Here is a 55,402-nt window from a genome sequence, read left to right as displayed (position 1 = left end):
GAAGGCACGGCGGTTGTTGGTCATGCCGCCCACCGAAATGCCGCCGAAGCCCACGCCGTGGAAGCCACGCTCGCGACCGATAAACAGGTTGCGCTGTCCCTGACCTGTCGCACGCGCGTGGGCCAGCGCGATCTTCATCGCGGTGTCCACCGCCTCGCTGCCGCTGTTGACGAGGAACACGCGGTCCAGCCCCGGCGGGGCCAGCGCGCCGATGCGCTCGGCCAGCTCGAAGGCGCCGGCATGGCCGACCTGGAAGCTCGACGCGAAATCGAGCGTGTCGATCTGGCGTTTCATCGCCTCGGCGATGCGCGGGTGGCGATGGCCGGCGCCGACGCACCACAGGCCCGAGATGCCGTCCAGCACCTCGCGCCCGTCCGGCGTGCGGTAGGCGATGCCCTGCGCGTCGGCCACGAGGCGCGGCGCGGCCTTGAACTGCCGGTTCGGCGTGAACGGCATCCACAGCGAGTCGAGCGGTACGTTCATCGCGCGGTGTATCCCCCGTCCACCATCAGGGTCTGGCCGCTGACGTAGCGGCTGGCCTCGCTGGCCAGGAACAGCGTGGGCCCGGCAAGGTCGTCGAGCGTGCCGTTGCGGCCGACGCAGGTCTGCTGCGCGTGGCGCGCGGCCAGCGCCTCGTCGGCGAACACCGGCGCGGTGAGCGCGGTGGGGAAGAAGCCCGGGCCGATCGCGTTGCAGTTGATGCCGCGGGCACCCCACTCCTGCGCAATCGCGCGCGTGAGCTGCACCACGCCGCCCTTGCCGGCACCATAGGGCGCGCTGTGGGCGAAGGCGCGGTAGCTCTGCAGCGACGCGATGTTGATGATGCGCCCCCAGCCGCGGGCGGCCATGCCCGGCGCCAACGCCTGCGTCAGGAAGAACGGCGCACCCAGGTGCAGGGCGATCTGCGTCTGCCAGGCTTCGGGCGTCACCTCGCCGAAGGGCTGGCGCAGGTTGACGCCGGCCGCGTTGACGAGGATGTCGATGCCGCCCAGCCGACGCTCGGCCTCGGCGGCGGCGGCGCGCAACGCGTCCACGTCGCACAGGTCGGCCGCGATCCAGCCGGCGTCGACGCCCTCGGCGCGCAGGCGCTGCGCGGCCGCGTCGAGTTCGCCCTCGCGCCGCGACACCAGCAGCACGCGGGCGCCGGCCTGGCCCAGCGCGCGGGCCATGGCTTCACCGATGCCCGAGCTGCCACCGGTCACCAGCGCCCGCCGCCCGCGCAGGTCGAACAGCGCCATGGGCCCTTGGGGCATGTCGGTCACACCTGCACCGGCTCGCCGCGCTCGAAGCGCTGGCCGGGAAAGTACTTCGCGAGCCGGTCGTCGGCGGTGCGCGCGTGGGCCTCCATGCCTTCCAGGCGCGAGATGCGCGCGGTGACCTCGCCGATGTCGCGTGCCGCCTCCCGCGTCATGCGCTGCCAGGTGAGCGTCTTCATGAACTTGTGCACCGACAGGCCGCCCGAATAGCGTGCCGCGCCCTTGGTGGGCAGCACGTGGTTCGGGCCGCTGGCCTTGTCGCCATAGGCCACGGTGGTCTCCTCGCCGAGGAACAGCGAGCCGTAGCAGGTGAGATTCGCGAGCCACCAGTCGAGGTCGCGCGCATGCACCTCCAGGTGCTCGCTGGCGTAGCGGTCGGACACCGCCGCCACTTCCTCGCGCGTGTCGCAGACGACCACTTCGCCATAGTCGCGCCAGGCGGCGCCGGCCGCGTCGCGTGCGGTGGGCGGCAGCGCGTCGATCAGCGCCGGCATACGCCGCATCACGTCCTCGGCCAGCGCGCGCGAGGTGGTGAACAGCCAGGCCGGGCTCTCGTGGCCGTGCTCGGCCTGGCCCACCAGGTCGCTGGCGACGATGGCGGCGTCGGCGCTGTCGTCGGCGATCACCGCCACCTCCGACGGGCCGGCGAACACGTCGATGCCCACCTTGCCGAACAGGGCGCGCTTGGCCTCGGCCACGAACTTGTTGCCCGGGCCGACGATCACGTCGGCGGGCCGGCCGGTGAACAGGCCGTCGGCCATGCTGGCGATCGCCTGCACGCCGCCCAGGGTCATGATGACGTCGGCGCCCGCCTTGTCGAAGGCATACAGCAGGTACGGATGCATCGGGCCGCCGCGAAACGGGCCCGAGCACGCCACGATGGTCTTCACCCCCGCGGCCTTGGCCGTGGCCACGCCCATGTAGGCCGAGGCGATGTGGGCGTAGCGGCCGGCGGGCGCATAGCAGCCGGCCACGTTGACCGGCAGCACGCGCTGGCCGGCGGTGACGCCCTGGTGCACCTCCACCGAGAACTCGGACAGCGAGCGGCGCTGCGCATGGGCGAACTCGCTCACCTGGCGGATCGCGAAGTCGATGTCGCGCTTCACTTCCGCGGGCACCTCGGCGGCGCGGCGGTCGATCTCGGCCCGCGTCATCACGATGTCACCGTCCCAGCCGTCGAGCTTGCGGGCATAGGCGCGCACGGCCGCCTCGCCGTTGCGGCCGATCTCGTCGAGCATCTCGGTGACCACCTTCTGCGCGGTGGCGGTCTCGGTCTCCGGCGTCTTGCTCGCCTTCTTGAGGTAGGTCGTCGCCATGGTCGACTCCAGAAATTGTTTTCAGAGGGCGCCTCGAAAGGGCGGCCGAGGCCGCCCTTTCGCCGAGCGCCGCTGCGGGTTCAGTTCGTCTTGTTGGCGAACTCGCGCAGCTTCGGGTCGGCCGCCACGCGCTTCATGTAGGCGTCGGTGATGAAGTCGGCGGTCGACGGCACGGTCTGGATCGCGCCGGTGCCCTTCATGAACTCGCCGATCGCGCCGAACCAGCCGTCCCAGGTGGACGCGCCCTTGCTGCGGTCCATGTTCTGAAGCTGCTGCGTCAGGTTGAAGGTCGGGCGGGTGTCGAACTCCTTGCGCATGGACGCCTCGCTGATGGAGGTGCCGCCCTGCTCGTAGAACTTCTTCATCATCGCGATGGCCTCGTTCCTGTTGGCATTGGCCCACGACCAGGCGCGCAGATACACGGCCAGGAACTTGGCGACGTTCTCCGGGTTCTGCTCGGCGTAGTCGCCGCGCGCGATCAGCGCCCCGGGCACGAACGCACCGCCCTCCTTGCCCGAGCACAGCACGCGGCCGCCGGCCTTCTCCTCGAGGGTGTAGATGTTGGGCGCCCACAGGCCCCCCAGATCCGCGTTGCCCGAGGACATGGCCGAGATGATCTCGGCCTGACCCATGTTCTTGATCGTCACGTCGCTCTTGGACAGGCCCCACCTCTTCAGGCAGGACTGCACCGCGTAGTCGCCGGTGGAGTTGGCGGTCAGCACGATCGTCTGCCCCTTGATGGAGGCCGGGTCCTTGGCGAACTTGTCGGCGGCAGCCTTGCTGGCCAGCAGCGCATTGCCCGCCGACTCGTCATTGCTCACGCCGATGGTCTTGATGCCGAAGCGCACGTGGCCCAGCACGGCGGGCACGCCGCCGGTGCCGCCGACGTCCCACGACTTGGAGGCCGCCGCCGCGATCTGCGGCACGCCGGCCGGGAAGGTGGAGAACACCGGCTTGAGGCCGACCTCGGCCCACCAGCCCTTCTCGGTGGCGACGTGGAACGGCAGAGCCCAGTACAGCGCGGGCTGGTAGCTGACCTTGATCTCGGTGAGCTGCTGGGCCTGGGCAGTGCCGCCCGCGGCGACGGCAAGGCCCAGCAGGCTGGCGCGAAGGATGGTTTGCATGGTCGTGTCTCCTCTTGGGTGGTTCGGTGGGGTCAATGAGCGTCGTCGCCCTGCTGCTCGCGCAGCAGCTTCCAGACGTGGGTGCGCAGATGCACGAAGCTGGGAAGGTCCATCACGTCCTCGATGCGCGTGTGGGCGTCCCAGTGCTCGGCCTCGCGGATCGACTTGACGTCGATGATCTCGCGGATGGTTCCGGGGCGGCGCGTCATCACCACGATGCGGTCGGCGAGGTACACCGCCTCCTCCACCGCGTGGGTGATGAACAGCACCGTGCGAGGGTTCTTGCGCGCCAGGCGCACGAGCTCCTCCTGCATGACCACGCGCGTCTGCGCGTCCAGTGCGCCGAAGGGCTCGTCCATCAGCAGCACCTTGGGGTCGAGCACGTAGGCGCGCGCGATCGCCACGCGCTGCTGCATGCCCCCGGAGAGCTGGTGCGGGAACGCGTGCTCGTAGCCCTGCAGGCCCATCAGCTCGATGTACTGCTCGATGCGGCGCTTGCGCTCGGCCGGCTCGATGCCCAGCGAGTGCAGGCCGAACTCGATGTTGTCCCAGACGTCCTTCCAGGGGAACAGCGCGAAGGCCTGGAACACCACGGCGCGGTCCGGGCCGGGCTTGACGACGATCTCGCCGGCCACGCGAACCTCGCCGCCCGTGGGGTGCTCCAGCCCCGCCGCCATGCGCATGCAGGTGGTCTTGCCGCAACCCGACGGCCCGACGATGGCCACGAACTCGCGGTCCTGCACCACGAGGTCGATGTCCTTCAGTGCAACGAACTCCTTGTCGTTCTGGCGGAACACCCGCTGCACGCCCTGGAACTGGATATTGGCCACGTTCGGTTCCTCAGATTCCGCGACGCTTCTCGATCGCCGCATGCAGGCGCCGCAGCACCACGTCGATCAGCAGGCCGACCACGCCGATGGCCACCATGCCGCACATGACGGTGGTGGTCGACACGGAGGCCTGGCCCTTGACCATCAGGTAGCCCACGCCGCTGGACGCGACGATCAGCTCGGCGCCCACGAGCGACTGCCAGCCCAGACCGGCAGAGATGCGCAGACCCGCCACGATGGACGGCACGGCCGCCGGCAGCAGCACCTCGGTCATCGCGCGCCACGAGCTGGCGCCGAGCATGCGCGCCGCCTCGATGTACTTGCGGTCGACCTGCTGCGCGCCCCGGTAGGTGTTGATCAGCACCGGCGGGAACGCGCCCATGAAGATGATCAGCACCGGGCCGCCGATGCCGGTGCCGAACCACAGCGCCGCGAACGGCACCCAGGCGATCGGTGCCACGAAGCGCACGGCCTCGAAAGCCGGCGTGACGATGCGGTCCACCCATCGGAACCAGGCCATCAGCAGGCCCAGGGGGATGCCCACCAGCACCGCGAGCCCGAAGCCCATGGCGAAGCGGCGCAGGCTCGACAACAGGTGCTCGTGCAGCACGAAGCCGGCGAAGGGCTGCACCAGCAGCTGCGCGAAGCGCTCGACCACGTCCCACGGTGCAGGCAGGAAGGCGCGCGAGGTGATGCCCGACAGTGCGGCCACGCTCCACAGCGCCAGGAAGCTCGCCGCGCCGGCCGCGGTGAGGCCCAGGAACCGGGAGCGCTGCAGCGCCGGACCGATCATCAGTGCGCCCTCCAGGGCATGACCTTCTTCTCGATCCAGCCCAGGCCCAGGGTCATCAGCCAGCCGCACAGGGCCACGCTGATCATGCCCACCAGGATCATGGCGGGGTAGATGTCCTGCGCCGCCTGGTTCAGGATCTGGCCCAGCCCGGTGATCGCCCCCACGAGCTCGGCGGCCACCAGCGTGGTCCACGACGCCTGCAGCGACAGCCTCAGGCCCGTGAAGATGCTGGGCAGCGCGCCGGGGATCAGCACCTCGCGCCAGTAGCGCACGCCGTTCACGTCGAGCATGGCCGCCGCCTCGAACACCGGCTTGTCGATCTGGCGCACGCCGGTGTAGCTGTTGATCACCGACGGCACGAAGGCCGACACGAAGATGACCATCATCTTGGCCGCGTCGCCCAGACCGAGCCAGACGATGGCCAGCGGGATCCAGGCCAGCGGCGGGATCGGCCGCAGCACCAGGAAGATCGGGTTGACAAAGGCCTCGACCACTCGGCTGGCCCCCATCGCCAGGCCCAGCGCCACGCCGATCGAGGCCGCGACGGCGAAGCCCATCGTCACCAGCAGCACGCTGCGCAGCACGTGCTCGTGCAGACGCCCGTTGCTGTAGCCGTCGACCGCGATCTGCTTCAGGGCCAGGCCGACCTCGGCCGGCGTCGGGAAGCGGGCCGGCGACACGATGCCGGTGACGGCGGTCAGCAGGTGCCACAGCGCCAGCACGATGAGCAGCGTCAGCGCGACCGTGCCCAGGCGCAGCCCCCACGAGCGCGCCTGGCCGCCGGCCACGGCGGCCTGGGCGGCAACGGGCGAAGGGGGAACGACGGCGCTCATGGCGTGGCGGAGGGAACTCGAAGGAGGTTGAAGCGTGGAGGGATGGCGTCTGTAAACAATTTCAGTTTCGGTGCCGGATGCATCTCCGTCAAGCGCTGTTTGGCGGCCGACGCACCGGATTTCCCCTAGCAAACGGCGGTGCGGCAGGCCACGGGCCTTGCTGCAAACGAGTACATTGCCAGGCATCGTGAGTGCGCAGACGTCCCCCCTCCCGACCATCAACGACGTGGCCCGCCGCGCCGGGGTCTCCACCGCGACCGTCTCGCGCGTGGTCAATGCCACCGACGGTGTCCGCACCGAGCTGCGGGCCCGGGTCGAGGAGGCCATCGCCCAGCTCGGCTACGTGCCGCATGCCGGCGCGCGCACGCTGAAGTCGCGCCGCACCGGCACCATCGGCGCCGTCTTTCCGACCGTCGACAACGCGATCTTCGCCAAGGCCATCGACGCACTGCAGCGACGCCTGGCCGAGGACGACCACCAGCTGCTGATCTCCACCAGTGGCTACGACCCGCAGGTCGAGGAGAGCCAGGCGCTGAACCTTTTGGCCCGCGGTGCGGACGCACTGGTGCTGTGCGGCTGCGCTCAGCGGCCCCAGCTCCTTGCGCGCCTGCGCTCGCGCGGCGTGCCGGTGGTGCATGTGATGAGCTGGCCGCTGCCGCCGGGCCTGTGGGGACTGGGGTTCGACAACGCCCGGGCGATGGGCCAGGTGGTGCGCTACCTGCTCGACCTGGGCCATCGGCGCATCGCCATGCTGGCCGGCGTGACGCGCGACAACGACCGCGCCGAGGCCCGCGTGCGTGGCGTGCGCGAGGCCCTGAAGGCGGCCGGCCTGTCCCTGCCGGCGTCGCGGCTGGTCGAGCGGCCCTACGCCCTGGCCGCCGCCCGCGAGGGCCTGCGCCAGCTGCTGGAGGCCACGCCGGCCCCCACCGCGGTGGTGTGTGGCAACGACGTGCTCGCCCTGGGCGCCCTGCTCGAGGCCCGGCACCTGGGCCTGGAGGTGCCGCGCGATCTGTCCATCGTCGGCTTCGACGACCTGGAGATGGCCTCGCATCTGCAGCCGGCCCTCACCACCGTGCACGTGCCGGCCGAAGCGATGTGGCGACGCGCCGCGGAACGTGCCCTGGCCTTGGCGCGCGGTGACGCGCCGGTCCGCGACACGGAGGTCGAGGTGTCTCTCGTGGTGCGCGGCTCCACGGCGCCGCCGGCGCAGCGCAAGCGAAGCTGAGCGCGGCCCCATCACGCCGTCGCCACCGCGCGCGCCAGCAGGCTCGCCGCGCTGGCCACCAGCAGCCACCAGACCGCCCGCCGCACCTGCGCCTGCGGCAGCCGCGCATGCAGGCGGCTGCCGACTGCATAGCCCGCCAGCGCGCAGGGCAGCGCCACCAGCGCCAGCGCTGGCAGGCCGGGCTGCGTCAGCAGGCCGCCGCCGGCAAACAGCAGCAGCCGCACCAGCGCGGAGCCCAGGACCACCGCGCCGATCGTGGCCCGCAACCGCCCTGCGTCGGCGATGCGGCGCGCCAGGTAAAGCGTGTAGATCGGCCCGCCGGTGCCGAACAGGGTGCTGAACACGCCGCCGGCCAGGCCCGCCGGCCAGGCCCAATGCGCCCGCACCGGTCGAAGGCCGGCGCGGCCGAGCAGGCTCCAGAGCGCGAAGCCGCCGACGAAGATCCCCAGCAACGAGAGCAGCCAGCGCTCGGCAGCCAGCTGCAGCACCGGCAGGCCCAGGGCCATGCCGGCCAGCATCGCGGGCGCGAGCCGACGCAGCTCGGCGCGGTCGATCAGCGGCCGCGCCCGCACGCTGAGCAGCGCGGCCGACAACAGGTCCAGCATCAGCAGCAGGGGCACCGCGAGTCGCAGGCTCATCAGGTGGGCCAGCAGCGGCAGCGCCACCACGTTGGCCCCGAAGCCCCCCAGGCCGAACACGGTGTAGCCGAGCGCAATCGCCGCGCCCATCGCCACCAGTTCGGGCAGGGACAGCGAGATCAAGCATCCGCCAGCAGGGTTTGGCCCGGCGCCACGCGCGAGAAGCGCACCGCCTCGCGCGACAGGTCGAGCATGCCCTCGCGCTGTCGCACGACGATGTAGCGCGACGCCTCGAGGGCGCTGGTGTCGGGGAAGTCCTCGCGGAAGTGCGCGCCGCGCGAGTCCTCGCGGGCCTGCGCCGACAGCGCGATCACGCGGCTGACGCCGATCAGGTTCCTCAGGTTGAGCCAGTCGTGCCAGCCCATGTGGAACGCGCGGTCGATGTCGGCCACGCCGGTGCGCGACAGCTGCGCGTCCAGCTCGTCCAGCCGCTGCAGCCCGCGTTGCAGCGACGCGGCGCTGCGCAGGATGCCCACGTCGGTCCACATGCAGTCGTACAACGCCTCGCGCACGGCCTCCAGATCGCCGGCGGGCAGGCGGAACGGCGCCTCGGCGCGGGCCACGGCCGCGTCGATGGCGGCTTCGTCGGGGGCGCGCAGCGTGCCCTCGCGTCGCACCCAGTCGGCCATGGTGTCGCCGGCGATGCCGCCGAAGACGGTGGAGTTGGCCACGCCGTTGCCGCCCAGGCGGTTGGCACCATGCACGCCGCCGGTGTCCTCGCCGGCAGCGAACAGCGCCGGCAGGGGCGTGCTCGTGTCGGGCGCGAACACCACACCACCCATCATGTAGTGCGCGGTGGGCACCACCTCGACACGGCCGCCGGCCAGGTCGAAGCCGCAGTCGGCGCAGCGCTCGACCATGCCCTTGAACTGGCGCCGAACCTCGTCGGGGCCCAGGTGGTTCATCTGGATCCACACGCCGCCATTGGGCGTGGTGCGCCCGTCGCGCATCTCGCGGTAGATGGACCGGCTGACGATGTCGCGCGTGGCGCGCTCGGCGCGCTCGTCGTAGCGCGACATGAAGCGTTCGCCGTCGCCATTGAGCAGCCAGCCGCCGGCGCCGCGCAGGCCTTCCTCGAGCACCGTGCCGGTCATGCGGGTGCCGCTGCCGGCCAGCAGCCCGGTGGGATGGAACTGCACCATCTCCATGTCGCGCAGCGGCAGCCCAGCGCGCAGCGCCATCGCCAGCCCGTCGCAGCTCTTGTCGCCCGACGGCGTGTGGTACTTGTACATCGTCGGCCCGCCGCCGGTGGCCAGCAGCACGGCCCGGGCCTGCACGAACACGTAGCCGCCACTGCGCATGTCGATCATCAGCACGCCGGCCAGCGCGTCGCCGCCGGGCGTCTTCACCAGCTCGATGGCGCGGTGCTCCTCCAGGCGGTCGATGCCGCGGGCCCACACCTGCTCGGCGAGCCGGTTGATGATCTCGATGCCGGTCAGGTCGCCCTTGTGCACCGTGCGGTCGAAGGTCTGGCCGGCGAACGCCTTCTGGTGGATGCTGCCGTCGGGGTTGCGGTCGAAGAAGCAGCCGAGTTCGTTCTCCAGCTCGCGCACGCGCTCGACCGCCGTGGACACCAGCGTCCAGGCCAGGTCCTGGTCGGCCAGCCACTTGCTGCCGTCGATGGTGTCCATGAAGTGCCGCTCGACGGAGTCCCCCGGCGCCAGCGCGACGTTGTAGCCGCCCTGGACCATGCGCGTGCAGCCGCACTTGCCGAGCAGGCCCTTGACCGCGACCGTGATCTTCAGCTCGGGCGCGCGCTGATGCGCGTGCAGCGCCGCGAACAGCCCGGCCCCGCCCGACCCGAGGATCAGGATGTCGGTCTGCAGCCGGCGCACGCCGGCGCCCTGGGTCACGACTTCACCCCCAGCGACGCCAACACCTGGGCGCGACGCGCCGCGGTGTCCGCCTGCACCGTGCGGTAGAGGCTGGCACCGTGGCTGTCCATCGCCACCAGCAGCGGGCCGAAGTCGCGGATGCGGAAGCGCCAGAGGCTTTCGGGATTCAGGTCGTCCAGGTCCACGTCCTCGATCTGCTCGATCCAGGTCGTCTCCAGGGCCGCGGTGCCGCCGACGATGGCCAGGTAGGCGCCGCCCAGATCGGCAAAGGCCTGCGACGAGTCTTCGCGCAGCCCGCCCTTGCCGACGATCAGGCGCACGCCCTCGCGCGCCATCAGCGGGCGCGTGAAGCGCTCCATGCGGTCGGACGTGGTGGTGCCGATGCACACCGGCGCATAGCCGGCCGGATGCGCCGGGCCGGCCGCCACCTTGCGCACGTTGGGTGCGGTGTGGATGACGGCGTGGCCGCGCAGGTCCAGCCGCGTGCGGCGGTCGCGGTCGAACATGTGGATCTGCGTCGCGTCGCGGATGCCGTACAGCGTGCGCTGCAGGGTCACCGTGTCGTTCACGCGCAGCGCGCGCACCTGCGCCTCGGTGACAGGCATCTCCAGCACGTGGTGGGCCATGGCCGGGCCTCCCGTCAGAAGCCGTAGCTCACGCCGGCCGGCGTGAAGGTGGCGCGGGCGCGGCGGGCCGAGTGGCACTGCATGTTCACCGCGATCGGGTTCATCGTGATGTGCGTGGCGGCCAGCTCGATGTGCACCGCGAAGGCGGTCGAGTCGCCGCCCAGGCCCTGCGGGCCGACGCCGAGGCGGTTGACGGCGTCGCTCAGCTGACGCTCCAGTGCGGCACCCTCGGGATCGCCGCACACGCTGCCCAGCGGCCGCGTGGCGGCGCGCTTGGCCAGCGCGACCACCAGGTCCGACGTGCCGCCCAGCCCCACACCCACGATGGTGGGCGGGCAGGTCTTTCCGCCGGCGGCCAGCACGCAGTCGACGACGAAGGTCTTGATCGCGTCGATGCCCTCGGCCGGCACCGCCATGCGCAGGAACGAACCGTTCTCGCTGCCGCTGCCCTTGGGGATCATCTCGATGCTCAGCATGTCGGGCGCGTCGTCGAAGTCGACATGGATCACCGGCACCCCGATGCCGCAGGAGCTGTGCTCGTTGCGCCGCGTCAGCGGGTGCACGACCGAGCTGCGCAGCGGGTACTCGCGCGTGGCACGCTCGCAGCCGCGACGCAGCGCCTGCCGCAGGTCGAAGCCGTCGACCCTGACGCCGCGGCCGATGGTGACGTTGTAGATCGGAATGCCGGTGTCCTGGCACAGCAGGTTGTCGGTCTGCTCGGCCACCGCGATGTTGCGCACCATCGTGCCCAGCAGCGACTGCGCGGTGGCGCCCGTCTCGTGCTGCCGCAGGTGCTCGAAGCCCTGCTTGATGTCGGGCGGCAGCACCTTGAGCGCCCGGATGTAGAGCGTCTTGGCGGCCTCTTCGACGGCGCTCAGGTCGACCTGCATCGTGACCCCCGGCGCCCTCAGTTGGCCTGCAGCTTGCGCGCGGCCACGACCTGCGCCCAGCGCACCAGTTCCTGGTCGAGCTGTGCCGAGAACGCCGCCGTGCTGTTGACCACCGGCGACATGCCCTGCACGTACAGCCGCGCCTTGATCTCGGTCTCGGCCATCGCCGAGGACACGTCGCGGTGGACCTTCTGGACCACGGCGGCCGGCGTGCCGGCGGGTGCGAACAGGCCGAACCAGCCGATGTTCTCGAAGTTGGGCAGGCCCGCCTCGTGCGCCGTGGGCACGTCGGGCATCTGCGGCATGCGCTGGCGGCTGGTGACGGCCAGCGCGCGCAGCCGGTTGGGGCCCACCAGGGCCGACGCGGCGGCGAAGTTGCCCACCATCATCTGCACCTGACCGGCGATGAGGTCGTTGTAACCCAGCGCCTCGCCCTTGTAGGGCACATGCTGGATGTCCACGCCGGCGGCGTCGGCGAAGTTCTCGCCGGCCAGGTGCACCTGGCTGCCGACGCCCGCGGAGGCGAAGTTGATCGTGCCGGGCCGCGCCTTCGCGGCAGCGATCAGGTCCTTCAGCGACCTGTACGGCGCAGCGTCCTGCACCACGACCAGCATCGGCCCCTGCGCCACGTTGGTGATGGGCAGCAGGTCCTTCCGGGTGTCGAAGGGCATCTTCTTGTACAGCGCCGGGTTGATGGTGACCGAGCCGGACGCCATCAGCAGCGTGTAGCCGTCGCCCGGCGCCTTGGCCACCACGTCGGCGCCGACGTTGCCACCCGCGCCGGCGCGGTTCTCGACCACGACCGGCTGGCCCCATTGCGACGACAGCTTCTGCGCCAGCATGCGCGCCACCACGTCGGTGGAGCCGCCGGGGGCGAAGGGCACGATCATGCGTACCGGCTTGTTCGGCCAGGCGTCCTGGGCCAGGGCGCTGCCGCCCAGGGCCAGCAGCGCGGCGGCCGCGAGCGCGCGGCGGCGATGGATGCGGGTCGTCATGGTCGGGTCTCCTGTGGTGGGTTGCATGGGACGGCGGCGGGTCAGGCCCACAGCGCGAGCGCGAACGCCAGACCGACGGCCACGGCCACGCCGATGCCGCCGGCGATCCAGTTCTTGAGCAGGTCGGACGCGCGGCCGAACTCGATCAGCAGCAGCCGCACGCCGCCGGTGAAGTGAAGCGCCAGCAGCGTGACCAGGCCCCACTCGGCCAGCTTCACCAACGGTGCGTCGGCGAACCGCAGGAAGCCTTCCAGCGCCTGCGGCCCGGTCAGCGCCTGGCCCAGGGCCAGGAAGTGCAGCGGCAGGAACAGGGCCAGCAGCAGCCCCGACACCCGGTGCAGCCAGAACGCCCACCAGGACGGGTGGCCGTGGGCGCGATGGTCGTTGCGTCGCATGGCGGTGGGGACGTTCAGGCACCGGGCGCGTAGACGCCCCACACCGCGCGAAGCCCGAGCACGATCAGCGCGGCCGTGACCGCACGCGCGAACCAGGCCGCCGCCGGCGCCGGCCAGCGCCACCACTCGCGCGCGATCGACACCAGCCCGATGGGCACATGCACGGCACATGCCAGCACGAACACTGCGTAGAAGCCGGCGAACAGCGCATTGCCCTGCGTGCGCGACAGGATCTCGGCGGCGCTGAGGCCGCCGCGCACGGCCCAGACCATGCCCGCCAGATGCACCACGACGCACAGCGCCAGCACCATCGCGCTGACGCGCTGCCAGTACCAGCGCCGCGCCTGGGCCAGCGCGGCCTGCAGGCCGGCGTCAGGCGCCGCGGCCTGCGGCCCGGCAACCTGCGGCGCGCGGGCCGACGGGGTCACAGCCCGCCCTTCACGGCGGCGCGCGCCACGGTGCGCTTCAGGCCCGCGATCGACAGCGTCGGCGCGATGCCCTTGGGGCAGCGCTCGGTGCACGAGCCCTGCGTATGGCAGCTGTGGCAGCCGGCGTCGCCGGCCACGGCGCGCAGCCGCTCGACGCGGTCGACGTCGCGCACGTCGTTGACCAGCGTCCAGGCGCGGTTCAGCGCCGCCGGGCCGAGGAAGTCGGGCCGCCAGGGCACGACGTCGCACGAGGCGTAGCACACGGCGCAGCCGATGCACTCGATGCCGGCATTGGCCGCCCGGCGCTCGGGCGTGGCGGGCGAGACGCGCGCGAAGTCGTCGTGCCGCGTGCGCTCGCCCTGGAAGCGCCCGCGCGCGCGCGCCCACTTGTCGAAGAACTCGCTCATGTCGGTGGCGAGGTCCTTCACCACCGGCAGGTGCGCCAGCGGCGCGATCTCGAGCGCGCCCTCGGGCCCCACGACCTTGGCCACGTGGGTGCGGCAGGTCCAGCGCGCCTGGCCGTTGACCGTCATCGCGCACGAGCCGCACATGCCCACGCGGCAGGCATAGCGGTAGGACAGCGTGGGGTCGAGCACGCGCTGCACGTGGGTCACCACGTCCAGCACGGTCTGGTGATCCAGGCGAGGCACCTCGTAGCGCACGAAGCCGCCCGCGTCGACGGCCGGGCCGCCGCGCCAGATGCGCACGTGAAGGGTCGCGTCTGCCACGGCCGCGCCCTACATCGAATCGCGCAGCAGCGCGCGATAGTCGTCGCGCGTGGCCTCGCGCGGATTGAGCTTGTGGCAGTGATCGGCCAGCGCGCCGTTGATGATGCGGTCGAACGCGGCCTCGGCCACACCCATCGCGGCCAGCCCGGACGGCAGGCCGAGCCGCCGGTTCAGCGCAAGCACCGCGTCGGCCACCTGCGCCCCGTCGTCGTCGCAGCCCGGCAGGCCCATCGCATGGGCCATGCGCTGCAGCCGCCGCTCGCGCCGCACCGAGTCGGCCCCGGCGTTGAAGCGGATCACCGCGGGCAGCAGCAGCGCGTTCAGCGTGCCGTGATGCAGCCGCGGATCGACGCCGCCCAGGCTGTGGCTGAGCGAGTGCACGCAGCCCAGGCCCTTCTGGAAGGCCAGCGCGCCCTGCATGCTGGCGCTCATCATGTTCCAGCGCGCCTCGCGGTCCTGGCCGTCGCGGGTGGCGCGCTCGATGTGGGCCCAGCCGCGCGCCAGGCCGTCGAGCGCGATGCCGTCGGCGGGCGGATTCACCGCCGGCGCCATGAAGGTCTCCATGCAGTGCGCGATCGCGTCCATGCCGGTGGCCGCCGTCAGCGCTGGCGGCAGGCCCAGCGTGAGCGCCGGGTCGAGCACCGCCGCCCGCGGCATCAGGTGCCACGAATGGAAGCCCAGCTTGCGCCCGTCGTCGACGATCAGGATCGCGCCGCGCGCCACCTCGCTGCCGGTGCCCGCAGTGGTGGGCACGGCGATCAGCGGCAGCGCGTCGGCCGTGATGCGCGGGCTGCCGCCCTCGATGGTGGCGTAGTGCTTCAGCGGCCCGTCGTGGCGCGCGGCGATCGCCACGCCCTTGGCCAGGTCGATGCTGGAGCCGCCGCCCACGGCCACCAGGCCGTCGCAGCGCTGCGCGCGCAGCAGCTCGACGGCCGCCCGCACGCCCGCCTCGGTGGGGTTGGACGGCGTGCCGTCGAACACCGCGTGCGGCAGGCCGCCCAGCCCCGCCAGGGCCTGCGCCAGCACGCCGGCGGCGCGCACGCCCGCGTCGGTGACGATCAGCGGTCGCGAGATGCCGGCGCGCGCGCACTCGGCCGGCAGCTGGCCGACGGCGCCGAAGTCGAGGTGGATGTCGGTGAGATAGCGGAAGGTGGCCATCGGCAGGCGGGTGTGGCGGGTCGGCGCTGGTCAGGTCGGGCGGTGCGCGCCGTGACCTGCACCGGTCGAGGGCCTGGAGGGTAGACTTCGGGCCGCTCAAGCAAAAGCGAGTCTTTCTGCCACTGAGAGAAAGCTTTCCTTTCTTTTCTTCAGGGAGAACCCGGGCATGGCGTCGATCCGCACCCTGCAGACCTTTCTCGCCGCCGCACGCCTGGGCAGCTTCGCCGCCGCCGGCGCGGAGGTGGGCCTCACCTCGGCGGCCGTGGGTCTGCAGATGCGGGCGCTCGAGGACGAACTCGGCGTGACGCTGTTCGACCGCAGCGCGCGCGCCGTGGTGCTGAACCCGCAGGGGCGCCAGCGCGTGCCGGCGGTCAAGGACCTGGTCGAGCGCTGGCTCCAGCTCCAGTCGGCGCGGGCCGGCGACGAGATCGGCGGCACGGTCGTGATGGGCGCGCTCGTGTCCGCACTGATGGGCGCCTTCGCCGATGCCCTGTGGACGCTCAAGCGCCGGCATCCGTCGCTGGAGGTCACGCTGCTGGCCGGACAATCGGCCGACTTCATGTCGCGGGTGGAACGCGGCGAGCTGGATGCGGCCGTCGTTACGCAGCCGCCCTCGCGCCTGCCGGCCACGCTGGCATGGACACCGCTGTACCTCGAGCCGATGGTGCTGATCGTGCCGACCCGCCCGCACTTCGCGCTGCCGGCCGAGCCGTTGCAGATGCTGGCGCAGTGCCCGTTCATGCGCTTCGACCGCCGCACCTGGACCGGCCACCTCGTCAACGAGGTGCTGGCGCAGTGCCACGCCACCGTCGTGGAAGGCCTGGAGCTCAACTCGGTGGAGGCCATCGTCGAACTGGTGCGCCAGGGCTTCGGCATTTCCATCGTGCCGCGGCTGGCCAATCTGCGCTGGAGCCGCGACCGGGCGCTGCGGCTGGTGCCGCTGCCGGGCGCCACGGTGGAGCGCCACGTGGGCCTGCTGGAGCGTCGCAGCCACGGCCGCGAGCGGTTCACCCAGGCGCTGAAGGACCACTTCGGGGCCGTCGCACGGCCCGAGACCGCACCCACGGCGCCGATGCGGTGATGCACGGGAACCGGGCTGGCCCGGTCCGCGACGGCCGCGCGCTCAGCCCGCGCCGCCGACCGCCGCCGCCAGCGCCAGCAGCCACATCGCGCCGAACACGAAGGGCAGCGCCTTCGGCGCCCAGCGGCCGCGCCGGGCCAGATGCACCTCGGGCGCCAGCGGGCACAGGTCGGCCAGGCCGCTGTGCTCGTACTCGCGCCGCACCTGGTCCGACGCGCGCAGCGCGGTGAACACGCCCACGCCGATCAACGCCGCCACCGCGATGCCGAACAGCGGGAAGCCCAGCGCCAGCCAGCCCGGCGCCCGGGCCGACAGCGTGACGTAGGCGTTGAACAGCAGGCCCTCGGACAGGATCAGCCAGGTGATGCGCTGGCCGACGAGCATGTCCTCGTGCGTCCACTGCTCGCGCAGCGCGCGGTACTGGTCCCACAGCGCCACGTCGGGCGTGCGGTGCGTGTGCATCGGCGTCACGTCGGGCCCCACGGCGCCGTCTCAGGCCGCGGCGCCGAGCGGGCGCGCCACCCGCTCGGGGTACAGCGCTTCCATCACCCGCTTGGGCCGACGGTCCACGGTGAACAGGCCCCAGTGCTTCTCGGGTTCCAGCGGGTCGGGCGAGCCCTTCCAGGGCTCGTCGAAGGCCTCGAACACGAAGCACAGCAGCCCGGCGCTGCGGGTCCAGTCCATCAGGTCCTGGTAGTAGATGGCCTGCAGTTCCTGCACCGCGTGCTCGGCATGCATGCCGCGGCCGTTGCTGTTGGTGCACCAGCCGGCCTCGGTGATGACCAGCGGCTTGTCGGGGTAGAGCTGCGCCACGCTGGCGACGTTGGCCTTGGTGTAGTCCAGCGCCTCGTGGATGTGCTTGTACTCCCACACCGGGTAGGTGTGCAGCGAGATGAAGTCCAGCTCGGTCACCAGGTCGCGCAGCTTGTGCTGCCACGGCACGTAGTTCTCGCAGAAGGTGACCGGCTGGCGCACCGCCGCCTTGACGCGGCGCACATGCTCGATCATGCGTGGCACCGGCACGAAGTGGTCGGTCCAGTCCACCGTGGCCTCGTTGCCCACGGCCACCGAGAACACGATGTCCTCGTGGCTGCGCGCCAGCGCGATCAGCCGGCCGACCTCGGCGTCGTTCTCGGCGCGGTTGGCGTCGAGCGTGGCCTCGTCGTAGGTGCCGCCCCAGGGGCAGCCGAAGTTGTTCATCTCCGCGCCCAGGTAGGCGCCGAGCATCACCTGGAAGGGCAGCCGGTCCTCGCGGATCACCTGCAGCACGCGCTCGGCGTGCAGGCTGCAGTCGTACAGGCGCAGCAGGCGCCAGTGCTTCTTCAGGATGTGCAGGTCCTCGCGGATCTCGTCCACCGACGGGAACAGCTTGCGGTTCGGGTCCTGCCCCTCGCGGTAGCCGGAGTAGCAGATGGCGTTGCCCTGGGGCAGTGCGAGTGTCATCGTGTGGATCTCGTGGGCGGGCGCCGCGGCTCAGCCGAACTTGGGCCGGGCGTCCTTGTCCCACAGGCCCCAGTACGCGCCCACGTCGCCCTCGGCGCCCACCTTCCAGGCCTCGTCGAAGGCGGCGAAGTAGAAGACCTCGATGCCGTCCTGGCGCGCCCAGCGCACGGTGTCCATGAAGTAGCGCATCGCGCCCTCCTCGGACGGCACCGAGCCGTGGAAGTTGCTGCCCTGGTCGGGCCAGCCGGTCTCGCTGATCAGCACGCGCTTGCCGGGCGCGGCGGCGCGCGTGCGCTGCATCATGGTCTGCATGTAGGCCAGCGCCTGCTCGCGCGGGCAGCCCTCCCAGAACGGGTAGCAGTTGGTCATCACCACGTCGCAGGCGGCGGTGACGCGCGGATGCTTCTCGAACAGGTAGTAGGCGTCGACGTAGCCCACCGGCACGCCGGGCAGCGCCTGCTTCACGCGCTGGATCTGTGCCAGCAGCTCGTCCTCGGTGAGGTCCTCGCGCAGCAGCACCTCGTTGCCCACCGCCACGATGTCGGCATGGCCGGCACGGGCCACCTCGATCACGCCCTGGATCTCGCGCTCGTTGATGTCGGCGTCGGTGCCGAGCCAGGCGCCCACCAGGGTCTTGAGGCCCATCGAATGCGCGATCGCCGGCGTCTGCTCGTGGCCGTCGGTGCAGGAGAAGGTGCGGATCCAGCCCGTGTAGGGACGGATCACCTCCAGGCGGGCGCGGATCTGATCCGCGCTGACCTGCGCGCCGGGCGCCTGGCCCTCGAGGTAGGGACTGAAGCACAGGCCGTGCACACCGGCGTCGAGCACGCCGCGGAACTCGGCGGCCAGCGACGCGCGCTCTTGAGGCGGCAGCGGCGGCGGGCGCAGCGCCGGGCCCGCGGGGCCGGCGCCCGTGCCGGTGCCCGCGCCAGCGCCATGGCCCGGGGTCGCGAAGGCCGGCTGATGCGGTGCGGAGACGGGGCGTGCGCCCGCGGCGTCGCCGTCGTTCGAATGGGAAGTCATGTCGTCTCCTTCGGTCGCCAGGGGCGTCGGGGCCTCGGGCTCAGGGCTTGGGCCCTGCGCCCTTCTTCTTCTGCCAGGGCATGCGGCCGGCGCCGCGCGGCCGGGTGGCGCCATAGCCGCCCACCTTGTCGTACACGCGCACGTAGTCCACCACCAGCTCGGCCGGGAAGCGTGTCTCGTCGTTCGGCGCGCCGGGGAAGTTGCCGCCCACGGCCACGTTCATCACCAGGTAGAACGGCTGGTCGAAGGGCGCCGGCCAGGGGTTGAGGTCGGCCTCCTTGCGGGCCGGCACGCCGGCACCGTCCTTGAGCTTGCTGCAGCTCCACCAGTGGTCGTAGGTGCAGGTCTGCACGTCGTCGACGTAGAAGCGGATCTCGCCCGGCTCCCACTCCACCGCATAGGTGTGCCAGTCCGACACCAGGCTGCCGCCGGGCAGCGCATGCACGGTGGTGATCAGCTCGCGGCCGGGAAAGGTGGAACCGAAGTGGATGCTGTTGAGCACCTCGTGCGGCTTCTCGCCCACGATTTCCATCAGGTCGATCTCGCCGCTGGCGGCCCAGCCGCCGTACTTGTCGTCCACCGGCAGCATCCACAGCGCCGGCCACAGGCCCTTGCCCCACGGCACCCTGGCGCGGAACTCGACGCGGCCGTAGGTGGTGGCGAACAGCACCGTGCCGTCGCGCTTCTTCGTCTTCAGGCGCGCCGACGTGTAGCCGCAGCCGTGCAGCGGCGCCTTGACGGCGCGGATGACGAGGCAGCTGTCGCGCAGCACCACGTTCTCCGGTTCGTGGGTGTAGTACTGCAGCTCATCGTTGCCCCAGCCCGGCACCCAGGCGTGGTTCTTGTAGTCGTAGAAGCCGTTGCCGATGTCGAAGTCCCACTTGCTGCGGTCGACCTCGCGGCCGTCGAACTCGTCGTGCCAGACGAGCTTCCAGCCTTTCCTGCGCGGGGGGGCCTTGGGCATCTTGCAGTTCCTCGGTGCGGGGGTCTGGCAGGTCAGGACGCGACCGGCTCGCCGGTGCGCGGCACAGCGCCGACCGGCGCCTGCCGGGCGCGCAGGCGCTGGAGGAAGTCGCGGTACCAGAGCGCACTGTCCTTGGGGGTGCGGCGCTGCGTGGCGTAGTCCACGTGCACGATGCCGAAGCGCTTGGCGTAGCCCGATGCCCACTCGAAGTTGTCGAGCAGGCTCCACACCATGTAGCCGGCCATCGGCACGCCACGCGCCAGCGCGTCGGCCACGGCCGAGATGTGCGCGGCGAGATAGGCCACGCGCTCGGCGTCGTGCACGTGGCCGTCGACGAGCTGGTCCTGGAAGGCGGCGCCGTTTTCCTTGACGTACAGCGGCGGCACCGGCCAGTCGCGGTGCATCCGCACCAGCAGCTCGGTCAGGCCGGACGGGTAGATCTCCCAGCCCATGTCGGTGAGCGGCAACCCGGTGCGTCCGGCCTGCCAGGAGCCGTCGGCGCTGGCCACGGCCCGCGAGTAGTAGTTGACGCCCAGGAAGTCCATCGGCTGGCGGATCGCCGCCATGTCGCCGGCCTCGACGCGCGGCGCGTCGGCACCCAGGTGCGCGAGCACGTCGTCGGGGTAGCGGCCGTGGAACAGCGGGTCCATGTACCAGCGCACCAGGCGGCCGTCGTCCAGGCGCGCCTGGGCCCGGTCGGCGTCGGTGTCGGTGGCGGCGTGGATCGGCGCCAGGTTGAGCACGATGCCCAGCCGGGCGCGGCTGCCGGCCGCGCGCAGCGCCTGCAGCGCCAGGCCGTGGCTGAGCAGCAGGTGGTGCGACACCTGCGTGGCGACGGCGCGGCTCTTGATCCCGGGCGCGAACACGCCCCACTCATGCCCCATCTGCGACACGACCCACGGCTCGTTGTGGGTGGTGATCGCGGCCAGGCGCGGCCCGAGCAGGGCCTCGATGCCCAGCGCGTAGTCGACGAAGCGGTGCACGGTGTCGCGGTCGGCCCAGCCGCCGCGGTCCTGCAGGGCCTGCGGCAGGTCCCAGTGGTTCAGCGTCAGGTAGGGCTTGATGCCGCGCGCGAGCAGGCCGTCGACCAGGCGGTCGTAGAAGGCCAGGCCGCGCGGGTTCCAGGCGCCGTGGCCCAGCGGCTGCACGCGCGGCCACGACACCGAGAACCGGTAGGCGTCCACGCCCAGCGCGGCGATCAGGTCGAGGTCCTCTTCGAGACGGTGGTAGTGGTCGCAGGCCACGTCGCCGGTGCTGGCGTCGGCGATGGCGCCGGGCTGACGGCAGAAGCGGTCCCAGATGGACGGGCCCTTGCCGTCGGCCTGCGCGGCGCCCTCGATCTGGAACGAGCTGGTGGCCACGCCCCAGACGAAGCCGGGCGGGAAGCGGTGCAGGGAGTCGGCGGATACGGGCATGGCGATCGGATGACAGCGCGCTTCACCAGGGCGGCCGGACCCGGCCCGGACGGGCGGCGGCCGCACTTTGAAAGCGCTTTCACACTGTATCGGCCGAGCCCCCGGCCTGTCAATCGCGGGTTAGTTCGGGGCCCCGGCTAGGGGGTCGCGGGCCGCGTCGACTCGCGCGGGATCAGGCGCGGCACGGGCACCTCGAGCTGCGGCCGTTCGCCGGCCAGCAGGCTGAGCATGGCCGCAGCGGCCAATTCACCGATCTCCTGGATCGGGTTGTGCACGGTGGTCAGCGGCGGCACCATGTACAGCGCGCCGGCCACATCGTCGAAGCCCACCAGCGACACGTCGTCCGGCACGCGCTTGCCGCGCCGGTGCAGGCCCAGCACGGCACCGAAGGCCATCTGGTCGTTGGCGGCGAAGATGGCACTGAAGCGCGTGCGCGCATCCAGCAAGCGCTCCACCGCCAGCAGGCCGCTGTACTCGGTGAAGTTGCCCGGCAGCAGCAGCGCCGGGTCGGGCTTCAGGCCCGCGGCTTCCAGCGCCTGCTGGTAGCCCTGCTGGCGCTCCACGGCGTCCGGGTGGTCCCCGTCGCCGCTGATGAACGCGATGCGGCGATGCCCCAGGTCGATCAGGTGCTGAGTCGCCTGGCGCGCGCCCTCGCGGTTGTCGAAGTCGAGCGAGTACAGGTTCGCCGCCTTGAGGGTGCGCCCGGTGACCACCACCGGCAGCGACCTCGCCACCGAGCGCAGCGCGGTGTCCGACAGGCGCCCGGTGAGCACGATCAGCCCGTCCACCCGGCGCGAGCGCAGCACGTCGATGCAGCGCGCTTCCTCCTCGGTGCGCCAGTGGCCGCTCATGAACAGCGGGCTGTAGCCCGCGCCACCCAGCGCCTGCTCGATACCGCGCAGTGCGGCGCCATAGAACGGGCTGTCGATCGCCTGCGTGACCACGCCGATGCTCAGCGTGCGCCCGCCGGCCAGCCCGCGCGCCACCGGGTTGGGCACGAAGCCCAGCGTGGCGATGGCCTCGTCCACCGCGGCGCGCTTCTCGTCGCTGACCACCGCCGTGCCGTTGAGGATGCGCGACACCGTGCTCGGCGACACGCCGGCGCGCTCGGCCACCATGCCGAGCGTGGCCTTGGCCGGCGCCGCGCCGCGGCTGCGAATGGACTTGTGCACGCTGTTCCCTCTCCCCTGGCCGACCTCGCCGGCTTCAACGGCCGGAAAGTGTAGGGGCTCGCGACCGGCGTGCAAGCGCTTGCACGCCAGCGGGCCGCCGCGCCGCGGCGGCGCCCGGTCAGGGCCGCTGGCCGCGTCGGAACAGCACGCCGTTGACGGGCGACACGCCCCAGGCCTGGCCCAGGTCGCCGCCGTTGTTCTGGTCGGAGATGTCGAAGTGCCCGCTGCCGGAGTGCACGTAAAGGATGCGGCCGAGGCCGCCGCTGGCGTTGTCGATGCACACCGAGCTGGCGGTGTAGGCGACACCCTTGTAGGTGAAGGTGCCGTCGGCCGCGAGGATCAGCGTGGCCGGGCCGCTGGCGACGAAGGGGTCGCCGGGGTTGGGGCCGAAACTGCCCTCGCTGCCGTTGAAGGTGCCGGCGTAGGCCGACATCTGGCCGGCCGTGGGCACGGCGACGGTGCCCGCCTGGAACAGCGCGGTGTTGCAGCTCAGGGTCACGGCGCCGCCGCCACCGCCGTTGCCGCCGCCCCCGCCACCGCCGTTTCCGCCGGCATCGGCCGGGTCGTCGCCGCCGCCGCCGCAGGCCGCCAGCGAGGCCAGGCACAGACCGCAGATCAGGTGATGGAGGGTTCGCGTCGTCGGGTTCATGGGGTTCTCCTGGAGGGGTCGAGGGTGTCGGACACCGGCCCGCGCCGGGTCTTGCCCCCTTACGCAGCCCCCATCGCCCAAAAGGCTCAACGCGGTACGTCCCGGCCCCTGCCGGTGCGCTGCCCTCAGCCGCCAGCCGCCTTCAGCGCCGCTGCCTGGTCACCCATCAGCGGGCGCAGGGCCTGCGCGGCCAGGTAGGCCGCGCGCGCCTTGTCGCGCCAGCCCGCGCCCGGCTCCAGCCCCTGCAGCGCCAGCGCCGCCTCGCCCTGGTTGACCAGTGCGCTGGCGCGCAGCGCGGGCTCGCTGCCCCAGGCCAGGAAGCGCTCGTGCGCCTCGCGCAGCAGCGGCAGCGCCTCGGCACGGCGGCCCAGCGCGACGAGCGACTTGGCACGCTGCACGGTCACCCAGGTCCGACGGAACAGCTGCGTCGTGGCCGGGTTCTCGGCCTGCATGCGCTGCCACTCGGCCTCGGACTCCTCGTACATCGCGATCGCCTCGGCATGGCGCCCAACGCCGGCCAGTGCGCGGCCATGGCTGGTGGCGTACAGGCGCGTCAGCCGCGGCCACTTGCTCTGCGGGCCGTTCTGGCGCGCGAGCAGCAGGCCGGTGTCGCGCGCCAGCGTGGTGGCCGGCAGCGCCTCGGCAGGGCGCATCGCGCGCAGCAGCGCGAAGCCCAGGTTGTTGGCCTCGGTGCACAGCCCGTCCTGGTAGACGATGCTGCTCGGGTCTTCCTCCGCGCTGCGGCGCCGCAGCGCCACGGCCTGCCGGCCGGTGGCGATGGCCTCGTCGAGCCGGCCCTGCCCCAGGTGCACGAGGTGGATCGCGCCCACCACGGTGCCCAGCTGGTAGATCACCTCCACGTCATGGCGCTCGGCCTCGATCGCCTCCAGCTCGCGCTGCGCCAGCTGCAGCTGTGCGAGTGCATCGGCCGGCCGGTCCAGGTGCTGGTTGCCGGGCTGGTACAGCAGCTGGCCGGTCGCATGGCGCAGCGTGGCGCGCTCGGTGCGGAGGTTGCGGTCCGCGGGCTGGTGGGCCAGGCCGCGCTCGAGCAGCGCGATGGCGGACTCGAAGCCGGCCATCGCCTCCGCCTTGCGGCCCCCCTGGCGCAGCGCGTGGCCGCGCGCGGTGTGCGCGCGCGACAGCCACAGCATGAACTCGGCGTCGCCTTCGCGGCCGTCGATCGCGCCCTGGGCCGCGGCGATGGCGCGGTCGGCGTTGCGGATCGCGTCTTCCGGCTTGCCGAGCGAGGCGGTGGACTCGTCGCCCTGGATGTAGGCCACGCGCGCCCAGGCGGTGGCCAGGTCGCCGCGCAGGCCGGGGTCGCCCTGTGCCACGGCGGCGAAGCGCTCCAGGCGCTGCACCGCGTCCAGCATCATCTGTTCCTTGACCTGCAGACCGCCGGGCAGGTAGGTGACGGCGTCGCCGTAGCGGAACACCACGTCGCGCGTCAGGCGCTTGAGCTCGGCCAGCTGCTGCTCGGCGCGGTCGCGCGCCAGCCTTGCCTCGTGCGCCTGCCACGCGGTGGCGCCCATGCCACCCACCAGGGCCAGCACGGCCAGCGCGGCCGCACCGACCGCCGCGCGATGCCGCCGCACGAAGCGCGCGGCCAGATAGCCCGGCGAGGGCGCCCGCGCGCTCACCGGGTAGCCGTCGAGGTAGGCGCGCACGTCGGCGGCCAGCGCGTCCACGCTGGCGTAGCGCCGCTCCACCGGCTTTTCAAGTGCCTTGAGCAGCACGTTGTCCAGGTCGCCCTCGAGCTGGCGGCGGGTGGCCAGCCACAGCGGGTCGGCCACCAGCTGCGGGCTCAGCGCGCTGGGGCGCGTGGGCTGCTCCTCGAGCACGCTGCGCGCCGCCTCGGCCGGCGTGCTGGCGTCGCGCCCATAAGGCCGGATGCCGGTGAGCAGCACGTACAGCAGCACACCCAGGCTGTAGATGTCGGTGCCCGTGCCCACCGGCTCGCCGCGCACCTGCTCCGGGCTGGCGTAGTGCGGCGTGAACGGCCGCAGCCCCGCCTGGGTGCCGGTTCGGTCGGCCTCGGCCGGGTCGATCGCCTTGGCGATGCCGAAGTCCAGCAGCTTGACGCGGCCCTCGGCGTCCACCATCACGTTGCTCGGCTTCAGGTCGCGGTGCACCAGCAGCTGGCGGTGCGCGTACGACACCGCGTCGGCCAGCTGCAGGAACAGCTGCAGCCGCGCGGCCAGCGGCAGGCCCTGCGCCGCCTCGTCGATCGAGCGCCCTTCCACCAGCTCCATCACGAAGTACGGCAGACCGTCGGGCGTGATGCCGGCGTCGTAGAGCTGCGCCACGTTGGGGTGGTGCAGCCGCGCCAGCGTACGCTGCTCCAGCGCGAAGCGCGCCAGCACGCTGGCCGAGTCCATGCCGCGGCGCAGGATCTTGACCGCCGCGTCGCCCTCGTAGGCCCCGTCGGCACGGCGAGCGCGCCAGACGTCGCCCATGCCGCCGCTGCCCAAGGGCATCACCAGCACCCACGGCCCCAGCGCCAGGCCCTCTCGCGCCGGCGGCGCGCCGGCGGCGGCCGCTGCGGCCGGCGCGGCCAGGAAGCCGCTGCCGCCGCCGTCGCTGGCGTGGGCGAGCAGGCTTGCCACCTCGGCCACCAGCGCTGGGTCGTGCCCGGACGCGCGCAGCCACGCCTCGCGCTCGCCGGCCGGCCGCGCGAGGGCCTGGTCGAACAGCGCCTTGACGTCGGCCCAGGCCAGGCCCGGTCGGGACTCGGGTTCGAGCGGCATGTCGGGCGATGTTAGGCCCCACGCCGCGCCGCGGCACCCACCCGGCCCCGGGGTGCGCAGGCCGCTGCGGCGCGCGACGGTCTCGGACTAGGATCGCGCCGAAGCCATGAACGCGCCGAACCCGCCGAACACGCTGCCGCCGGACGTGACGAGCTGGCTGTCCCAGCTGGACGCGCCCACCCCGGAGGCCGGGCAGCGCCTCTTCGAGCTGCTGTACGACGAGATCCGGCGCGTGGCGCGCGGCCACCTGCGACGCGAGCAGCCCGGGCACACGCTGTCTGCCACCGCGCTGGCGCACGAGGCGTGGTTCCGCATGGCCGAGCAGTCACGCACGCTGTGGAAGAGCCGAGGCCACTACCTCGCCGTGGCCTCCACGATGATGCGCCGCATCCTCGTCAACCACGAACTGGCGCGCCGCGCCGACAAGCGCGACGCCGACCTCGTGCCGCTGACCTGGTCGGCCCTGGAACAGATCGGCGCCGGCCCCGACCGCGACCTCGTCGCGGTGCACGAGGCGCTGCTCGCGTTCGAGGCGATCGACCCGCGCGCCGCCAAGGTCGTGGAACTGCGCTTCTTCGGCGGCCTGGAGAACGAGGAGATCGCCGACGCGATGAACCTGTCGCTGGCCACCGTGAAGCGCGACTGGACGCTGGCGCGGGCGTGGCTGCGCAGGGAGATGGGGGCGGGGTAGCGCGGGGGGGGGCGGCGAGCAGGCCGCGCCTCAATGCACAACGGCCTGGACCGCGAAGTCCAAGCCGTTGATTTGATTGGTGGCCAAGGGCGGAATCGAACCACCGACACGCGGATTTTCAAGCGCACCGCAGTCGCCACCATGCATCGGAAGCATGCAACCAGTGAGAAGCGATACCCGCGTACAAGGCTGTAGGAGGACGTCTCTCTGTGACGATTTGGCTACGTAGACGACCGCGGCTTGCTTACCGGAACAGCTGTTCAATTTCTCCCCGTAGTGGAGCGAGGAACTCGGGGTCAAACTCCAGCAGCCAATCGACGATGGCAGGAACGTCTCGGGTTTTCCTGAATGAATGCCTTGCACTAGTGAGATCTGAGTAGATGCCTGCTAGTAGCCCTGCACCATCGATGTTTTCCAAATTTGAAGTAGCAAGCTCACGCCTCAGCCTCTCTTCGATCAGCCCCAGTTCAACTCGCTCACCTAACTCCCCAAGTGATGCAGCAATCGCGGTAGGACAGAGAATGTAGTTCTCAAGCATACGCCGTTGAAGAAAGCGAATTCTTCCGTTTGATTCCCGTTGGATTGCAGCGCACTCTTGCTTAGACCGCCTCTCAGCATCTAGCAGGATAGACGCCATGGGCGGGACCAACGCTGCTGACTGCGCCAAGCGATCGTACAAATTCGCCACTTCAACAGGTGAGACGCCTTTCGTTTCGAATGTGCCTGTGTGCTCGACTCGCAGGATTGCCGTGCCCGCCGAAATCTCCGGGCAAGCCCATCTGAGCAAACTCGGAAACACCACTTCCTCGGTCTGACCTTCCACCCACAAAACTCTATCCTTCCCGTGGAGGTCGGTCATCTGAATACCCAGTTCCGCCAGTTCGCTTCGTAAAGCATGCAGTCCAGGGCTCATTACTTGCGCAACGGTAGTGCTCCCTTCGGACAGCTTCAGAACTGCAATCGACTTGGCATTAGTTCCCGCAATGACGTCTGCCGAGTGGGCCGTCATGATGTACTGGTGCTGCCTGCCTTCAGAGGCAAGAATCGCAAGCAGCTCACGTAGAGCCCGTGGGTGGAGGAATGCGTTCGGTTCGTCAATCGCGATTACTTGGGGCTCTCGGGACACCAGAACCACAAACAGCATTGCAATTACGTTTCCAATCCCTGACCCCATGCGCGCCAATGGGATAGCAAGATCGCCCCGCTGAGCTTCCGGATCCATGTGAAGACACCTGACTTCAAACTGCCCCCCGGTGGGTGTAGCCTGGATCCATCGAACACTTGGAATAACTCTAGTCACCCATTGACAAAGCTTTCGATGGGCGAATGAATCACTCGTCTGCAGGAAGTTTAGGCAATAGGGTAGATTTGCCGCGGTCGTTTCAAGGGTTGTTGATCCTGATGCAACGCCAATGGCGCCGGGCTGTCTGAGCGCTATGAACTTGTAAATCTTTCGCTTGATGACATCGAAGTACGGCCCAAGCAGGGGGAGTCCGTGCTGTTGTGCCATCATCACTGACTGCTGAATGGACCCACCGGGAACGCGCTTGACCTGGATGCATTGAACAGCCCCCCTATTGTTCGCAGAGGATCCCTCAAGATACTCGTGACCCCCAAACGTCAGCTCAAAGCCACCACCGCCGAAGTCGATAGCCACGGTAACGCGATTGCCCGGAGATAGCATTTCATGCGCCGCACGGATGGGATCAGAGACCTTCTCCGGGCGGATCGGCAAGACTATTGAGTCACCGGTAAGCGGCAATTCCTCAACCCCAAAAGAAGCTACCAGCCGGACGCGTGTAGTTCTATTTGGCACCCCGTCCACTACCGGAATGGTCTTTTGAGATCTATGCGGCTCATTGACCCCTTGATTGCAATCCAACAGCTCGAGCACGCTTGTTTTTCCCGAGTTGTTACCCCCAACTAGTAAATTGAAGCCCGAGTCAAATTTAATCGTCTGCGGCTCAAGAAAACTCTTGTAGTTTTCAATAGTGATCTCGGTCAATCGCATCGGGACCTCCAACGTTCAATCGAGCATGCCCTTTGTACATGAGTTTCAACTTTCATCTACTGATCATGTTCGTTGGCGAAATCTGCGAGGTTGTCCACGGCGGCGGGCGGGCGGGCGGCGCATGCGACGCCAAGCCCGAGCGCCCGCCGCGGTGGGCAACCTTCTCGCGATCAGAAGGGTGTTTCATATTCCTTCCCTGATATCCTGCAGACATGGCAACCAAGCGCGCCAAGCCTGCCGATACACCGCTCCCGACTGAACGCCAGTCGGTGGAGCGCTATCGCTTTCTCGACCAGGTTGTCCGCAATGCTGAGTGCCAGCTTGACGAGCTGGAGTCGGCACTCGGCATGTACCTGGTCGGCTTCCACTTCGGGTGGAAGGTGCTCTACATGATCCACAGCAAGCGCACGATCAAGAAGTACGAGGCGATCCTGGGGATCAAGGTCACCGAGGTCTTCGATCCGGTCGGCCCGGACGCTGACCGAACCAACGCCTTCAAGATCATCTCGGCGGTGAGCAACTTCTGGAAGGTCGTCTCCGGCGACGAGAAGCCTCCGGTCGAGGTCGAGGACAAGCGAGCCCTCATTCCGAAGGGAAGCTGAAGTTCCTTGACAGGGGTTTGATGTTCCCTCATTATTGAGGGAACATGAATGCCCATCATCTCAATGACCACCTGGCCGGGCCGCAGCAGCGGCCGGCCGCGCCGCCAGGCGCGCCGGACGCTGGCGACGGCCCTGGGCTTGTCACCCTTAAGACAAGTGACACGCCAGACCCGAACACGATAGAGATCGATCCCAAGGAGGCTCGACTCCGGCGCATGCGCCGGTCGGTCAACGTCGCGGCCCGACTCTTCGACTTCTTCCTCGGTCGGCGCAACTTCAAGCCGGCCATGCTCACGCTCACCTATCGCGACGTCGATGGGTTCGAGCCCAAGGATGTGTCCTCGCTGATCAAGCGCATCCGCGAGTGGCTCAAGCGGCGTGGCTTCCGCCTTCACTACGTCTGGGTCGCGGAGCTGCAGCAGCGCGGCGCCTTGCACTACCACGTCCTCATCTGGCTGCCCCGCGGCCTGACCCTCCCCAAACCCGACAAGCAAGGCTGGTGGCGCCATGGAAGCACCCGAATCGAGTGGGCCCGAAACCCCATCGGATACCTCTGCAAGTACGTCAGCAAGTTCGACTCCCAGCACGAGCTGCCCAAGCACGCCCGACTCCACGGAGCCGGGGGCTTCGAAGGTGTCGCCCGCTCGATTCGTCGGTGGTTCAACCTGCCCTCATGGCTCAAATGTCTCGTGGGAATTGACAGCGCCTTTGTGCGAGTCAAAGGTCAGGGACTGGTTGAACGGGGTACGGGGGTTTGCATGCAATCGCCCTGGCGGGTGTCCTTCAGCGGAGGCATTGCTCGAGCGACTCGGCTATTCACACACCCAGAGGCACTACGGGACACGCCGGGACCGTGGTGCGCGCTCCCGGCCCGGTAAAGGCGATGAGACATGACCACTCTCGACCTGGCGCAAGCCTCCGCGCTGCTGAAGGTGCACCCCAAGACGCTGCAAGGCATGGCCCGACGCGGCCTCGTGCCGTCCTGCAAGGTGGGGCGGGCCTGGGTCTTCATGGAGCGCTTGCTGCTGGACTACCTCGAAGCCCGGTCACTCTCCCGAGTGGTCGCTCCTGAGCTGGCGGAGGACGCAGCATGTCGCTCTACCGCCGTAAGGACTCTCCGTACTGGTGGGTCAAGCTCCCGCCCATTCGTGGCGAGTCGAAACCGCTACAGCAAAGCACTGGGACTAGCGACAAGCGAGAAGCCCAGAAGGTCCACGACCGGTGGGCCCACATGCGATGGGAGCAGGACCGGCTAGGCGTCAAGCCCAGGCACACCTGGGAGGAAGCTGTGCTGCGCTGGCTGCAGGAAACACAGCACAAGCGAACCCACCAAGGTGACAAGGCCAAGCTGCGGTGGCTGGACCCTTTCCTTGGTCAGCGGTATTTGGACGAGATCGACCGCACACTGATCGACAAGATCAAGTTCGAGCGAGAACGCCTCGCCTCGCAGGGCACCGCAAACCGCTACCTTGCGTTGGTGCGCTCGATCCTCCGCAGAGCCTGCAGCGAATGGGAATGGATCGAGAGGGTGCCCAAATTCAATCTCTTTCGTGAGGCCGATGGGCGGGTTCGTTCCCTCACGCCGGAACAGTTCCAGCGGCTGCTGTCGGAACTGCCACCGCACCTTGCGGACATGGCCGCTTTTTCGGTCGCAACCGGGCTGCGGCAAGGTAACGTCAAGGGCCTGGAGTGGCAGTACGTTGACCTGGCGCAGCGGCACCTTTGGGTGCCCGGATCGCAGCACAAGAATGGTCGACCCCATTCCGTTCCTCTCAACGAAGTGGCCCATACCGTACTGCTGCGCCAAGTCGGCATGCACCCGACTCGCGTGTTTACGTACCAGGGAAATCCCATTGGACAGGTCAACACCCGCGCTTGGTCGAACGCTCTCAAGCGTGCAGGCATTGAAGACTTCCGGTGGCATGACTTGCGGCACACCTTCGCCACGTGGCATCGTCAGGCAGGCACCCCGACACACGAATTGCAGCGCCTAGGCGGATGGAAGACTGGCGCAATGGTCGAGCGCTATGCGCACCTAGCGCCAGAGGCGCTTCACAGTGCGGCCACTCGGCTCGACGGACACATGGAAGCAATACTCAATCAATCGACATCAACACGCAGAGCCGGCAATGCGATGCCGACTTCGAAAACCTCGGACTGTGACCACAGCGACTCAGGCAAAGTCAGCGGCTGATCTTGGTCATCGCAGTCAGTGCCAGTCTACGGGCGAGTCTCGCATCACGTCCGCTAGCCGCGACCGCGCCCACCAAGAAAAACCTCCATACTTTGCAGGCCGCCTCTGGTGTGATCGAACTCATGTCCCGGGACGTCATTTCCGAGGTGCTCAACGCATCTTCGATTTGCTCTCTCGAGAAACGCGACTTGACCGCTGCTTCGAAGGCCCGGATGGCTGCGCGTTCCTCTTGCTCATTCAACGAAGGGAGGGGCTCACCCCGTCGCCGAGCACGCTCGGCGAAAGCAGATACTTCCGTCTTGTTAAGGACCTCAAAGTCTGCCTCTGACACCTTAGCAAGCCTCTCGCGCCAAGCCATAGTGTTCCCAAACGTGCCGTTTCCCAAAACGACGTTGGCGAAAGCTTGGCATTCGGCTTCAGTCGCTTCGCCAAGCAGCCGCTCTTTGGCTTCAAGGTAGCTGCGCTGCAAATCGTCCGACAACAGCAACAGTCCCTCATTGGTCATGACCCGTCCCCAAGCTTCCCAATCCATGTTCCAGGGTTTGGCGCCTGCTGCTGCCTGGACGTTTGGGTCGGAGTAAAGGGCCACCAACCAGCCGCGGAGCTTTACCTCCCTCGGGGCCCCCGGAGACAAGCCCCACTCAACTGCCATTGCACTTGCAGCGCGTTCGGCCGTTGTATGAATCGTCTCTGCACTCGACTGTCCGCTGGAAACGCAAGCGCACAACAGCAAGGAGCACAGTGCCGAAACTGTTGCACGAACAGCCCACATATAACCCTCCCTTGGGAAGCGTCTCCAAGGATATTGCAGAAACACGACGGCCATCCAGTGCCCTGCGGCTACGGTGAAGCTACGCCCCAAAGCACAACGGCCTGGACCGTGAAGTCCAAGCCGTTGATTTGTTTGGTGGCCAAGGGCGGAATCGAACCACCGACACGCGGATTTTCAATCCGCTGCTCTACCAACTGAGCTACTTGGCCAAAGAGCCGCGCATTATAGCGGCGGCCCGGAAGGGGCCCGCGCGGGGCGTCAGAGGGCGCCGCCGCGCTTGTTGCGCGACAGGTCCACGCCCAGCTGCTTGAGCTTGCGGTACAGATGGGTGCGCTCCAGGCCGGTCTTCTCGGCCACGCGGGTCATGGAGCCGTTTTCCTTGGCGAGGTGGAACTCGAAGTAGCTCTTCTCGAACGCGTCGCGCGCCTCGCGCAGCGGGCGGTCGAGCTCGAAGCTCTGCACCGGCTGCGGGCCGCCGTTGGCGCCCGGGGCCCCGTGGGCGTGGCCGACGGTGAGGTCGGTGCCGCCGAGGGCGCCGAAGTCGCTGCGCAGCGGCGCGGGCAGCCCGGCCGGGTGGCCCGCCATCAGCGACGCGCCGGGCTGCGGCAGGCCGCCACGCACCGGCGGCGCGGCCGGCTTCACCAGGGCCTGGTCCACCGCGCGCAGCAGCTTCTGCAGCGTGATGGGCTTTTCCAGGAAGGCGATGGCGCCGAACTTGGTGGCTTCCACGGCGGTGTCGATGGTGCCGTGGCCGCTCATCATGATCACCGGCATGTTCAGCGCGCCGGTGGCGCCCCACTCCTTGAGCAGGCTGATGCCGTCCACGTCGGGCATCCAGATGTCCAGCAGCACCAGGTCGGGCCGCAGGCGCTCGCGCACCGCGCGCGCCTGGGCGGCGTTCTCGGCCATCTCGATGGCGTGACCCTCGTCGGTGAGGATCTCGGACAGCAGCGCGCGGATTCCGACTTCGTCGTCGACTACGAGGATGGTGGCCATGGGGGGGCGTGGGGGGCCGGCTCGGTCAGGCGGGGGTCCGGTCGGCGTCTTTCGGGGTCGGCGGTGCGTCGGGAAGCAGCGCGAATGATAGCGACACCCGCGCGCCGCCCGGGGGGGTGTTCTCGGGGGTGCCGGCAGGGGGCGGCAGGTTGCCCAGGCGGATGCGCGCGCCGTGTTCGTCGGCGATCTTCTTCACCACCGCCAGCCCCAGGCCGGTGCCCTTGGCCTTGGTGGTGACGTAGGGCTCGAAGGCGCGCTTGAGCACCTTGTCGGCGAAGCCGGGGCCGTTGTCCTGCACCACCAGGCGCACGGCGCGCGCGGGGGCGCGCTCGTCCGGGCGGTCGGCGCGCTCGGTCTTGTCGCCGCGCAGCAGCTCGGTGCTCACGATGACGCGACCGTCCGGGCGGTCGGCCACGGCGTCCAGCGCGTTCTGCACCAGGTTGTGCACCACCTGGCGCAGCTGGGTGGCGTCGCCGCGGATGCGCGGCAGGCCGGGCGCGCACTGCGCCTCCAGCCGGCCGCGGTCGGCCGCCTCGCCGTACAGCGCCAGCACCTCGCCCACCAGCGCGTTCAGGTCCAGCGGCACCAGTTGCGCAGCGGGCAGGCGCGCGTAGTCGCGGAACTCGTTGACCAGCGTCTTCATCGCGTCGACCTGCGCCACGATGGTGGCCACCGACCGCTGCAGCAGCCCGGCATCGTCGCCGCCGAGCTTGGCCTGCAGCTTGTGCTGCAGTCGCTCGGCCGACAGCTGGATCGGCGTCAGCGGGTTCTTGATCTCGTGCGCCAGCCGTCGCGCCACCTCGCTCCAGGCCGCCTGGCGCTGCGCCGACACCACCTCGGAGATGTCGTCGAACACCAGCAGCCGCGCGTCGGCGGGCAGCGCGGCGCCGCGCACCAGCAGGCTCAGCGTGTCGGAGTCGCGCCCGGCGCCGGGCACATTGGCCGGCGCGCTGCCGGGGGCCGGCAGCTCGAACGCGTCCTGCCAGTGGTCGCGCTCGCCGGCCTCGGGGCTGGCGGCGTGCAGGTCGAAGCGCTGCCACACCGCCTGCGCGAAGTCGGCCAGGCCGGGCACGTCGGCCAGCTCCTGGCCGCGGTAGGCCGACAGCGGCAGCTTCAGGATCCGCGTGGCGCCGGGGTTCACGGTGTCGATGCGGCGCTCGGCGTCGAACACGATCACGCCGGCGGTCAGGCTGTCGAGGATGGTCTGCAGGTGGGTGCGCGCGCTTTCCAGCTCGGTCACGCCGCGCTGCACCTGCTCGCGCGCGTGGCCCAGCTGCTCGGTCATCTGCGCGAAGCTGCGCGTCAGGCCGCCGATCTCGTCGCGCGACGCGGACACCGGCTTGGCGCCCAGGTCGCCGGCGGCCACCTGCTTCACGCCTTCGGCCAGCAGCAGCAGCGGCCGCGCCAGCTGCGTGCCCAGCACCGCCGCCAGCAGCACCGCACCGAACACGGCCAGGATCAGCGCCAGCGTCAGCGTGCCCAGGTACATGCGGCGCAGGCCGTCGCGCGCCAGCGCGCGCTGCTGGTACTCGCGGTAGGCGCTCTGCACCGCCAGCGCATTGCTGGCCACGGCGGTGGGGATGGCCTGCACCACCAGCAGGTAGCGGTCCTCGCTGCCGAAGGCCACGTCGGCCGCGGGCAGGCGCGCCAGCGCCTTGACGCGGGCCCGCGCCACGGCGTTGGCCACCGACTCCTCGTCCAGGCCCTCGATCTGCGTCACCACGCGCTGGTTGCGCGCCTCGCGCAGCATGGTGGGCGTGGGCCGCTCGGGCGCGATCGACAGGCCGCCGCGGCTGGCGGTCACCAGCACCTGGCCGGTGGCCGACACCAGCGCCACCTCCTGCGCCGAGAGCTGCTCGCGCAGCCGCTCGAACGCCAGCGGCCCCGGCAGCGTGCGGGTCTCGCCCAGGCGCTCGGCGGCCACGCGGGTCTTGGTGCCCAGGTCGGCCACCAGCGCGTCGAGCGTGCCGCGGCCCAGGTCGATGCCGGCGTCCAGCGCGCTCTGCACCTTGGCATCGAACCACACCTCGATGCTGCGCGACACGAACTGCACGCTCACGGTGTAGATCAGCACGCCCGGCAGCACGCCCACCAGCGCGAAGATGCCGGCCAGCTTGATCAGCAGGTTGCTGCCGAACTTGCCCTGGCGCTTGCGCACCGCCAGCCGCAGCGCCGCCAGCAGGATCACCAGCGACAGCACCGCGGCCACGGCCAGGTTGAGCCAGAACAGCCAGGCCATGTGGCGCTCGACGAAGCTGCCGCCCTGCCCGGTGAGCGACAGCACGAACAGCAGTACCAGGGCCACGCCGGCGAACGCCACCGCGGCGACCACCCAGCCCCAGCGCGAGGACTTGGTCATTTGGCGTCGGGGCGCGCGTCGGGCCGCGCGCCTTCGGGGCGGACCTCGGGGCGGGCTTCGGGGCGGGCCTCGGGGCGGGCCTCGGGCCGCACGTCCACCCGCACGGTGCGGTCGACACCCAGGTTCCAGTCGCCGCCGCCGCCCACGCCCGTCAGGCCGATCTGCAGCGGCCGCGGCAGCTGCGACGTGTCCAGCTCCCAGGAGAACTCCACGTAGGGCTTGGCGTCGGCGTCCACGGCCGCGGCGTCGGCCACGCGCCAGGCGCTGGCGCGGGTCATCGCGGCCATGGCCTCGGCCAGCGTGGCATGGCTCTGGCCCAGGCCGCCCTGGCTGACGCGCCAGCTCGACGTGAGCGGCTGGTAGGTGAGCCGCCACTCGCGCCGCACGCGCGCCACCCGGTCGTCGCGCCAGTACCAGCGCGGCTTCCACAGCGTGGCGCTGGCGCTGAAGTACAGCGGCACGCCGCGCTGGGCGGCTTCCTCCACGGCGCGCGGCAGCGTCACGCGCAGCTGGTAGTCCAGCGCGACGGTGTCGGCACCGCGGGCGGCGGACAGTGCCAGCACTTCCACGCCCTGGGCCCAGGCGCGCGGCGCCAGCATCAGCAGCAGCACGGCCAGGGCCGCCGCCGCGGCGCGCACGGCCATGCCCCGCAGGCCCCGCCTTGCGCGGAGCCCGGTGGGCTGGCGTGCCGCGACGACGGAGGACATGGGCGGGGCTCGGTTCAGCGTGGGCTGGGTGCCTTGTGCAACAGGGCGTAGTAGAAGCCGTCACCCGACGGCGCTGCCCCTGCCGGCCCATTGTCCGGCAGGCCCGGCAGGTGGCCGGGCGACGCGGGGTCGAGGCGGGCCGAGTCGGCACCGGCCCGTTGCAAAAAAGCGTCGATCTGCGCCCGGCCCTCGGCCACGAACACCGAACAGGTGGCGTAAAGCAGACGCCCGCCCGGCGCCACCAGCGGCCACAGCGCGTCCAGCAGCTCGGCCTGCACCCGGGCCAGGGCGGCGATGTCGTCGGGCCGGCGCAGCCAGCGCACGTCCGGGTGCCGGCGCACGATGCCCGACGCGCTGCAGGGCGCGTCCAGCAGCACGGCGTCGAAGGGCCGGCCGTCCCACCAGGTGGCGGGGTGGCGCGCGTCGGCGGCGCGCAGCGTGGCCGCCAGGTGCAGCCGCGCCATCGTGTCCTTCACGCGCAGCAGGCGCTGGGCGTCGGAATCGATCGCGGTGACATCGAAGTCGCCCAGCTCCAGCAGGTGGGCGGTCTTGCCGCCCGGCGCGGCGCAGGCATCGAGCACGCGGGCGCCGTCGGGCAGGCGGTGGGCGCCCTCGCCCACGAGCAGGGGCGCGGCGAGCTGGGCCGACAGGTCCTGCACCGACACGTCGCCCTCGGCAAAGCCCGGCAGCGCGCTCACCGGGCAAGGCTCGGCCAGCACCACGGCCACGTCGCCCACGGCCTGCGCGGCCAGGCCCTGCACGGCCAGGCGCTGCACGTACTGCGCCGCGGTGCCGCGGCGGCGGTTCACCCGCAAGGTCATCGGCGGGTGGCGGTTGGCCTGGGCCAGCAGCGCCTCCCACTGGCCCGGCCAGTCGCGGCGCACGCGCTCGATCCACCACGCCGGGTGGTTGAAGGCGCCCACCGGGTCGTGCGCGGCGGCGGCGGCCAGCGCGTCGCGCTCGCGCACGAAGCGGCGCAGCACCGCATTGACGAAGCCGGCGGCCGCGCCGACGCGGCGCCGCGCCGCGTGCACGGCCTGGTCCACCAGGGTGTGGTCCGGGTAGGGGGCGCGCTCGCCGGGCCCGGGCGGCCACAGCAGCGCCAGCGCGGTGAGCAGCAGCGCGTCCACCTCGCGCGGCGGCGGCTTGGGCGCCATCAGGGCGCGCGCCGCGCGCGCGCTGCCCAGGCGGCGCAGGGCGTGGAAGGCCAGCGACTGGGTGCCCGGGCGGGCCGCGGCCGGCACCCCGGCCAGCAGGTCGGTCAACGAGCGGCCGGCCTGCACGCCCTGGACCATGTCGGCGGCATGGTTGAGCAGCAGGGCGAGCGCGGGGGCGGCGGCGGGGGTCACGGGCGCAGTCTACGCACCGCCCGGCACGCCGGGCCGCGAGGCGGCACAATCGCCAGCCCACTCAAGGCGTCAGAGGATCGTCCGATGAGCCAGGCCACCATGCCCATCTTCCGCAACGAGGACGACCTCGCCAAGCTGCCCGCGTCCGAACGCATCCGCTACCGCCTGGTCGGCGCGGACTGCCGCTTCCACGCCAACGACAACATCGCCGCCTACGTGCGCGACGGCGAGCTCGAGGAGCTCAAGGCCGAGGTGCAGGCGAAGATGAAGGAGGTGCTGGCCGCACTGGTGATCGACACCGACAGCGACCACAACACCAACGACACCGCCAAGCGCGTGGCCAAGATGTTCATCGACGAGGTGTTCGCCGGCCGCTACCGCGCCGCGCCCTCGGTGACCGAGTTCCCCAACGCGTCGCGCCTGAACGAGCTGATGATCGTCGGCCCGATCAAGGTGCGCAGCGCCTGCTCGCACCACCTGTGCCCGATCCTGGGCAAGGTGTGGATCGGCATCATGCCCAACGAGTTCTCCAACCTGATCGGGCTGTCCAAGTACGCGCGCATCTGCGACTGGATCATGAGCCGCCCGCAGATCCAGGAGGAGGCGGTCATCATGCTGGCCGACGAGCTGCAGCAGCGCGTCAAGCCCGACGGCCTGGCCATCGTGATGGAAGCCGACCACTTCTGCATGCACTGGCGCGGCGTCAAGGACGACGACTCGGCGATGACCAACTCGGTGATGCGCGGATCGTTCCTGAAGGACGCCAACCTGCGTCGCGAGTTCCTGTCCCTGCTGCCCAAGAAGAGCGCCAACTGACCATGCTTGTCCGACTGATGTACACCAGCCGCGCCGTGGCCGCGGTCGACCAGGAAGAACTGCTCGCGATCCTGAAGCAGAGCAAGGCCAACAACACGCGCAGCGGCGTCACCGGCGCGCTGTGCCTGTGCAGCACCGAGCGCATCTTCATCCAGGTGCTCGAGGGCGGCCGCGAGGCGGTCAACGCGCTGTACCGGCGCATCCTGGCCGACGCGCGCCACACCGACGCGGTGCTGCTGCACTACCAGGAGATCGACGAGCGGCGCTTTCCCGGCTGGTCCATGGGGCAGGTGAACATGTCGCGCCTGAACCCGGCGCTGCTGCTGAAGTATTCCGAGTCGGCGCGACTGGACCCCTACGCGGTCAGCGGCAAGGCCACGATGGCGCTGTTCGAGGAGCTGGTGGCCACGGCCGCGATCATGGGCCAGTAGCCGCGCCGCGGCGGCTCAGCCGCGCGGCGGGTCGACCTCGACGAACTGGCGCCCGAGCTCGGGCGGGATCGGGCAGTCCAGCAGGGTGGCGGCCAGGCGCAGCGCGTCGGCCGCCTCGCCATGCAGGGCCTGGCCGTCGGTCAGCTCGCGCGCCGCGTCGTACCAGCGCCGCACCAGCACCGGCCGCAGCAGCCAGGGCATGGCCTGCAGCGCCCGCAGCGCGCGCAGCGACGCGTCGATGTCGTGCCCGGAGCGCAGGGGCACCGAGATGCGGTCGTGCCAGGGCGAGGCGACGATGTCGTACCAGGTCTGGCCCACGAGCTGGTGGCCGGACAGGTCCAGCGTCAGGTCGGGCGCGGGCACCAGGTGCGACAGGAAGGCCGAGAACACGCACACGCAGTGGGCGAGGTCCTCGTCGAGCACGTCCAGGTCGGCGCGGGCCGCCTCCGGCGGCGACACCGCGCTGCCCGCGAGCAGGTGCCGCAACGCCACCCAGCGCAGCTGGTCCATGCGGGTGACCATGCCGTCGGCGGTCATCATGCGCCGCGCCGCGATGACCACCTCCTGCCGCGCGGCCACCGGCCCCGGAGCGAGGCGGCGCGCGAAGTGCTCGAACCACGGCAGGCGGCGATGCGCCGGCAGCGAGGCGATGTCGTCGAACAGGCGCAGCGCGTCGGGCAGGTCGCGCGCGAACTCGATCCAGACCACGCGCTCGTGCGAGCTGCGGGCGGTGACCATCAGCGCCAGCGTCGCGCACTGCCAGGCCAGCGGTTCCTGCAGCGCGGACAGCCGTGCCAGCGGCTCGCGCAGCGCCGGGTCGCCCTTGTCCGACCGGGACGGCCGCACATGCACCAGATGGGCCGACCGGGGCAGCGTCGACGGCGACAGCGACATGGGCGCGATTGCACCACGAAGGCCCGCCGCGGACCACCTTGCGGGGCCCGCGGACACAGGAAGTTTCAAAGACGTCCGATGCGCCGGAAGCCGAACAGCGGCGCCAGCAGCCGCGTGGGCCATTGCGCGACCGCGGCATCGTGGGCGGCGGTCGCGTCGTTGAACCACTGCCGCGTGGCCACCACGCGCGCCACCGCACCGTCGATCTCGGCGCGAGCGGCGGCCAGCGGCGCGTCCTTGCGCAGCGCCGCCACGCGCTCGATCGCGCGGTGCATGTCGCCCAGTGCGTCGGCCAGCGCCGCCTCGTGCAGGCCCAGCGCGGCCAGGGTCTGCGTCTCCTTCAAGGGGCGATGCGCGACCGCCGCGACGTCGGCGCGGCACTGCGCCAGCGCCGCCACCACCGCGTCGAGCGTGCCGTGCCCGTCGGGCAGCAGCCCGCGCAGGCGCAGGGCCAGCGACGCCACCAGGCGCTCGCGGCGCTGCACCGCCTCCTCCACCTGGGCCCAGGCGGCGACGATCGCGGCGCGCAGCGCGACCACGCGGTTGTAGGCCCCCACCACCCAGGCCAGCAGCACGACCGCCGCGACGAGCCAGCCGATCACTTCCGCGTCCATCGCCGGGCTCAGGCGGATGCCGACTGCAGCCAGAGGGCATGCCCGCGCGCGCGCAGCACGCAGGCGGGGCACCGGCCGCAGCCGTGGCCCCAGGCGTGGCGCTGCCCACGCTCGCCCAGGTAGCAGGTGTGGGTGTGCTCGACCAGCAGGTCCACGAGCGCGTCGCCGCCGAGCTCGCGCGCCAGGGCCCAGGTGGCGGCCTTGTCGAGGAACATCAGTGGCGTCTCCACCGTCATCGGGCGCGCCAGCCCGAGCGACAGCGCCACCTGCATCGCCTTGAGCGTGTTGTCGCGACAGTCGGGGTAGCCGGAGTAGTCGGTCTCGCACATGCCGCCCACCAGCACCGACGCGCCGCGGCGCATGGCCAGCGCCGCCGCCGCGGTCAGGAACAGCAGGTTGCGCCCGGGCACGAAGGTGTTGGGCAGGCCGTCGGCCTGCATCTCGATGGCGCGCTCGCTGGTCAGCGCGGAATCGCCCAGCGCGCGCAGCAGCGACAGGTCCAGCAGGTGGTCGTCGCCCAGGCGCGCGGCCCAGTGCGGGAAGCCGTCGCGCAGCCCGCGCCGCACCGCCAGCCGGCAGTCGAGTTCGATGCGGTGGCGCTGGCCGTAGTCGAACGCCACCGTCTCGACGCGGGCGAAGCGCTGCAGCGCCCAGGCCAGGCAGGTGGACGAGTCCTGCCCGCCGGAAAACAGCACCAGCGCCGTGCGCGCGTCGGGCGCGGGGGTCATTGGCGGCGCGGCACCACGTGCACGTAGTCGGGCGCCTGGCGATGCGCCTGCGCCCCGCCGTGGCGCACGCCCTCGGGGTAGTACTCGGCGGCGAGCTGCACCTTGCCCGCCACCTGCGGGCTGTCGTGGCGGGCGATGAACTCCAGCGCCATGTCGATGCCCGCCGACACGCCGGCGGAGGTCCACACCGGGCCGTCGACGACGAAGCGCTCCTCGACCACGCGCACGTCGCCGAACTTGCGCAGCCGCTCCAGCGACGACCAGTGGGTGGTGGCGCTGCGGCCGGCGAGCAGGCCGGCCTTGTGCAGCAGGAAGGCGCCGGTGCACACCGACAGGATCGCCTTGGCCGCCGGCGCGCGCTGCACGATGAAGTCGATCAGCGCCGGGTTATCCACCTCGCGCCGCGTGCCCTGCCCGCCCGGCACCACCAGCACGTCGAGCTCGGGGCAGGAAGCGAAGTCGTGGTCGGGCACCACGCTCAGGCCCTTGGCGCAGCGCACCGGCTGGGTGGTCTGCGCCACCAGCGTCGGCGCGGGCTTGCCGGCCACGAGGCTCCACATGCCGAGCATCTCCCAGGGGCCGACGAAGTCCAGCTCCTCGACGGCCGTGAAGACCAGGATGCCGACCTTCATCGGGCGCGCGCTCGGGTCATGAGCGGGTCTCGCCCTGGCCGAGCACGATCCACTTCAGCGAGGTCAGGCCTTCCAGGCCGACCGGCCCGCGGGCGTGGAACTTGTCGGTCGAGATGCCGATCTCGGCGCCCAGGCCGTACTCGAAGCCGTCGGCAAAGCGGGTGCTGGCGTTGACCATCACGCTGGCCGAGTCCACCTCGCGCAGGAAGCGCATCGCGTTGGCGTGGTTGCGCGTGAGGATGGCGTCGGTGTGGTGCGAGCCGTAGCGGGTGATGTGCTCGATCGCCTCGTCGAGCGAGGCCACCACCTTGACGCTCATCACCGCGGCCAGGTACTCCTCGGACCAGTCGGCCTCGGTGGCGTCGGCCAGCTTCAGGCCAGGCACGCCGGCCAGCAGGGCGCGCGCGCGCGGGTCGCAGCGCAGTTCCACCCCCTTGGGCGCCCACAGCGCGCCCAGGCGCGGCAGGAAGGCCGCGGCCTGCGCCTCGTGCACCAGCAGCGACTCGGCCGCATTGCACGGGCTCACCTTCTGCATCTTGGCGTTGTCGGTGACGCGCAGCGCCATCTCCAGGTCGACCTCGGCGTCGACGTAGACATGGCAGTTGCCGTCGAGGTGCTTGATCACCGGCACCTTCGCCTCGCGGCTGATGCGCTCGATCAGGCCCTTGCCGCCGCGCGGGATGATCACGTCCACGTACTCGGGCATGGCGATCAGCCGGCCCACGGCGTCGCGGTCGGTGGTCTGCACCAGCTGCACCGCGTCGGCGGGCAGGCCGGCGTCGCCGAGCGCGGCCTGCACCATCTGCGCCAGCGCGCGGTTGGAGTGCAGCGCCTCGGAGCCGCCGCGCAGGATCGCGGCGTTGCCGCTCTTGATCGCCAGCGACGCGGCCTCGATGGTCACGTTGGGCCGGCTCTCGTAGATCATGCCGAACACGCCCAGCGGCACGCGCATGCGCCCCACCTGGATGCCGCTCGGGCGTCGCTTCAGCTCGGTGATCTCGCCCACCGGGTCGGGCATCGCGGCGAGCTGCTCGCAGCCCACGGCCAGGGTCTCGAGGATCGACGGCGTCAGGCGCAGCCGGTCCACCATCGGCGCGGCCAGGCCGGCCGCCGCGGCCGCGTCGACGTCCTGCGCATTGGCCCGGGCCAGCGCCGGCCCGGCCTCGCGCAGGCGGCGCGCCAGCGCGCGCAGCGCCGTGTCCTTGGCCGCGCTCGGGGCGGCCGCCATCGCACGCGAGGCGGCGCGCGCGGCGGCGCCCATCAGGGCCAGGGTGGAGGCGATGTCGCTGGGGCTCATGGGCGGCATTGTCCCAAATCGCCCGCGCCGCGGCCCGGCAGCCCTCCACAATGGCGGCCCATGGACGCCCGCCTCGTGCTGTTCGGCCAGTCGATGCTGATCGGCCTGTCGATCGCCGCGCCGGTGGGGCAGATCGGTGTGCTGGCGATCCAGCGCACGCTGCAGCAGGGCCGGGCCGCCGGGCTGGCCACCGGCCTGGGGGCGGCGGTGGCCGACGCGCTCTACGGCGCCATCGGCGCCTTCGGCGTCGGCGCGCTGATCGCCTGGCTGGTGGACCACCGCAGCGCCTTCGTCGGCGCCGGTTCGCTGGTGCTGCTGTGGATGGCGTGGCGCATCGCGCGCCAGGCGCCGGCCACGCCGGGCGCAGCGGCGTCGCGGCCGGCCGACTGGCTGCGCCATTTCGGCTCGACCTTCTTGCTGACGCTGTCCAACCCGACCACGATCCTGTCGTTCATCGCCGTCTTCGGCGCCATCGCCGGCCGCACCGCGGCCGCGTCGCCGTGGCTGATGGTGGGCGGCGTGCTGGTCGGCTCGGCGCTGTGGTGGCTGGTGCTGGCCTGGGTGGTGGGCCGGCTGCGCACGCGCTTCGACGCGCGCTGGCAGCGCCGCGTCAACCAGGGCTCGGCCGCGCTGCTGGCCGGACTGGCGCTGTGGCAGCTGGCGTCGCTGCTGCGCTGAGCGATCCGGCGCGTCGCCCCAAGGGCGTCAGGCAAAGCGCGACAGCACCGCGAGCCACAGGCCCGCCGTCACGACGAAGGCCACGGTGGAAGCCACGATGGCCGCCGTGGCCTCGGCCTCCAGCGTGGCGTAGCGCTGCGCGAACAGCAGCGCGTTGCTGCCCACCGGCAGCGCCGCGGCCATCACCAGCACCGCCAGCGGCACGCCGGACAGGCCGAAGCCCCAGTGCGCCACCGCCAGCACCGCCGCCGGCAGCAGCACCAGCTTGCCCAGCATCACCGCGGTGGCGCCGCGCAGGTGCCCCTTCACGCCGTACTGCGACAGCGACACGCCGATCAGCACCAGGCACAGCGGCACCACCGCCGTACCCAGCGTGGCGAGGATCTCGTCGATCAGCGACGGCAGCGGCAGGCCGGCGAGGTTCCACACCAGCCCCGCCAGCACCGGCAGCACCACCGGGTGGATCAGCGTGTTGCGCGCGGTGGTCAACAGGGTACTGCGAAGCGACGCCGGCGCACCGTCGCGGCCGGCGGCGCGCGCCAGGTCCAGTTCCACCAGCACCGTCAGGATGGTGAGGATCAGCAGCGCGTGGATGCTGATCAGCGGGATGTGGATCGCCAGCCCCGCCTCGCCGAACAGCGCGGCCGAGAACGGGATGCCCAGCTGCACCGTGTTGCCGAAGGCCACCGAGATCGCGCGCGCCGTGGGCACGGCCGGCGATGCCGGCCCGCGCAGGCGCTGCCAGGCGTACACCGCGAGCATCACGCCGATCACCGGCACGAAGAACGCGGCGATGGTGCGCCAGGGCATGGTGGCGAAGTCCAGCCGCGCCGTGGTGCGAAACAGCAGCGCCGGGATGAACACGTGGAACGCCACGTTGGACAGCACGCGCGCCGCGTCGCTGCCCGGCGTGCCGGCCAGCAGCCACTTCATGCGCCCGGCGACGTAGCCGATGGCCGCGGTGGCCAGCACCGCCAGCAGCTTGATCGCGATGGCGGCGGTCACCGGCGCGCCCCGCCCGGCAAGGTCACGCGGCGTCCTTCTTGGCGGCGGTCTTCTTCGCTGCCGCCTTGGCCGGCACCTTGGCCGCGCGCGGCTCGAACTCGAACACCACCTTGCCTTCCTTCTTGTCGTAGGCGAGGAAGGCCTTGAACTTGCGCCGCGTCTTGTTGGAGACGAAGTTCTCCAGCAGCGCGGTCTTGCCGCTGGCCAGCAGGCGCGTCATCTCCTCGCGCGGCACCGGCTGCTGCAGGATGATCTTGCCGCTCTTGAAGTCGCAGGTGACGTGCGCGCCCACGGCGTGCTCGCACACGTAGCTCGTGCCGTGCTCGTAGACATGGCCCTTGCACTTCGGGCACGCGCCCAGGCTGTCCTGGCCGGTGAAGTCCACCGGCTCGCCGTCGGCCTTGTCCTTGGCGCTGTCGCCGAAGTCGAACTCGAGCTTCCAGTTGCGGATCTCGTCGTCGAACACCAGCTTCAGCTCGGCGGTGAACGGCCAGCCGGCCTTGGAACGGAAGCCCTCCAGCGGCCCGACCTTCTTGTCGCGCAGGAAGGCTTCCACCTCGGCGATCTCGAAGGCTCGGCCTGCGGGGATCTTGGTGATCGAGAAGTCGCAGGCCTCGCAGGCGTAGCGGCGGTAGTTCTCCTTGACGGTGCCGCCGCAGTTCGGGCAGGGCGTCGCCAGCGTCGCGTAGTCGCCGGGGATCGTGTCGCGGTCGTACTCCTTGGCCTTGCGCACGATGCGCTCGGCCATCTTGGCGATCTCGGCCATGAAGGCGTCGCGCGCCAGGCGCCCGTGCTCCATCTCGGACAGCTGGTACTCCCAGTTGCCGGTCAGCTCGGGCTTGGTCAGGTCGTCGATGTCCAGGCCGCGCAGCAGCGTCATCAGCTGGAAGGCCTTGGCCGTGGGGATCAGCTCGCGGCCCTCGCGCAGCATGTACTTCTCGGCCAGCAGGCCCTCGATGATGGCCGCGCGCGTGGCCGGGGTGCCCAGGCCCTTCTCGTTCATCGCCGCGCGCAGTTCCTCGTCGTCGATCAGCTTGCCCGCGCCTTCCATCGCCGACAGCAGCGTGGCTTCGGTGTAGCGCGCGGGCGGGCGGGTCTTCATCGCGTTGACGTCGATGTCGGCCGCCTTGACCTTCTCGCCCTCGGCCACCGCCACCAGGTTGGCGTCGTCCTCCTGCACTTCCTTGCCGTACACGGCCTGCCAGCCGGCGTTGACCAGCACCTTGCCGTTGGTCTGGAAGCGGTGGTCGCGGCCGCCGGCGTGCACCGTGGACACGCGGGTGGTGACCAGAAACTCGGCGCTCGGGTAGAACACCGCGATGAAGCGCTTGACCACCAGGTCGTACAGCTTGGCCTCGATGTCGGTCAGCGCCTTGGGCGCCTGCAGCGTCGGAATGATGGCGAAGTGGTCCGACACCTTGGTGTTGTCGAACACGCGCTTGGACGGCTTGACGTAGCCCTGCTTGACCGCCTTGGCGGCGTGGCGCGACAGCTCCGCCAGCGGGCCGGGCAGGTCCTCGCCGGCCAGCATGGCCATGGTGTCCTTGGCCACCTTGAGGTAGTCCTCCGGCAGGGCGCGGCTGTCGGTCCGGGGGTAGGTCAGCACCTTGTGCTTCTCGTACAGCGCCTGCGCCAGCGACAGCGTGGTCTTGGCCGAGAAGCCGAAGCGCGAGTTCGCCTCGCGCTGCAGCGTGGTCAGGTCGTACAGCAGCGGGCTGGCCTGGGTGCTGGGCTTGGCCTCGTCGACCACGGTGGCGCTGCCGCCCAGGCAGGCCTGGCGGATCGCCTGCGCGGTGGGCTCGTCCCACAGCCGGTCGGCCCGCGCCTCGGCGTCGTCGCCCTTCCTGAAGGCCGGGTCGAACCACTTGCCCTCGTAGCTGCCGGCCGCGGCCAGGAAGGTGGCCTTGACCTCCCAGTAGTCGCGCGCGACGTGCTTGCGGATCTTCTCCTCGCGCTCGACCACGATCGACAGCGTGGGCGTCTGCACCCGGCCCACGGTGGTGAGGAAGAAGCCGCCGTCGCGCGAGTTGAAGGCGGTCATCGCCCGCGTGCCGTTGATGCCCACCAGCCAGTCGGCCTCGGAGCGGCTGCGCGCCGCGTCGGCCAGGCCGAGCAGCTGCTCGTCGCTGCGCAGCTTGTCGAAGCCCTCGCGGATCGCCGCCGGCGTCATGCTCTGCAGCCACAGGCGGCGCACCGGCTTGTCGATCGGCTTCTTGCCGCCGGCGTACTGCACGATCAGGCGGAAGATCAGCTCGCCCTCGCGGCCCGCGTCGCAGGCGTTGATCAGCTCGGTGACGTCCTTGCGCTTGACCTGCTTGACCACCGCCGACAGGCGCGACTTGGCCTTGTCGATCGGGGCCAGGTCGAAGTGCGGCGGCACCACCGGCAGGTGCGCGAAGCTCCACTTGCCGCGCTTGACGTCGTACTCCTCGGGGGCCTGGATCTCCACCAGGTGGCCCACCGCCGAGGTGACCACGTAGCGGTCGTTCTCGAAGTGGTCGGCGTGCTTCTCGAACTTGCCGGCCACGGGCGTGAGCGCGCGCACGATGTCCTGCGCCACGCTCGGCTTCTCGGCAATGATCAGTGACTTGGTCATGTGGTGTCGTGCCTGACGAATACGGGTGCCTACAATCCGGGCCTCGCGCGCACGTGCATGCGCACGCGCGCGCCCATGAAATCAATGTACCGAATGAAGACCGACAAGCAAGCCAACCCCGCTGCCGCCGCCGGCCGCCGCATCCAGGTCCGCCGCTCCGGTGTCCACGGCAAGGGGGTCTATGCCCTGCAGCCGCTGGCCAAGGGGGAGACCATCATCGAGTACAAGGGCGAGCGCATCACCTGGCCCCAGGCCCTGAAGCGCCACCCGAGCAACCCGGACGACCCGAACCATACCTTCTTCTTCCACATCGACGACGACCACGTGATCGACGCCGGGGTGGGGGGCAATGCCGCGCGCTGGATCAACCACGCCTGCAACCCCAACTGCGAGGCCGACGAGCAGGACGGCCGCGTCTTCATCAAGGCGCTGCGCAGCATCAAGCCGGGCGAGGAGCTGTTCTACGACTACGGGCTGACGATCGACGACCGCTACACCCCGAAGCTCAAGCGCGAGTACGCCTGCCGCTGCGGCGCGCGCAACTGCCGCGGCACGATGCTGGCCCCGAAACGATGATCCAGGGCACGCGCGACTTCGACGCCCCGGCAGCGCACCTGCACTGGGCGGCGGAGGCGCTGTGGCAGCAGCTGGAGCCGCACCTGCCGGGCATCTCGGTGGAGGTGCTGGCGCGGGCGGAGTCCACCAACACGCTGCTGCTGGAGCGGGCCCGCTCCGGCGGCGGCCGCCACGACGCGCCCATCACCACCCCGGGCGAGCTGGAGGCACTGCGCCAGCGCGGCGCGCGCGACGAACGCGCCGGCCCCTACGGCCGCCGTTCCGGCGACACCCAGCCCTGCCTGCTGGTGGCCGAGCACCAGACCCTCGGGCGCGGCCGCATGGGCCGCGGCTGGCTGTCGGCGCCGGGGGCGTCGCTCACCTTTTCCATCGGCCTGCCGCTGTCGCCGCGCGACTGGTCGGGCCTGTCGCTGGCCGTCGGCGTGGCACTGGCCGACGCCCTGGAGCCGCCCGAGCCGGGCGCGCCCTCGCCGCGCATCGGCCTGAAGTGGCCCAACGACCTGTGGCTGGTCGACGCCCCGGGCCAGGGTCGTAAGCTCGGCGGCGTGCTGATCGAGACCGTGCCGGTCGGCGGGCGCCGCATGGTGGTCGTGGGCGTGGGCCTGAACGTGGCGCCGCTGCCCGCGTCGCCGGCACCCCTTCCGCCGATGACGCACGGCCATGCCTGCCTGCAGGAGATCGCGCCCGCCCTCACCCCGCCCGCCGTGCTGCACCGGGTGGCCCTGCCGCTGGTGCGCGCGCTGCAGCAGTTCGAGCGCGAAGGGTTCGCCGGCTTCGCCAGCGCCTATGCGCGACGCGACCTGCTGCGGGGCCAGCGGGTCAGCGCGGTGGACACCGCCGCGGCCGGCCGTCCCGACGGCACCGTCGAAGGCACGGCCGACGGCGTGTCGGCCCACGGCGCGCTGCGCCTTCGCACCGACGACGGTGCCGTGCGCGAGATCGCCAGCGGCGAAGTCAGCGTGCGCCTGACGCCGTCTTCCGGGAACTGACATGCTGCGCTGGGCGGTGCTTGCGCTGCTGCTGGCCAACGGGCTGTTCTGGGCCTGGAGCCGGGGCTGGCTCGGCGTGACGCCGGGCCCGCAGCGCGAGCCCTGGCGCCTGGACCAGCAGGTGCGCCCCGACAGCGTGCGCGTGCTGCCGCCGGACAGCGTGCCGCCGGCCGCTGCCGCCAGCGCGGCCAGCGCCGCCCTGGGCCCGGCCAGTGCGGCCAGTGCGACCCTGGCCGCCAGCGCGCCGTCCGGCGCACCCGCCAGTGCCCCTGCCGGTGCGGCTAGCGGCGTGGCCGCGCCCGCGTCCGCCGCCCTGGCGGCTTCGGCCGCGGCCAAGTCGGCGCTGGCCTGCTTCGAGTCGCCGCCGCTGGAACCCGCCGCGCTGCTGGCCACCGAGCAGGCCCTGGTGGCCGTGCTGCCGGCACGCGGCTGGATCCGTGCCAGCCGCGAGACGCCGGCGCAGCACGCGGTGGTGGTGGGCCCGCTCGCCGGCCGCGAGGCGGTGCAGAAGAAGCGCGACGAACTGGCGCGGCTGCGCGTGGGGGCCGAGGAGGTGCGCCTGCCGGGTGACGCCGGCACCGGGCTGGCGCTGGGCCGCTACGAGACGCCAGCTGCGGCGCAGGCCGCCCTCGACGGCTTCGCGCAGCGCGGCGTGCGCACGGCCCGCGTGCTGCTGCTGCGCGGCGCCGGCACCGAGACCCGCCTGCGCATCGAGAACGTGACGCCGGCGCAGGCCGACGCGCTGCGCGCCTTCAGGACGCCGTCGCTGGGCACGGGCGGCCTCGTGGCCTGCGCCAGCGCGGCCGTCCCGTCACGCTGACGGGGCGCCGCGCCGCCGCCGGCCGGCCACGACCAGCCCGAGGCTCACCAGCGCCAGCGCGGCCAGCCAGCCGCCACTGGACGCACCCCCGCCGCCCGACCCGCCGCCGCTGGCCGGCGGCGTGCCGCCCGGGCGGTCCGGGCCGAGCGCCGCCGCGGCGCGCAGCTCGGCGCTGTCGATCGACTCCGCACCGCGTGCCGGTGCCACATAGGCCGCCGGGTCGGCGGCATAGGCCAGCGCCTGGCGGATGTCCAGGATGCCGGCCCCGCAGGTCTGCGGGGTGCACAGGCAGCGTCCCGGGTTGGCACTGCTGCACTCGGCCACGCCGGGCACCGGCGACACGACGTGCGGGCGTGCCGAGCGGCGCAGGCCGTCGACGATCTGCGCGTGCGTCAGCGCCGGGTTCACCGACAGCATCAGGCTCACCGCGCCGGCCACCACCGGTGCGGAGAAGCTGGTGCCGAAGTACGAGAAGTAGGCTTCGCCCGCCGGAGCGGTGTCGCCGAGATTGCCGATCGACAGCAGCCCGCTGTCGGCGAGGCTGGCCCAGGCACCGTCGTTGTCGTCGCCCCCCACGGTGGCGATGCCGCTGGCCGTCAACTCCGGGCCGAAGTTGGAGTAGTTGCTCTTGAAGCCGTCGCGGTTGAGTGCCGCCACACCGACGACGCCGGGGCACTTGGCCGGGCGCGTGGGCGTGCCGTACTCGTTGCCGGCCGCCGCCACCACCACCACGCCCAGCGAGCGCAGCTCGTCGATCGCGCCCTGGTAGGGCGCGCAGTTGCCGGTGCCGCCGAAGCTGATGTTGATCACGCGCACCGGGTTGGCGTTGCGCGGCGCGAGTTCGATGCAGTTGCCCGCCGAGTCGCTGCGCCGACACACGTCGGCCAGGCCGGCCGCCCAGCGCATGCCGTCGACGATGTCGTCCACGTCGGCGCCGCACTTGGTCGCCACGCGCACCGGCACCACGCGGCCCTGCCAGTTCATCGCGGCCACGCCGACGCCGTTGTCGGTGTTGGCGAACAGCATGCCGGCGATCGCGGTGCCGTGCCAGGAACTGGGTTGGATGGCGCAGCTGCCGAAGCGGGTGGCGTCGCGCGCGCGGTCGGCCTGGTCGACCCAATCGCCCGGGTCGCTCGGGTCGGGGTCGCGGCCGTCACCGTCGTTCGAGTACGCGGTGTCGGCCACGAAGTCGTAGCCGGGCAGCACGCGGCCGGTCAGCTCGGCATGGGCGGTGATGCCGTTGTCGAGCACGGCCACGCGCGACGCGGCGCTGCCGATGCCCACCTGCACCCAGGCGTTCAGGAAGCCGGGCACGCCGCGCAGCCGCTGCTCCAGCGGGACGGCGTCGCTGCCCTGTGCCGGCTGCAGCCACCACTGGCCGGCAAATCCGCCGAAGAATGGGTCCGACGGCGGCTGGCCCGCCAGCTGCAGCCGGTGCTCACGCGTCACGGGTTCGGCCCAGGCCACCTCGGGCCGGGCCGCCAGCCGGGCGGCCAGGGCCTGGGCCTCCTCGCGCGACATGGGGCGGTCGAGCTCGAGCCGCTGGGCGCGCGAGCCGGTGGCGCGGCGCGCCGCCAGACGCAACCCGGGCGTGGCCGCGACCACGCCCTGCCAGCGGGCGGCTTCGCGCAGCGACGCTGACGGCCCCCCCTCGCCGAGGCCCGCGGCCGCGCGCTGGGCGCGGTCGGCGCGGCCGCGCATCAGGCTGGCATGGGTGGGGGCATCGCGCAGCTCGACGAGGATCGCCCGCACCGGCGGCGTCGCCGGCGTGGCGGCCCTGGCGGCGGCCATGGGGGGCGCGGCGTGGGCTCCGGTCAGCGCCAGCCACAGGCCGGCGGCCAGGGTCAGGGCTGCACGGCGGGACGCACTCTGCATCACGGGACGGGCGCAGTCGGGGCCGGCTCCGGCCTCGCGCGCCGGGCAATCGGCGGAACTCATCGGATGGGGATTATCGAGCCGACCACCCAGGGGACTGGCCGGCGTCAGCGCCGGCATTTTCGCCCTATTCCACGAACCGTCTCGAGTCCTGGCGCAGCGGCACCGGGCGAACGCGCACGCGGCGCATCGCCCGCGCCGCGGCGCCGCGGCGTGCGAGCAGGACCGTCGCCGTGGCCAGCGCCAGCAGCCAGGCCCAGGACATCGAGCCCCCGCCGCCGCCACCACCACCACCGCCGCCCGAGCCGCCACCACCACCACCGCCCGAGGCCGCCGCCACGTCGACCGGGAAGTCGACCGCCGTGACGAAGCCGCGGTCGTCGGTGAGGGCCAGCTGCACCACCACGCGCCCGGCCGCCGACGCCGTCAGTGCCACGGTCGTGCCATCGGTTGCGCCGTCGAAACCCGACACGATCCCGCCCGCCTGTACCAGGCTCCAGCGCCGCGACGCGATGCTGCGCCCGCCCGGAACCAGCGAAGCGCTGCTGGTGAGGGAAAAGGCCGTGCCGGCCTGCGGGCTGGAGGTCGGCACGGCCAGCGCCACGGCCGGCTGAAGCAGCTCGCCGAGGTTGGCCGCTCCGATGGCCGCACGCACCGCCGCATTCGCGTCGAGCATGCCCGCGCCGCAGGTGCTGGTGGTGCAGTAGCACTCACCCTGGTCGAAGTTGCCCGGTGCCTGGCAGGCCTGCAACGGCTGGTTGTTGCTGTCGAGCAGGCCGCTCGCCGGGAATGGCCGGGCACTCGACATCACCAGCGAGCGCAGCTGCGCCGGCGTGAGGTTCGGCCGCACCGACAGCATCAGGGCCGCCGCGCCCGACACCAGAGGGGCCGAGAAGCTGGTGCCGACGCTGGCGTTGTTGCCGTCCGAGTAGGTGTTCGTGCCCGGGCCCTGCGTCCCGGCATTGGTGGTGGTCAGGATCGGATAGAGGCAGCTGCCGCTGAGGTTGACGCAGTTGCCCCCGGGTGCGGCGATCGACAGCTCGGGCCCGATGTCGGAGAAGCCCACCTTGCTGCCCACATGGCGCAGGCCGGCCACCCCGATGGCGCCGGCACAGTTAGCCGGCGATCCCGAGGCGCGGCCGGCCGAATTGCCGGCGGCGGCCACCACCACCGCGCCGACGGCATTGACCGCCGCCACCGCATTGGTTTCGCTTACCGAACAGGCGCCGCTGCTGCCCAGGCTCAGGTTCAGCACCTTGGCCGGCGTGGGATTGTTCGGGACGCCCGGCACGGACAGACCCGCGGCCCAGCGCATGGCGTTGACGATGTCGCTGGTGTAGCCGAAGCACTTGCCCAGCGCGCGCACCGGCAGCACGCGCACGTGTCCGCCGGAACCGGCCATGCCGAGCGCGTTCTGCGTCGAGGCGGCCACGATGCCGGACACCTGCGTGCCATGCCAGGAACTTTCGGACACCTCGCACCCGTCCCAGAACGTGGTGTCGGCGTCGATCTGCTGCTGCGTCAGGTAGTCGCCCGGATCGCTCGGGTCCTCGTCGACGCCGTTGCTGTCATTGGAGATGCGCAGGTCGGAGACGAAGTCGTAGCCAGGCAGCAGCTTGCCGGCGAGGTCCGGGTGGTTCAGGCGAACGCCGGTGTCGATCACCGCAACAATGACCGACGGATTGCCGGTGTGCAGGTCCCAGGCCGTGACGGCGTTGATGGCCGAGCGCAGCGTGCTGTCCGGGGCACGCAGGTACCACTGGCCCGCGGCCGGCCCCTGGGGGCCGGTCACGCTGCTGAACAACGGATCGTTCGGCACGGCGACGCGGCGCACGCGGCGGTCGGGCTCGGCGTACTCCACCTCGGAGTCGGCGGCCAGGCGCGCCGCGAGCGCGGCCGATCCGATGCCGTCGGCCATGACCACCTGCGAGTCCATGCCCACCGGCACGCCGGCGCGCAGCACCAGCCCGTGGCGCGAACCGAGGGCCGAAGCGCGCGCGGCCAGGCGGCCGGCCACGTCAGCGGACGACGCACCGGCAGCGAGCGCATGCGCGCGCAGCGTCGTCGACGCCTCGCGGAACTTGACGATCACCCGGGCGTGCCCGGCGCTGTCGGCCAGCGGCAGCGGCCGGGTCGGCACGCGTTCGGCCTGGGCGGCGACGGGGGGAGCGAAGGCGGCGAAGGCGGCCGAGACCGCCAGGCAGAGGGAGGCAATGCGCATCCCGGGAGTCTAAAGACCGATTGGCCCGAAGGTGTTAAGCAGTGTGTGCCATCGGAGCGACCCCCAGCCGCCCGTGAAATACGGCTCGGTCCGCCGGCCTCACGCCCCCACGAAAAAGCCGCCCGCAGGCGGCTTGTCGGGAGGCCACGCGGGCGCGTCAGCGGCCCATCACGCGCACCATCTCGAGCACCTTGTTCGAGTAGCCCCACTCGTTGTCGTACCAGGCCACCACCTTGACGAAGGTGCCGTCGAGCATGATGCCGGCGTCGGCATCGAAGACACTGGTGCAGGGCTCGCCGCGGAAGTCGGTGGCCACGACCTTGTCCTCGGTGTAGGCCAGCACGCCCTTCATCGGGCCCGCGGCCGCGGCCTTCATCGCGGCGCAGATCTGCTCGTAGGTGGTGTCCTTGACCAGTTCCACGGTCAGGTCGACCACCGACACGTCGGAGGTGGGCACGCGGAACGACATGCCGGTGAGCTTCTTGTTCAGCTCGGGGATCACCTTGCCCACCGCCTTGGCCGCGCCGGTGCTGCTGGGGATGATGTTCTCCAGGATGCCGCGGCCGCCGCGCCAGTCCTTGTTGCTCGGGCCGTCCACGGTCTTCTGCGTGGCGGTGGCCGCGTGCACCGTGGTCATCAGGCCGCGCTTGATGCCGAAACTGTCGTGCAGCACCTTGGCCACCGGGGCCAGGCAGTTCGTGGTGCACGAGGCGTTGGAGATGATGGCCTCGCCGGCGTACTTGGCGTGGTTGACACCGTAGACGAACATCGGCGTGTCGTCCTTGCTCGGCGCGCTCTGGATCACCTTCTTCGCGCCGGCGTCGATGTGCTTCTGGCAGGTGTCGAGCGTGAGGAACAGGCCCGTGCTTTCCACCACCACGTCGGCACCGACCTCGCCCCACTTCAGCGCCGCGGGGTCGCGCTCGGCGGTCAGGCGGATGCGCTTGCCATTGACCACCAGCGTGTTGCCGTCCACGGCGATGTCGCCCTTGAAGCGGCCGTGCACGCTGTCGTACTTCAGCATGTAGGCCAGGTAGTCGGGCTCGAGCAGGTCGTTGATGCCGACGATCTCGATGTCGTCCTTGAAGTTCTGCACCGCGGCGCGGAACACCATGCGCCCGATGCGGCCGAAACCGTTGATGCCTACCTTGATTGCCATGTCGTCGTGCTCCGTGAGGAAGTGAGGGGTTGTCGGATCTGGAACTGCGGTGTGCCGGCCGGGGGCTTGGACTGTGTCCGTTGGATTCCTAAGCCGCTCATTGTGACGCGCCACCTCCGCCGCTGTTGCCCAGGTCGAGCACGCCGCATGGCACGCTGACCGTCAATGACTCGCCAAGCACCCGGTTCTGCATGCGCGAATCGAGATTCAGTTGCTGCCGCTGCAGCCACTCGACGAAATGGCGCCGCTCGGGATGCACGCTGCCGACCTCGCCAACGATGTTGCTGGAGAAGGGCTGCATGAATCTGACACGCAGGTCGAAAGGGCAGGCCATGCGACCGAAGTCGAAGTAGACGGTGGCCCTATCCACACCTTTCAGGAAGCGCAGCAACCCGGCCAGAGGCATGTCCTTGAGGGCCATGCGGGGGTCGCCTTCCAGCCGAAAGTCGTACAGCACCGTCAGGGTCGTCGCCACACCGTCATAGCAGGGAAGGCGAATCGTGGCCGCTTCGCCCAGAACCGCGCGCGCGAGGTCCCTGAACTGCCGCCCTTCGACGATGGTGATCTTGGGGGGGCCGTCGGCAGACTCGAACCGCAGCCGGGCGAGCACCTTGCCCGAAATGTCGGCCCGCGCGGCCGCAGCAGGGTACTCGAGCCTTGGGGCACCCTGCACTCGCGTCAGGCAGGACATCGCATTGCGGGTCTTCAGCTGGTCCTCGCTGGTGGGGTCGAACCAGAACACAGGCCGGCGGTCGCTGGGGTCGAACACGAACTCCTGCCGCAGCGTCCAGCGCTGCCCTGCCGGTAGACAAGGCACGCGGTACCG

General features: G+C 71.1%; 53 protein-coding genes, 1 tRNA gene and 1 pseudogene (2 of these 55 running past the window's edge). 13 read left to right on the top strand and 42 right to left on the bottom strand.

The features are described 5' to 3' along the window. The 7 genes from aptA to AC2EAQ_RS11635 all read right to left on the bottom strand — a co-directional run. Positions 1–483, bottom strand: partial view of an omega-aminotransferase AptA gene (gene aptA, locus AC2EAQ_RS11665; protein WP_484643844.1) — the beginning only. It extends 840 nt beyond the left edge of the window; only the first 483 of its 1,323 coding nucleotides appear in the window; the start codon lies at positions 481–483; its stop codon lies off the left edge, out of view. Continuing rightward, the gene (locus AC2EAQ_RS11660; protein ID WP_484643840.1) at positions 480–1,253 is read right to left on the bottom strand and encodes an SDR family NAD(P)-dependent oxidoreductase; all 774 of its coding nucleotides are present in this window, start codon (positions 1,251–1,253) and stop codon (positions 480–482) included. The genes aptA and AC2EAQ_RS11660 overlap by 4 nt, the downstream gene beginning before the upstream one ends. A 5-nt stretch (positions 1,254–1,258) precedes the next feature. After that, positions 1,259–2,572 carry a sulfopropanediol 3-dehydrogenase gene (gene hpsN / locus AC2EAQ_RS11655; protein ID WP_484643836.1) on the bottom strand — a complete coding sequence of 438 codons (1,314 nt, stop codon included), beginning with the start codon at positions 2,570–2,572 and terminating at the stop codon, positions 1,259–1,261. An 80-nt stretch (positions 2,573–2,652) separates the two neighbouring features. Next, on the bottom strand, positions 2,653–3,696 hold the full coding sequence (locus AC2EAQ_RS11650) for an ABC transporter substrate-binding protein (protein WP_484643834.1): 1,044 nt from the start codon (positions 3,694–3,696) through the stop codon (positions 2,653–2,655). A gap of 32 nt (positions 3,697–3,728) precedes the next feature. Further along, on the bottom strand, positions 3,729–4,526 hold the full coding sequence (locus AC2EAQ_RS11645) for an ABC transporter ATP-binding protein (protein ID WP_484643831.1): 798 nt from the start codon (positions 4,524–4,526) through the stop codon (positions 3,729–3,731). A 10-nt stretch (positions 4,527–4,536) separates the two neighbouring features. Continuing rightward, entirely contained in the window at positions 4,537–5,319 is a 783-nt protein-coding gene (locus AC2EAQ_RS11640; protein ID WP_484643828.1) for an ABC transporter permease, read from the bottom strand. Then, positions 5,319–6,152, bottom strand: coding sequence for an ABC transporter permease (locus AC2EAQ_RS11635; protein WP_484643825.1), 834 nt, complete (start codon positions 6,150–6,152; stop codon positions 5,319–5,321). Before AC2EAQ_RS11635 ends, AC2EAQ_RS11640 begins: the two co-directional genes overlap by 1 nt. A gap of 187 nt (positions 6,153–6,339) precedes the next feature. On the opposite strand from AC2EAQ_RS11635, the gene AC2EAQ_RS11630 reads away from it, so the two are divergent. Next, the gene (locus tag AC2EAQ_RS11630; RefSeq protein WP_484643822.1) at positions 6,340–7,377 is read left to right on the top strand and encodes a LacI family DNA-binding transcriptional regulator; all 1,038 of its coding nucleotides are present in this window, start codon (positions 6,340–6,342) and stop codon (positions 7,375–7,377) included. An 11-nt stretch (positions 7,378–7,388) separates the two neighbouring features. Here the strand turns inward: AC2EAQ_RS11630 and AC2EAQ_RS11625 are convergent, their stop codons facing one another. Genes AC2EAQ_RS11625 through gbd form a run of 9 tightly spaced genes read right to left on the bottom strand, consistent with a single transcriptional unit; the run spans position 7,389 to position 15,070 of the window. Then, a complete protein-coding gene (locus AC2EAQ_RS11625) occupies positions 7,389–8,138 on the bottom strand; it encodes a TSUP family transporter (protein WP_484643820.1) in 750 nt (249 codons plus the stop codon). Then, entirely contained in the window at positions 8,135–9,868 is a 1,734-nt protein-coding gene (locus tag AC2EAQ_RS11620; protein WP_484643818.1) for an L-aspartate oxidase, read from the bottom strand. The genes AC2EAQ_RS11625 and AC2EAQ_RS11620 overlap by 4 nt, the downstream gene beginning before the upstream one ends. After that, positions 9,865–10,476: a fumarate hydratase C-terminal domain-containing protein gene (locus AC2EAQ_RS11615; protein WP_484643816.1), complete on the bottom strand. Its 612-nt coding sequence runs from the start codon at positions 10,474–10,476 to the stop codon at positions 9,865–9,867. Before AC2EAQ_RS11615 ends, AC2EAQ_RS11620 begins: the two co-directional genes overlap by 4 nt. Positions 10,477–10,490: 14 nt before the next feature. After that, complete coding sequence (locus AC2EAQ_RS11610; protein WP_484643814.1) at positions 10,491–11,366, bottom strand: fumarate hydratase; 876 nt, start codon at positions 11,364–11,366, stop codon at positions 10,491–10,493. Positions 11,367–11,383: 17 nt separating this feature from the next. Next, a complete protein-coding gene (locus AC2EAQ_RS11605; protein WP_484643810.1) occupies positions 11,384–12,361 on the bottom strand; it encodes a tripartite tricarboxylate transporter substrate binding protein in 978 nt (325 codons plus the stop codon). A 41-nt stretch (positions 12,362–12,402) separates the two neighbouring features. Then, positions 12,403–12,756 (bottom strand): succinate dehydrogenase, cytochrome b556 subunit, encoded by a 354-nt coding sequence (gene sdhC, locus AC2EAQ_RS11600; RefSeq protein ID WP_484643808.1) that lies wholly within the window; start codon positions 12,754–12,756, stop codon positions 12,403–12,405. Between the two features lie 14 nt (positions 12,757–12,770). Then, a complete protein-coding gene (locus AC2EAQ_RS11595; protein ID WP_484643806.1) occupies positions 12,771–13,184 on the bottom strand; it encodes a succinate dehydrogenase/fumarate reductase transmembrane subunit in 414 nt (137 codons plus the stop codon). Next, on the bottom strand, positions 13,181–13,912 hold the full coding sequence (locus AC2EAQ_RS11590; protein ID WP_484643802.1) for a succinate dehydrogenase/fumarate reductase iron-sulfur subunit: 732 nt from the start codon (positions 13,910–13,912) through the stop codon (positions 13,181–13,183). Before AC2EAQ_RS11590 ends, AC2EAQ_RS11595 begins: the two co-directional genes overlap by 4 nt. Positions 13,913–13,921: 9 nt before the next feature. Continuing rightward, a complete protein-coding gene (gene gbd, locus AC2EAQ_RS11585; RefSeq protein ID WP_484643800.1) occupies positions 13,922–15,070 on the bottom strand; it encodes a 4-hydroxybutyrate dehydrogenase in 1,149 nt (382 codons plus the stop codon). 166 nt (positions 15,071–15,236) lie between these two features. Here gbd and AC2EAQ_RS11580 point away from each other — a divergent pair, with 166 nt between their 5' ends. Further along, positions 15,237–16,151, top strand: coding sequence for a LysR substrate-binding domain-containing protein (locus AC2EAQ_RS11580; RefSeq protein ID WP_484643798.1), 915 nt, complete (start codon positions 15,237–15,239; stop codon positions 16,149–16,151). A 42-nt stretch (positions 16,152–16,193) separates the two neighbouring features. Here the strand turns inward: AC2EAQ_RS11580 and AC2EAQ_RS11575 are convergent, their stop codons facing one another. The 8 genes from AC2EAQ_RS11575 to AC2EAQ_RS11540 form a co-directional block, all read right to left on the bottom strand. Then, the gene (locus AC2EAQ_RS11575; protein ID WP_484643796.1) at positions 16,194–16,622 is read right to left on the bottom strand and encodes a hypothetical protein; all 429 of its coding nucleotides are present in this window, start codon (positions 16,620–16,622) and stop codon (positions 16,194–16,196) included. Between the two features lie 21 nt (positions 16,623–16,643). Continuing rightward, a complete protein-coding gene (locus AC2EAQ_RS11570) occupies positions 16,644–17,594 on the bottom strand; it encodes a glycosyl hydrolase family 17 protein (RefSeq protein ID WP_484643794.1) in 951 nt (316 codons plus the stop codon). Positions 17,595–17,624: 30 nt separating this feature from the next. Continuing rightward, the gene (locus tag AC2EAQ_RS11565; RefSeq protein WP_484643791.1) at positions 17,625–18,617 is read right to left on the bottom strand and encodes a glycoside hydrolase family 17 protein; all 993 of its coding nucleotides are present in this window, start codon (positions 18,615–18,617) and stop codon (positions 17,625–17,627) included. 40 nt (positions 18,618–18,657) lie between these two features. Next, a complete protein-coding gene (locus AC2EAQ_RS11560; protein WP_484643786.1) occupies positions 18,658–19,581 on the bottom strand; it encodes a glycoside hydrolase family 16 protein in 924 nt (307 codons plus the stop codon). Between the two features lie 32 nt (positions 19,582–19,613). After that, on the bottom strand, positions 19,614–20,996 hold the full coding sequence (locus AC2EAQ_RS11555; RefSeq protein WP_484643781.1) for a GH1 family beta-glucosidase: 1,383 nt from the start codon (positions 20,994–20,996) through the stop codon (positions 19,614–19,616). A gap of 137 nt (positions 20,997–21,133) precedes the next feature. Further along, positions 21,134–22,168, bottom strand: a complete 1,035-nt coding sequence (locus AC2EAQ_RS11550; protein WP_484643777.1) for a LacI family DNA-binding transcriptional regulator — start codon at positions 22,166–22,168, stop codon at positions 21,134–21,136. A gap of 118 nt (positions 22,169–22,286) precedes the next feature. Continuing rightward, a complete protein-coding gene (locus tag AC2EAQ_RS11545; RefSeq protein ID WP_484643775.1) occupies positions 22,287–22,817 on the bottom strand; it encodes a hypothetical protein in 531 nt (176 codons plus the stop codon). 125 nt (positions 22,818–22,942) lie between these two features. Continuing rightward, a complete protein-coding gene (locus tag AC2EAQ_RS11540) occupies positions 22,943–25,564 on the bottom strand; it encodes a serine/threonine-protein kinase (RefSeq protein ID WP_484643773.1) in 2,622 nt (873 codons plus the stop codon). 106 nt (positions 25,565–25,670) lie between these two features. On the opposite strand from AC2EAQ_RS11540, the gene AC2EAQ_RS11535 reads away from it, so the two are divergent. Further along, positions 25,671–26,255, top strand: coding sequence for an ECF-type sigma factor (locus tag AC2EAQ_RS11535; RefSeq protein WP_484643771.1), 585 nt, complete (start codon positions 25,671–25,673; stop codon positions 26,253–26,255). 244 nt (positions 26,256–26,499) lie between these two features. On the opposite strand, the gene AC2EAQ_RS11530 is transcribed toward AC2EAQ_RS11535, so the two are convergent. Beyond that, entirely contained in the window at positions 26,500–28,266 is a 1,767-nt protein-coding gene (locus AC2EAQ_RS11530) for an AAA family ATPase (protein WP_484643769.1), read from the bottom strand. Between the two features lie 212 nt (positions 28,267–28,478). Here AC2EAQ_RS11530 and AC2EAQ_RS11525 point away from each other — a divergent pair, with 212 nt between their 5' ends. The 4 genes and pseudogenes from AC2EAQ_RS11525 (at position 28,479) to AC2EAQ_RS11510 (ending at position 31,062) form a co-directional block, all read left to right on the top strand. Further along, on the top strand, positions 28,479–28,868 hold the full coding sequence (locus tag AC2EAQ_RS11525) for a hypothetical protein (RefSeq protein ID WP_484643764.1): 390 nt from the start codon (positions 28,479–28,481) through the stop codon (positions 28,866–28,868). 44 nt (positions 28,869–28,912) lie between these two features. Then, positions 28,913–29,746, top strand: coding sequence for a rolling circle replication-associated protein (locus AC2EAQ_RS11520; protein ID WP_484643761.1), 834 nt, complete (start codon positions 28,913–28,915; stop codon positions 29,744–29,746). A gap of 12 nt (positions 29,747–29,758) precedes the next feature. Then, positions 29,759–29,905: pseudogene (locus AC2EAQ_RS18920) on the top strand (helix-turn-helix domain-containing protein); the annotation flags it as partial. A 53-nt stretch (positions 29,906–29,958) separates the two neighbouring features. Beyond that, a complete protein-coding gene (locus AC2EAQ_RS11510) occupies positions 29,959–31,062 on the top strand; it encodes a tyrosine-type recombinase/integrase (protein WP_510166856.1) in 1,104 nt (367 codons plus the stop codon). Here the strand turns inward: AC2EAQ_RS11510 and AC2EAQ_RS11505 are convergent. The 6 genes from AC2EAQ_RS11505 to rsmB form a co-directional block, all read right to left on the bottom strand. Then, positions 31,052–31,567, bottom strand: coding sequence for a hypothetical protein (locus AC2EAQ_RS11505; RefSeq protein WP_484643753.1), 516 nt, complete (start codon positions 31,565–31,567; stop codon positions 31,052–31,054). The two genes, AC2EAQ_RS11510 and AC2EAQ_RS11505, sit on opposite strands and share 11 nt — an antisense overlap. Before the next feature lie 400 nt (positions 31,568–31,967). Beyond that, a tRNA-Phe gene (locus AC2EAQ_RS11500) sits at positions 31,968–32,043 on the bottom strand. Positions 32,044–32,092: 49 nt separating this feature from the next. After that, complete coding sequence (locus AC2EAQ_RS11495) at positions 32,093–32,830, bottom strand: response regulator (RefSeq protein ID WP_484643751.1); 738 nt, start codon at positions 32,828–32,830, stop codon at positions 32,093–32,095. A 25-nt stretch (positions 32,831–32,855) separates the two neighbouring features. Next, positions 32,856–35,189 carry a sensor histidine kinase gene (locus AC2EAQ_RS11490; RefSeq protein WP_484643749.1) on the bottom strand — a complete coding sequence of 778 codons (2,334 nt, stop codon included), beginning with the start codon at positions 35,187–35,189 and terminating at the stop codon, positions 32,856–32,858. Continuing rightward, complete coding sequence (locus AC2EAQ_RS11485; RefSeq protein WP_484643747.1) at positions 35,186–35,896, bottom strand: DUF4390 domain-containing protein; 711 nt, start codon at positions 35,894–35,896, stop codon at positions 35,186–35,188. The genes AC2EAQ_RS11490 and AC2EAQ_RS11485 overlap by 4 nt, the downstream gene beginning before the upstream one ends. 14 nt (positions 35,897–35,910) lie before the next feature. Further along, positions 35,911–37,245 carry a 16S rRNA (cytosine(967)-C(5))-methyltransferase RsmB gene (gene rsmB / locus AC2EAQ_RS11480; RefSeq protein ID WP_484643745.1) on the bottom strand — a complete coding sequence of 445 codons (1,335 nt, stop codon included), beginning with the start codon at positions 37,243–37,245 and terminating at the stop codon, positions 35,911–35,913. A gap of 84 nt (positions 37,246–37,329) precedes the next feature. On the opposite strand from rsmB, the gene folE reads away from it, so the two are divergent. Further along, the gene (folE, locus tag AC2EAQ_RS11475) at positions 37,330–38,061 is read left to right on the top strand and encodes a GTP cyclohydrolase I (protein WP_484643742.1); all 732 of its coding nucleotides are present in this window, start codon (positions 37,330–37,332) and stop codon (positions 38,059–38,061) included. A 2-nt stretch (positions 38,062–38,063) separates the two neighbouring features. Continuing rightward, a complete protein-coding gene (locus AC2EAQ_RS11470; RefSeq protein ID WP_484643740.1) occupies positions 38,064–38,492 on the top strand; it encodes a BLUF domain-containing protein in 429 nt (142 codons plus the stop codon). 15 nt (positions 38,493–38,507) lie between these two features. Here the strand turns inward: AC2EAQ_RS11470 and AC2EAQ_RS11465 are convergent, their stop codons facing one another. From AC2EAQ_RS11465 to AC2EAQ_RS11445, 5 genes are all read right to left on the bottom strand, one after another. Beyond that, entirely contained in the window at positions 38,508–39,386 is an 879-nt protein-coding gene (locus tag AC2EAQ_RS11465) for a hypothetical protein (RefSeq protein WP_484643738.1), read from the bottom strand. Between the two features lie 65 nt (positions 39,387–39,451). After that, positions 39,452–40,000, bottom strand: coding sequence for a LemA family protein (locus AC2EAQ_RS11460; RefSeq protein ID WP_484643736.1), 549 nt, complete (start codon positions 39,998–40,000; stop codon positions 39,452–39,454). Between the two features lie 8 nt (positions 40,001–40,008). Continuing rightward, positions 40,009–40,728 (bottom strand): 7-cyano-7-deazaguanine synthase QueC, encoded by a 720-nt coding sequence (gene queC / locus AC2EAQ_RS11455; protein ID WP_484643733.1) that lies wholly within the window; start codon positions 40,726–40,728, stop codon positions 40,009–40,011. After that, positions 40,725–41,360 (bottom strand): DJ-1/PfpI family protein, encoded by a 636-nt coding sequence (locus AC2EAQ_RS11450; RefSeq protein ID WP_484643731.1) that lies wholly within the window; start codon positions 41,358–41,360, stop codon positions 40,725–40,727. Before AC2EAQ_RS11450 ends, queC begins: the two co-directional genes overlap by 4 nt. A gap of 16 nt (positions 41,361–41,376) precedes the next feature. Then, on the bottom strand, positions 41,377–42,657 hold the full coding sequence (locus AC2EAQ_RS11445; protein ID WP_484643729.1) for a glutamate-5-semialdehyde dehydrogenase: 1,281 nt from the start codon (positions 42,655–42,657) through the stop codon (positions 41,377–41,379). Positions 42,658–42,717: 60 nt separating this feature from the next. On the opposite strand from AC2EAQ_RS11445, the gene AC2EAQ_RS11440 reads away from it, so the two are divergent. After that, positions 42,718–43,335, top strand: coding sequence for a LysE/ArgO family amino acid transporter (locus AC2EAQ_RS11440; protein ID WP_484643726.1), 618 nt, complete (start codon positions 42,718–42,720; stop codon positions 43,333–43,335). Between the two features lie 27 nt (positions 43,336–43,362). Here AC2EAQ_RS11440 and AC2EAQ_RS11435 read toward each other — a convergent pair whose 3' ends face one another. Then, the gene (locus AC2EAQ_RS11435; RefSeq protein ID WP_484643724.1) at positions 43,363–44,340 is read right to left on the bottom strand and encodes an AEC family transporter; all 978 of its coding nucleotides are present in this window, start codon (positions 44,338–44,340) and stop codon (positions 43,363–43,365) included. 22 nt (positions 44,341–44,362) lie between these two features. After that, on the bottom strand, positions 44,363–46,936 hold the full coding sequence (locus AC2EAQ_RS11430; protein ID WP_484643722.1) for a DNA topoisomerase III: 2,574 nt from the start codon (positions 46,934–46,936) through the stop codon (positions 44,363–44,365). Between the two features lie 93 nt (positions 46,937–47,029). On the opposite strand from AC2EAQ_RS11430, the gene AC2EAQ_RS11425 reads away from it, so the two are divergent. Genes AC2EAQ_RS11425 through AC2EAQ_RS11415 form a run of 3 tightly spaced genes read left to right on the top strand, consistent with a single transcriptional unit; the run spans position 47,030 to position 49,321 of the window. Continuing rightward, complete coding sequence (locus AC2EAQ_RS11425; protein WP_484643719.1) at positions 47,030–47,512, top strand: SET domain-containing protein; 483 nt, start codon at positions 47,030–47,032, stop codon at positions 47,510–47,512. Beyond that, entirely contained in the window at positions 47,509–48,501 is a 993-nt protein-coding gene (locus tag AC2EAQ_RS11420; RefSeq protein ID WP_484643717.1) for a biotin--[acetyl-CoA-carboxylase] ligase, read from the top strand. Before AC2EAQ_RS11425 ends, AC2EAQ_RS11420 begins: the two co-directional genes overlap by 4 nt. A gap of 1 nt (position 48,502) precedes the next feature. Next, on the top strand, positions 48,503–49,321 hold the full coding sequence (locus AC2EAQ_RS11415; RefSeq protein WP_484643714.1) for a hypothetical protein: 819 nt from the start codon (positions 48,503–48,505) through the stop codon (positions 49,319–49,321). On the opposite strand, the gene AC2EAQ_RS11410 is transcribed toward AC2EAQ_RS11415, so the two are convergent. From AC2EAQ_RS11410 to AC2EAQ_RS11395, 4 genes are all read right to left on the bottom strand, one after another. After that, complete coding sequence (locus AC2EAQ_RS11410) at positions 49,313–51,259, bottom strand: S8 family serine peptidase (protein WP_484643710.1); 1,947 nt, start codon at positions 51,257–51,259, stop codon at positions 49,313–49,315. The two genes, AC2EAQ_RS11415 and AC2EAQ_RS11410, sit on opposite strands and share 9 nt — an antisense overlap. 64 nt (positions 51,260–51,323) lie before the next feature. Then, a complete protein-coding gene (locus AC2EAQ_RS11405; RefSeq protein ID WP_484643706.1) occupies positions 51,324–53,417 on the bottom strand; it encodes a S8 family peptidase in 2,094 nt (697 codons plus the stop codon). A 157-nt stretch (positions 53,418–53,574) separates the two neighbouring features. Further along, positions 53,575–54,576 (bottom strand): type I glyceraldehyde-3-phosphate dehydrogenase, encoded by a 1,002-nt coding sequence (gap, locus tag AC2EAQ_RS11400; RefSeq protein WP_484643702.1) that lies wholly within the window; start codon positions 54,574–54,576, stop codon positions 53,575–53,577. A 97-nt stretch (positions 54,577–54,673) separates the two neighbouring features. Beyond that, positions 54,674–55,402 carry the 3' portion of an energy transducer TonB gene (locus AC2EAQ_RS11395; protein ID WP_484643700.1) on the bottom strand. It continues 288 nt past the right edge of the window, so 729 of the gene's 1,017 nt are visible here — the last part of the coding sequence; its start codon lies off the right edge, out of view; its stop codon occupies positions 54,674–54,676.

It is taken from the genome of Aquabacterium sp. T101 (genome assembly GCF_057219775.1).
This window is presented reverse-complemented; position numbering and strand designations above follow the sequence as displayed.

Coding starts and splice junctions, on each gene's coding strand:
- AC2EAQ_RS11470 (WP_484643740.1), top strand. CDS start 38,064: ATGCTTGTCCGACTGATGTACACCAGCCGCGCCGTGGCCGCGGTCGAC.
- AC2EAQ_RS11445 (WP_484643729.1), bottom strand. CDS start 42,657: ATGAGCCCCAGCGACATCGCCTCCACCCTGGCCCTGATGGGCGCCGCC.
- gbd (WP_484643800.1), bottom strand. CDS start 15,070: ATGGCCACCTTCCGCTATCTCACCGACATCCACCTCGACTTCGGCGCC.
- AC2EAQ_RS11650 (WP_484643834.1), bottom strand. CDS start 3,696: ATGCAAACCATCCTTCGCGCCAGCCTGCTGGGCCTTGCCGTCGCCGCG.
- queC (WP_484643733.1), bottom strand. CDS start 40,728: ATGACCCCCGCGCCCGACGCGCGCACGGCGCTGGTGCTGTTTTCCGGC.
- AC2EAQ_RS11450 (WP_484643731.1), bottom strand. CDS start 41,360: ATGAAGGTCGGCATCCTGGTCTTCACGGCCGTCGAGGAGCTGGACTTC.
- AC2EAQ_RS11560 (WP_484643786.1), bottom strand. CDS start 19,581: ATGCCCAAGGCCCCCCCGCGCAGGAAAGGCTGGAAGCTCGTCTGGCAC.
- AC2EAQ_RS11465 (WP_484643738.1), bottom strand. CDS start 39,386: ATGTCGCTGTCGCCGTCGACGCTGCCCCGGTCGGCCCATCTGGTGCAT.
- AC2EAQ_RS11580 (WP_484643798.1), top strand. CDS start 15,237: ATGGCGTCGATCCGCACCCTGCAGACCTTTCTCGCCGCCGCACGCCTG.
- hpsN (WP_484643836.1), bottom strand. CDS start 2,572: ATGGCGACGACCTACCTCAAGAAGGCGAGCAAGACGCCGGAGACCGAG.
- AC2EAQ_RS11610 (WP_484643814.1), bottom strand. CDS start 11,366: ATGCAGGTCGACCTGAGCGCCGTCGAAGAGGCCGCCAAGACGCTCTAC.
- AC2EAQ_RS11490 (WP_484643749.1), bottom strand. CDS start 35,189: ATGACCAAGTCCTCGCGCTGGGGCTGGGTGGTCGCCGCGGTGGCGTTC.
- AC2EAQ_RS11415 (WP_484643714.1), top strand. CDS start 48,503: ATGCTGCGCTGGGCGGTGCTTGCGCTGCTGCTGGCCAACGGGCTGTTC.
- AC2EAQ_RS11440 (WP_484643726.1), top strand. CDS start 42,718: ATGGACGCCCGCCTCGTGCTGTTCGGCCAGTCGATGCTGATCGGCCTG.
- AC2EAQ_RS11410 (WP_484643710.1), bottom strand. CDS start 51,259: ATGAGTTCCGCCGATTGCCCGGCGCGCGAGGCCGGAGCCGGCCCCGAC.
- folE (WP_484643742.1), top strand. CDS start 37,330: ATGAGCCAGGCCACCATGCCCATCTTCCGCAACGAGGACGACCTCGCC.
- AC2EAQ_RS11570 (WP_484643794.1), bottom strand. CDS start 17,594: ATGACACTCGCACTGCCCCAGGGCAACGCCATCTGCTACTCCGGCTAC.
- AC2EAQ_RS11485 (WP_484643747.1), bottom strand. CDS start 35,896: ATGTCCTCCGTCGTCGCGGCACGCCAGCCCACCGGGCTCCGCGCAAGG.
- AC2EAQ_RS11495 (WP_484643751.1), bottom strand. CDS start 32,830: ATGGCCACCATCCTCGTAGTCGACGACGAAGTCGGAATCCGCGCGCTG.
- AC2EAQ_RS11640 (WP_484643828.1), bottom strand. CDS start 5,319: ATGATCGGTCCGGCGCTGCAGCGCTCCCGGTTCCTGGGCCTCACCGCG.
- AC2EAQ_RS11615 (WP_484643816.1), bottom strand. CDS start 10,476: ATGGCCCACCACGTGCTGGAGATGCCTGTCACCGAGGCGCAGGTGCGC.
- AC2EAQ_RS11535 (WP_484643771.1), top strand. CDS start 25,671: ATGAACGCGCCGAACCCGCCGAACACGCTGCCGCCGGACGTGACGAGC.
- AC2EAQ_RS11425 (WP_484643719.1), top strand. CDS start 47,030: ATGAAGACCGACAAGCAAGCCAACCCCGCTGCCGCCGCCGGCCGCCGC.
- gap (WP_484643702.1), bottom strand. CDS start 54,576: ATGGCAATCAAGGTAGGCATCAACGGTTTCGGCCGCATCGGGCGCATG.
- AC2EAQ_RS11510 (WP_510166856.1), top strand. CDS start 29,959: ATGTCGCTCTACCGCCGTAAGGACTCTCCGTACTGGTGGGTCAAGCTC.
- AC2EAQ_RS11405 (WP_484643706.1), bottom strand. CDS start 53,417: ATGCGCATTGCCTCCCTCTGCCTGGCGGTCTCGGCCGCCTTCGCCGCC.
- AC2EAQ_RS11660 (WP_484643840.1), bottom strand. CDS start 1,253: ATGCCCCAAGGGCCCATGGCGCTGTTCGACCTGCGCGGGCGGCGGGCG.
- AC2EAQ_RS11540 (WP_484643773.1), bottom strand. CDS start 25,564: ATGCCGCTCGAACCCGAGTCCCGACCGGGCCTGGCCTGGGCCGACGTC.
- AC2EAQ_RS11545 (WP_484643775.1), bottom strand. CDS start 22,817: ATGAACCCGACGACGCGAACCCTCCATCACCTGATCTGCGGTCTGTGC.
- AC2EAQ_RS11555 (WP_484643781.1), bottom strand. CDS start 20,996: ATGCCCGTATCCGCCGACTCCCTGCACCGCTTCCCGCCCGGCTTCGTC.
- AC2EAQ_RS11605 (WP_484643810.1), bottom strand. CDS start 12,361: ATGACGACCCGCATCCATCGCCGCCGCGCGCTCGCGGCCGCCGCGCTG.
- AC2EAQ_RS11565 (WP_484643791.1), bottom strand. CDS start 18,617: ATGACTTCCCATTCGAACGACGGCGACGCCGCGGGCGCACGCCCCGTC.
- AC2EAQ_RS11460 (WP_484643736.1), bottom strand. CDS start 40,000: ATGGACGCGGAAGTGATCGGCTGGCTCGTCGCGGCGGTCGTGCTGCTG.
- AC2EAQ_RS11430 (WP_484643722.1), bottom strand. CDS start 46,936: ATGACCAAGTCACTGATCATTGCCGAGAAGCCGAGCGTGGCGCAGGAC.
- AC2EAQ_RS11420 (WP_484643717.1), top strand. CDS start 47,509: ATGATCCAGGGCACGCGCGACTTCGACGCCCCGGCAGCGCACCTGCAC.
- AC2EAQ_RS11525 (WP_484643764.1), top strand. CDS start 28,479: ATGGCAACCAAGCGCGCCAAGCCTGCCGATACACCGCTCCCGACTGAA.
- AC2EAQ_RS11530 (WP_484643769.1), bottom strand. CDS start 28,266: ATGCGATTGACCGAGATCACTATTGAAAACTACAAGAGTTTTCTTGAG.
- AC2EAQ_RS11520 (WP_484643761.1), top strand. CDS start 28,913: ATGAATGCCCATCATCTCAATGACCACCTGGCCGGGCCGCAGCAGCGG.
- AC2EAQ_RS11635 (WP_484643825.1), bottom strand. CDS start 6,152: ATGAGCGCCGTCGTTCCCCCTTCGCCCGTTGCCGCCCAGGCCGCCGTG.
- sdhC (WP_484643808.1), bottom strand. CDS start 12,756: ATGCGACGCAACGACCATCGCGCCCACGGCCACCCGTCCTGGTGGGCG.
- AC2EAQ_RS11505 (WP_484643753.1), bottom strand. CDS start 31,567: ATGACCAATGAGGGACTGTTGCTGTTGTCGGACGATTTGCAGCGCAGC.